Origin of the sequence: Hoylesella loescheii DSM 19665 = JCM 12249 = ATCC 15930 (genome assembly GCF_000378085.1) — a bacterium.
Taxonomy (GTDB): domain Bacteria; phylum Bacteroidota; class Bacteroidia; order Bacteroidales; family Bacteroidaceae; genus Prevotella; species Prevotella loescheii.
Map to the genome: position 1 here is coordinate 346,028 of NZ_KB899210.1, position 57,671 is coordinate 403,698.

The window sequence follows — 57,671 nt, forward strand, 5'->3', positions numbered from 1 at the left end:
TCAAGAACAAGGATGTTTACGTCTTCGCCCGAAGCGATAACGTGGTCTAGACCACCATAACCGATGTCGTAAGAAGCACCGTCGCCACCGATAATCCATTGTGAACGCTTAACGAGATAGTGGTCGAGCGTCTTCAATTCGGCACAAGTCTCACAACCTTTGGCAGCACCAGCTTCGATAAAGGGTTTGAGTTTTGCACTCGATTCCTTAGAAGCGTCTGCGTCGTCTTTGGTGTTGATCCATTCGGTGGCAGCTTCCTTAAACTCGGCAGGTACCTTATCATTAGCCAAGAGGTCAGAAAGCAGTATCATAATACGCTCGCGCATCTTCTTGTTACCAAGTGCCATACCCATACCAAACTCGCAGAAGTCCTCGAATAGCGAGTTATCGAAGGCAGGACCTTGACCAGCCTCGTTGGTGGTGTAAGGCGTTGAGGGGATTGAAGCTGAGTAAATAGACGAACAACCCGTTGCGTTGGCAATCATTTCGCGGTCGCCATAGAGTTGCGAAACAAGCTTAACGTAAGGTGTTTCACCACAACCGGCACAAGCACCAGAGAATTCGAAGAGTGGCTTAGCAAACTGCGAGTTCTTCACATTGCTCTTAATGTCTACCAAATGTTGCTTGCTCTTAACGTTCTTAGCGAGGTAATTCCAGTTGGAAATCTGCTGCTCGTCGTGCGTGAAGGGTACCATGGCCAATGCCTTACCGTTCTTGTTGCCAGGACAAACATCGGCACAGTTTCCACAACCAACGCAATCGAGCACGCTCACTTGAATGCGGAAGTTCATGCCAGCCATTGGCTTGGGAACTTTCATTTCGAGTGTGGCATCCTCAAAGCCCTTCATCTCTTCCTCGTCGAGAACGAACGGACGGATACAAGCATGAGGACAAACGTAGGCACATTTGTTACATTGGATACAGTTTTCAGCAGTCCACTCGGGGTTGAAGGCTTCAACACCACGCTTTTCGAAGGCTGAAGAACCGTTGGACATAGTACCGTCAACCATGTCGTAGCGTATGAAGTCGGACACTTTGAGTAAGTCACCCGATTGTCCGTTGATGGGACGTACAATTTCCTTGATGTATGCGGGTACGTCTTCTTCAACAGCCACGGCATCGTCTACAAGGTTAGCCCAAGCGGGATCAACTGCAAGCGTTTTGTATTCACCACCACGGTCTACGGCTGCATAGTTCTTATCAACTACGTCTTGTCCCTTGTTGCCATACGACTTAACGATGAACTTCTTCATTTGTTCGATGGCCAAGTCTACGGGGATAACCTCTGTGATGCGGAAGAAGGCACTCTGCAAGATGGTGTTGGTGCGGTTGCCCAGTCCAATCTCTTGTGCAATCTTCGAGGCATTCATATAATAAACAGTGATGTTGTTCTCGGCGAAGTAGCGTTTGATGCGGTTGGGGATGAATTTAACCAACTCGTCGCCCTCGAAGATGGTGTTCAGCAAGAACGTACCATTCTTTTGCAGACCGCGAATAACGTCGTACATGTTCAGGTAAGCCTGTACGTGGCAAGCCACGAAGTTGGGCGTGTTAACCTGATAAGTAGAGCGGATAGGCGAATCACCGAAACGCAAGTGCGAACAAGTAAAGCCACCCGACTTCTTCGAGTCGTAAGAGAAGTATGCTTGACAGTGTTTATTGGTGTTATCACCAATGATCTTAACCGAGTTTTTGTTAGCTCCAACCGTACCGTCAGCACCTAGACCGTAGAATTTAGCTTCGAAAATGCCCTCGCCTCCCATAGGAATTTCAGGCACAGCGGGCAGCGAAGTAAACGTAACATCGTCTACGATACCCACGGTAAAGTGATTCTTGGGCACTTCCAGTTCGAGGTTGTTGAATACGGAGAGAATTTTTGCGGGTGTGGTATCCGAAGAACCCAATCCATAACGTCCACCAACGATAAGCGGTTTGTTCTCTACATCGTAGAACGCGCTCTTTACATCGAGGTATAGAGGTTCGCCTTCTGCACCTGGTTCTTTAGTGCGGTCGAGCACGGCAATGCGTTTAACCGTCTTGGGAACGGCTGCTAGCAAGTGCTTCACAGAGAAGGGACGATAGAGGTGAACCGAAATCATACCCACCTTCTTACCTTGCTTCATCTGATAGTCGATGGCTTCGCGAGCTGCTTCGGTGGCCGAACCCATCAAGATGATGATGTTTTCAGCGTCTTCAGCACCATAATAAGAGAACAGATGGTATTCGCGACCCGTTATTTCCGAAATCTTACCGAGGTATTCTTCAACTACTTCGGGAATGTTATCATAATGCTGGTTGCACGCTTCACGATGGGTAAAGAACGTTTCGGGGTTTTCGGCCGTACCACGAGTAACGGGGCGTTCGGGCGAAAGGGCACGATCGCGGAAGCGTTTGATGTCTTCGGGATTTACCAGCTTGGCAATCTCGTCTTGGTCTATCAGTTCAATCTTCTGATATTCGTGCGATGTACGGAAACCGTCGAAGAAGTTTACGAAGGGAATGCTTGTGCGAAGTGTTGCCAAGTGAGGAACAGCCGTGAGGTCCATCACCTCTTGTACCGAGCCCGAACAGAACATGGCGAAACCTGTTTGGCGACAAGCCATAACGTCAGAGTGGTCGCCGAAGATACAAAGGGCGTGCGAAGCGATGGCACGAGCCGACACGTCGAACACGCAAGGCAGCATTTCGCCGGCAATCTTGTACATGTTTGGTATCATCAGCAGCAAACCCTGGGATGCCGTAAAGGTGGTGGTAAGCGCGCCAGCTTGTAGCGAACCGTGCATAGCACCTGCCGCACCGCCTTCCGATTGCATTTCTTGAACCATTACCGTCTGCCCAAATAGGTTCTTCCTACCCTTTGCAGACCACGTATCTACGTGCTCGGCCATGGGCGAAGACGGGGTGATGGGATAGATGGCAGCAACCTCAGAGAACATATAGCTCACGTGAGCGGCGGCCTCGTTACCATCACATGTGATAAACTTTTTTTCTTTTGCCATTTGAATAAAATATTAATTAATGTATTTGTATTTAATAGAGAAACCCGAAAAGCCAAAGGGGTATTTTGTTGTCTTTTCCCACTTCAGTGTTATATCGGGCATAAATGGTATCGTTATTATATCTAACCTTGTTCGTTCCTCTGGCATCGCAAATGCGAAATTTTCTCTTCTCGTCCACGATATAGAATTGTTCCTTATTGCCTTGGTTCACCAGATGGTCTTTCCAAAGTGCATTGACGAAGAACGTTTCCATAGCAACCTGTTCGTCACCCACTATCGGATAGATTGTGTACATCAAGTTCGGGTTGTGCATCATTATCTTAGAAGGCTTCTTAGGAAAGTCATCTCCCACAAGATACATCATGTTGATGAGTCGTGCATCGGCCAAATACTTGATGTAATTCATCACCGTTGCCCGGCTTGTCTCTATGTCTTGGGCAAGCTGGCTGATGTTTGGAGCCTTCGTTGGGTTGAGCGACAATAAGTAGAATAGTTTCTTTATTTTGGTGAGATACTTTAAGTCTATCTGCTTAATGAGCAAAATATCCACCTCGGTCATCATGTTCATCGTCTTAAGCAGGTTCTCCGAAAAGTTGCGCTGCTCTAAAAAGAATGGATAAAAGCCATGGTGGATGTAGTTGCGGAAATGTTGCGAAGGACTTATCAAGGGTAATATTTCCTTCACAATATTCTCGTGTTGCGAGAGGATTTCGTCTAAACTATATGCCTTAAAGTGGTTTCCTGTGATGATGTTGAGATACTCCCTGAACGAGAAACCACGCAGATTGTAGCTTTTCACGATGCCATTAAGCTCAGGGTTCTCGTCTTTGAGCCGCATAACGCTCGATCCCGTGAAGATGATTTTCAGTTCAGGATATCTGTCGTAGCACTTACGCAGTTCCGAACTCCAATCTGGCTGCTTGAAAACTTGGTCGATGAGCAACACCTTTCCACCGTGATTAACGAAGTCGGCAGCAAAGTCTGCGATGCCACGGCTTTGGAAATAGAAGTTGTTCATGTTGATATACAAGCATTGCCTATCGCCTCGGGCAAACTTCTCTTTGGCATATTGTAGTAAGAATGTGGTCTTCCCCACCCCACGTGTACCCTTAATGCCAATCATACGGTCGTCCCAATCAATCTCATCCATCAGGGTGCGACGCAATGTGGCATTGGTATGCTCCACAAGGTAAGCGTGAGTGCGAAAAAAAGCCTCCATAGTTTATACTACTATATTTAAGCGATTAAAAACCATGCAAAGATAACATATATTTATCAGATTTGCAAACTCTACCTTACAAAACAAATGATTTAAATCATCTTTTTTAGGTATTGCCTGCTTGCTCAATCGAAAAGATGCTCTTGCAGCATAAAGTAGGTATCTCCAAACATAAGTAAATGGGTAGAAATAGGTGTGTCATGTGTTTGTTTGCACGAATAAATTAAAGTTTTAAGTTTATTCGCAAACTTTTCCATTATTTCTTTTGGCGAATAAAAAAAATACTTATCTTTGCCCCATTGTTACTAACCATAAACACATAGATTAATATGTCTGAACACAAAAGAAACACATTGAGCGAGGTATTCAGATTTAAAAGGTTTGCCTTGTTCGCTTTGGCAGTGTTAGTCACGGCCATTTTGTGGAACTTGCCCTCAACTGCCTTCGGCATAGAAGGGCTAACGGTTATCCAACAGCGCGTGATAGCGATCTTTGCTTTTGCCACTATCATGTGGGTGACAGAGGCTATCTCCTCGTGGGCAACTTCGGTTACGCTCATCGGTGCATTGCTATTCACCACGTCTGACAATGCCTTTCTCTTTTTCCGAACAGGCATCGACAAGTCGGAATTGTTGCACCACAGTGCTTTAATGGCCACCTTTGCCGATCCAATCATCATCCTTTTCTTGGGTGGTTTCATGTTGGCAATCGCGGCAACAAAGTCAGGCTTAGACGTGTTCTTAGCTCGCGCTTTGCTCCGACCCTTTGGACGAAAATCCGAAATGGTGCTTTTGGGATTCATCCTCATTACGGGTGCCTTCTCCATGTTCGTTTCTAACACGGCCACGGCAGCCATGATGCTCACCTTTCTCACGCCTGTGTTCAAGGCATTACCACCCGAGGGCAAGGGGCGCGTGGCTCTAACGTTGGCCATTCCCGTAGCTGCGAATATTGGTGGTATGGGTACGCCTATCGGTACACCTCCCAATGCCATTGCCCTGAAATACCTCAACGATCCCGACGGACTAAACCTTGGACTGGGTTTTGGCCAATGGATGGCGTTTATGTTACCGCTCACCATTATTCTTTTGCTCATCGGATGGTATCTGTTAAAGACCTTCTTCCCCTTCAAGAAGAAAGAAATAGACCTGCATATTGAGGGTGAGGTGCATCGTGGATGGCGCACACCAGTGATAGCCGTTACCTTCTGCCTAACCGTTCTTTTATGGATGTTCGATAAGTTTACGGGTGTAGGAGCCAACACTGTGGCTATGTTGCCCATCTCTGTGTTTGCTTTAACGGGTGTTGTTAAGGCAAAAGACCTACAAGAAATAAACTGGAGCGTTATATGGATGGTAGCGGGAGGCTTTGCTTTAGGTCTTGCGCTCAACGAATCTAAGTTAGCCGAATTAGCCATTAAGAGCATACCATTCGGCAGTTGGTCGCCTTTGGTTATCCTCATCATCTCTGGAGTGATATGCTACATCCTCTCCAACTTCATCTCTAACACAGCTACGGCTGCCTTGTTGGTGCCTATCCTCGCTGTTGTTTGTAAAGGTATGGGTGACAGTCTTGTAGGAATTGGTGGCACGCCTACCGTACTTATCGGTATCGCCATCGCTGCTTCCACGGCTATGTGCTTACCTATCAGTACGCCCCCCAATGCCATTGCCCACTCCACAGGTCTTGTTCACCAGAACGAGATGATGAAGATAGGTCTTGCCATTGGTGTTATTGGTCTTATATTAGGCTACATCGTCCTCTTCGTTGTGGGTAAGGCTGGACTGATATAAAACACGTCAGCAACACAAAAATATAAACTCGTGGCAGGCGATGCTTGAAATACAAGCGTCGCCTGCCGTTGTTTGTTGTGTATGGAAATCAACTTTGACGGTATATTTAAGATAACTGTTAATTATTTGTTAATCAACTTGTTGTGTTGATTTGGTAAACTTTAAGTTTGTAGAAAGAAAAGTTACTGACTTAAATGCTCAATTCTTTGATATCCCAAAGTGACAGTCTTAAGCCCCATTATATTAATTGAACTTATGGGTAAGCGCATATACATCCTACCCCATAAATTCTTTTCGCGCTTATACTTCCACTAAAGCACAAGTGGGAAGCAAAGCAAACGGAATGTAACATTTAACCACTGATAAAGCGTCTAAAACTCCTTTGTAGTGCGCTTTTTGGCAAAACGTTTTGCAATCGCTTAAATGGACTGCTGTTCCATTTGACATGGAACCCTATTCCATCTTATCTGGAACAATGTTCCAGCTTATATGGAAGGGTATTCCAGCTTATGTGTAACAAAGCCGAGGGACAGAAACTGTAGTTTTATCGCTTTGTTCTAGGTTCGGAATTTGCGGTTAAACGAATTTCATGAACTTGTAAAATGAAGGATAATAAGTGTTTTCAACGCAAGTCGGTTAAATGATAAGAGGTGTATTTAGCCGTAAATTGTGGAAAGAGAATAGGCGGAAAAGATTGTTGTGCTTGTGCTAGCGCTTATATGCCACTTCATATTAGGCATAAAAAACACCAATCCCCCGATTGGAAGTAAAAAACAATCGGGGGATTAGCGTTAATATTTCATCTAGATGGAATGTTGCAGATGCAAGGTTGTACAAGCATACCCGCAACATGAAAAAAGATATAGGAGAAGGCCTTAATCCTTATCTAAATATAGCGATGCTGCCCTAACGCGCGAAAGGGTTTCGGGAGTCATCTGCAAATAGCTAGCTACATATACCAATGGAGCACGTAAAACAACTTGCGGAGAGAGTTTGCAGAGCTTCAAATAGCGGTCTTGAGCCGTTTCGAATCGCAACATGTCGGCATGTACTTGTGAAATAATCAGGCTCTCTTCCAATATCTTTCTGTACAATATCTGGATGTTCACGTTGTGCAATGCCACCTTTTCCAGCTCATGTTTGGGCATGGCATAGATAAGCGTAGGCTCGAGTGCTTCCAGTTGTAAGTTGGTGGGTTTCTCCTTAAAGAGACTTTCTATACACATCACAATGCTGTGTTCCACCCCGAGATACTCGGTAAGCTCCTTGCCATTCTTATAGTAGAACTGGCGAGTTAGGCCACGTTCCACGTAATAGATATGCTCGCAAACGTCGCCTTCTTTGAGAATGAGTTCCCCCTTGGCAAACTTCATCGGCACCAAGACGCTCTCTAATATATCGAGTTCGTCGTGGGTCATGGTGCTATACTTTCGCGCCAATTCGCGAGCGATGTCGCGTGTTGAATTGTTGAGTTCTTTCATTTCTCCACTCCTTTCTTCTCTCTTGCAGTTGGTTTAGTCGAGTTTCAGCACGGCTAAGAAAGCCTTTTGCGGAACTTCCACATTTCCAATCTGCTTCATTCGTTTCTTTCCTTTTTTCTGCTTTTCCAATAATTTACGCTTTCTACTAACGTCGCCACCATAACATTTGGCTGTTACGTCCTTTCTAAGGCACTTCACCGTCTCGCGTGCAACAATCTTTGCACCGATGGCAGCTTGTATGGCGATGTCGAATTGCTGTCTGGGTATAAGCTCTTTCAGCTTTTCGCACATTCGGCGTCCAAAGGTTGTGGCGTTGTCGAAGTGGGTAAGCGTAGACAATGCATCGACGGCTTCGCCATTCAGCAATATGTCGAGCTTCACCAATCGCGAGGGCCTGAAGCTGTCGACATGGTAGTCGAACGAGGCATAACCTTTGGAAATAGACTTCAACTTGTCGTAAAAGTCGATGACGATCTCGCCCAGTGGCAACATGAAATGCAGTTCAACGCGATTGCCACTAACGTATTCTTGGTTGATAAGTTCACCGCGTTTGTCCATGCAAAGCTTCATTATCGGGCCGATGTAGTTAACGTTGGTGATGATAGAAGCCTTGATGTAGGGTTCTTCGATGTGGTCGATCATCGTGGGGTCGGGCAACCCCGAGGGGTTGTGCACCTCACGTTCGTTGCCCATCTTGTCGTAAACCATATACGAAACGTTGGGCACCGTGGTGATGACATCCATGTTAAATTCGCGGTCGAGCCGCTCTTGTATAATCTCCATGTGGAGCAATCCCAAGAAACCACACCTGAAACCGAAGCCCAAAGCCACCGACGATTCGGGCGAGAACGTTAGTGAAGCATCGTTCAATTGCAGCTTCTCGAGCGAGGTTCGTAAGTTTTCGTACTCTGAGGGTTCAATGGGATATACGCCAGCAAACACCATAGGTTTCACTTCTTGAAAACCCTCAATGGCCGATTGGCATGGCTTGTCGCGATGGGTAATGGTGTCGCCCACCTTCACTTCTTTGGCCTCTTTTATTCCACTGATGATATAGCCCACCTCTCCGGTATGCAATTCTTGCTTGGGCACCATGTCCATCTTGAGCACACCCACTTCATCTGCAGCATATTCCATACCAGTGTTGAAGAATTTTACGTTGTCGCCCTTGCGTATTACACCGTTCAACACCTTGAAGTAGGCGATAATTCCACGGAAGGAATTGAAGACGGAGTCGAAAATTAACGCTTGTAATGGGGCGTTATCGTCGCCTGTTGGGTGGGGTACCCTTTCTACAACGGCTTTAAGTATATCATCAACACCCTCGCCGGTTTTACCTGAAGCGCGTAAGATGTCTATCTTTTTACAGCCCAATAGCTCAACAATTTCGTCTTCAACTTCCTCTGGCATGGCGCTTGGCATATCCACCTTGTTGATGATGGGGATAATTTCCAAGTCGTGCTCGATGGCCATATAGAGGTTTGAAATGGTTTGCGCTTGCACGCCTTGCGTAGCGTCTACCACCAGTAATGCTCCTTCGCAGGCTGCGATGCTTCGCGAAACCTCGTAAGAAAAATCCACGTGTCCCGGGGTGTCGATGAGGTTAAGGATGTAGTTCTGCCCCTCATGCTGGTATTCCATCTGTATGGCGTGGCTCTTGATGGTGATACCCCGCTCTTTCTCCAAGTCCATATCGTCGAGCATTTGCCCGCCTGTTACTTGAATGGTTTTGGTAAATTCCAGCATACGGTCGGCCAAAGTAGACTTCCCGTGGTCAATGTGTGCGATGATGCAGAAGTTTCTTATATGGTTCATTCCTGAAAAAGAAGATTTATTTTTAACGGCAAAGTTAAGTATTTTAATCGGGATTTTGGTGCTTACGACTATAATTTTGCCAAATAATAGCTACCTTTGTACAAAACAAAAGAAACGATGAGAAAAATATACATCCCATTATTGGGTGCGGCTTTATTTGCCGCATGCCACGAAAGTATGGAAAAACGGGCGCAAAGAGAAGCCAAAGAGTACACGGCGAAGTATTGTCCCACGCCCGCTGTCAACTATACACGCACGGATAGTGTGGTGTTTTACCCCGAAACTAAAACCTATCATTACTATTGTTCGTTTGTAGACAAGATGGACGATGCCGACATTATCAATAAGAATAGGCAGCTAATTGACGACATGTTGCTTAAATCGATTATCGAATCCACGGAATTGAAGCCCTTCAAGGAGGCTGGTTTCACCTTCGCCTACACTTGCCATTCGGACAAGAACCCGCAAAAGGTGCTGTTTGAAACGAAGTACACGAAGAAAAGATATTAACACTTGGGCCAACAAGCACTTGTCTTGTTGGCCCATTTGCTTGCCTGTTGTGCAAGTTATGAGTAACCTTTACAACAGAAAGTATAATATTGACGATAGCATTTTGCCACGTTTGTTTATATGGCAAGGGTAAAATGCAGTCTGTTAATCTTTATTCAAGGCCGAAAGTAGTATCTTTTCGGCATTCTCTACACGTTCTCTTGTCGGACTATCGACGTGATCTAGTGTATAGTTTAGTCCCAATTTCTGCCACTTATATGCTCCCATCGAGTGATAGGGCAACACTTCTATACGCTTAACGTTGTGCAAGGTCTTGATGAAATCGCGCAAATCGTGTAGATAGGTGTCGTTGTCGGTGATGTTTGGAACAAGCACGTGGCGTATCCATACAGGCGTTTGAATTTGCGACAGATAGCGGGCGCAATCCAATACGTTGGTGTTTTCCCACCCAGTAAGCTTCTTGTGTTCTTGATTATCTATGTGTTTGAGGTCGAGTAACACCAAATCGGTGAGACTCATCAGCTTGGTGAACTTGGAGAAGAAGGGTTCTTTGCGCGTAAAAGGTTGTGCAGCAGTGTCAAGGCAGGTGTTTATGCCTAGCGCCTTTGCCTTTTCGAAGAGTTCGAGCATGAAGTCTATTTGCAGTAATGCCTCTCCCCCACTCACCGTTATACCGCCTTCCTTACCCCAGTAGGCACGAAAGCGTAATGCCTGCTGTAAAAGTTCGTCGGCCGAACGCATGTCGTCAGACTTCATTGTCCATGTGTCGGGATTGTGACAATATCGGCAACGCATCTTGCATCCACTTAAAAAGATGATGAAACGAATGCCTGGACCGTCTACAGAACCAAACGACTCGATGGAATGAACATAAGCCTTACGGGGTGTTGCCTCGTTAGTCGCGTTCGTGTTTGTTGGAACAAATGTGTTATTGTTTTCCATTATTTATCCTGCTGGGCATTATAAAGCCCTTATTAATGTTGTTCGCTAATTGCAGATGTGATAAGATGGTGAACGGCGTTTTTAGAAGAAAGTCCCTCCACGGAAAAGCGCGGAGGGACTTATATATGGCTGTAACGCCATTCTTTTTATGCCAGTTTGCTGTGCGCCTGACGTGCAATAACGTCGAGTTGCTGCTCTTTGGTCAGGTCGATGAACTTAACTGCATATCCACTTACGCGGATAGTGAAGTTGGCATACTCCTCTTTTTCGGGATGTTCCATGCAGTCGATGAGCTTCTCAACACCAAATACGTTCACGTTAAGATGGTGTGCGCCTTGGTCGAAATAGCCATCCATCACGCCAACAAGCGTATTTACGCGCTCCTCTTCATTGTGACCGAGGGTGCTGGGGGCGATAGTCTGTGTGTTGGAGATACCATCGAGCGCATATTCGTAAGGCAATTTGGCCACCGAATTAAGCGAAGCCAGCAGTCCGTTCTTCTCTGCACCGTACGAGGGATTAGCTCCTGGTGCCAGAGGAGCACCTTCGGGGCGACCGTCGGGCATGTTGCTGGTGAACTTACCATAAACAACGTTCGAAGTAATGGTAAGGATACTAGTGGTGGGTTCTGAGTTGCGATAGGTTTGGTGCTTACGAATCATATTCATGAACGTCTTCAACAGCCACACGGCAATGTCATCGGCACGATCGTCGTCGTTACCATAGCGTGGGAAATCGCCCACCGTTTCGAACTTAACAGGGAAGCCCGTGTCGTCGCGAACGATGTTAACCTTGGCGTATTTGATGGCGCAAATGGAGTCGACCACATGACTAAAACCTGCAATACCTGTTGCGAATGTGCGGCGAACATCTGTATCTATCAATGCCAATTCAGCTGCCTCGTAGAAGTATTTGTCGTGCATGTAGTGGATAAGGTTAAGTGTGTTGACATAAACGCCAACCAACCATTCCATCATATCCATGAAACGGGGCATGAATTCTTCGTAAGTTACAACGTCGCCAAGTATCGGACGGAGGGCAGGACCGCATTGTTCGCGGGTCTTAGAGTCTACACCGCCACTGATAGCGTATGTAAGACACTTGGCCAAGTTGGCACGTGCACCGAAGAATTGCATCTCCTTACCCGTCTGTGTGGCCGAAACGCAACAGCAAATGGAGTAATCGTCACCCCAAACAGGACGCATCACGTCGTCGTTTTCATACTGAATGGAGCTTGTTTTCACAGATATTCTTGAAGCATAGCGCTTGAAACCTTCGGGCAGACGCGAGCAATAGAGCACCGTGAGGTTAGGTTCTGGCGATGGACCCATGTTTTCGAGGGTGTGAAGGAAGCGGAAATCGCTCTTCGTAACCATCGAACGACCATCTTGTCCCATACCTGCCACTTCGAGCGTAGCCCAAACAGGGTCGCCAGAGAATAACTGGTTGTAGGCGGGAATACGAGCGAACTTCACCATGCGGAACTTCATCACGAGGTGGTCGATAAGTTCTTGCGCCTCGGCTTCGGTGAGTGTGCCTTCGTTAAAGTCTCTTTGGATATATATATCAAGGAAGGTGGAGATGCGTCCAACCGACATTGCTGCGCCGTTTTGTGTCTTAATGGCACCCAGATAGCCAAAGTAAAGCCACTGAACAGCCTCGCGAGCGTTGTTGGCAGGTTTTGAAATGTCGTATCCGTAAATTTTCGCCATCTCTTTCAGTTCTTTCAATGCCTTGATTTGCATTGATATCTCTTCGCGCAAACGTATGATATCTTCAGTCATAACGCCACAACCGCAGTTTCGTTTGTCTTTCTCCTTCTCGTCGATAAGGAAGTCGACACCGTAAAGAGCAACGCGACGATAGTCTCCAACGATACGTCCGCGACCGTATGTATCAGGCAAACCAGTAAGAATATGATTGTGGCGAACGAGCTTCATCTCGTCGGTGTAAGCATCAAAAACGCCATCATTGTGTGTTTTACAGTATTTAGTGAAAATCTCGTGTAGTTTTTCGGATGGTTGGTAACCATAAGTCGTGCAAGCTTGTTCGGCCATATGGATGCCACCATAAGGCATAAAGGCACGTTTGAGGGGTTTATCGGTCTGAATACCTACAACCTTTTCGAGGTCTTTAGTGTTGTCGCCGATGTAGCCAGGACCGTAAGCTGTCATTCCCGAGACCACTTCGGTCTCCATATCTAGGACTCCTCCCTTGGCGCGTTCTTCCTTTTGAAGAGCTTGCAGCATACCCCAAAGTTTGTTGGTGGCATCTGTTGGCTCGGCCAGAAAACTCTCGTCACCATCGTAAATGGTGTAGTTGTTCTGTATGAATTCACGTACATTGACTTCATCAAGCCATTTCTTTCCTGTGAAGCCTCTCCACTCTTGTCTCATTTTTATTAAATGTTTGTTTGACATAATGTGCCGTGAAGCACAAAAACATTGCAAAAAAACTGCTTAATGGCAGATTTCGGATGCAAAGTTACATCTAAAAGCAGAACCAAACAATACTAACTTATAAGTATTTTGTATTTTATACAAAAGGGGATGCCCTACCCTATCTGCCTATCAATCAACGAATAAAATACAAAAGTACACCAAATATGGTGTCCTAGTGAATGATTTAGATGGAATAAACATAAAGGAGTGGATAAAAGTAAGCGCAACTAGCGCTAGACGTGTTAAAAGAATAAGATAAGAAATGGTTGTAATTGCCTAAACCATAGGCCAAAAAGGAATGGTTAAAATAACAAAAATGCCTAGTTGGTAGTCAAATGAAACACATTATTAATTAGGCTTCGTTTGACTACCAGCCAAGCATATACCTGCATATATTTACTGTTAAAGGTAAGCGGTAACGCTTTATACAAGTTTGAAACGAACGCGGAAAGTGCGTGTGGGTTCGTCCCAATTGGTGCCCAACATCACAAACTTGCCAATTTGTCCTGTGGAACGGACATGCTTGCCGATGCAAGGGCAAGTGTCGAAGTCGCCAATTCGAACAATACGCACAACATTAGAATAGTCGTCGGGAACGCGATCAAGGTCGATTCCTTCGGGCAAGTCGTACCTGTCTACAAGCTCGTATGTAACAGGAAGGTCCTCTTCTATCAGCTCGTTCATGCGCCTTTCTATTTCCTTCTCATCTTGTCGCGAAGGCTTTCGGTCGAGTGTGTAGCTTATCTTGCTTTTCTTTCGCTCCACATGTGCATTGGTCGAGCGACCGCAGTCGAACATTCTAATCATCACTTGGTTAAGCAAATGCTCGGCCGTGTGTGCTGGCGGGAACTCATCCTTATTGTGCGTGCACAGCAATAGTTCGTCGTCTTTCATCTTGGTTTTAAACTTAAATATTCTGCCATTATATGGAGCGAGGGTCATTGGAATCTTTCCGTCACGACTGAGGCTTTCTATTGTTGTTTCGCCTGTGAGCAAATCTATTGCGCCAAATCGTCCTTCTGGCAATTGCAGATAGTCGAACGCGTGCCCCGGAATATTTACCTGCACGCTATCGGTATCGCCAGAGAAGTTAACTGCAATCAAAAGCAACTCGTCTTGCCACTTTCGTAGAAAGGCAAAGTGTTTTGCTGGGTTGAAATTGTCTGATTGAGGATTAACATACATCAGGTCGAAGAACAGTCCTTTGCCTATAGCCAATTCACCACGCGCTATGCGAAGGATATGCTGATACTGCGCATAAATCTCGTTTTCGTGGGCAGAAAGCTGTTCGCGGTCAAAGTATCCACGATAGATAGAGCCAACTGTCCAATAGTCGAAGATGGTCGTGCGCCCGTCAACACCACTAAACCCTTCGTTCTCCATACCTACCTCGCCAAACTCCTGACCAGCATATATCAGCATGGGATTACGTTGCAACAAGGCCGACACTATTAAAGCAGGTATCGCCCGTTGTGCATCGCCACAGAAAAAGGGACTTGCTATGCGTTGTTCATCATGGTTTTCAAGGAAGTAAAGCATGTGCTTGCCAATGTCGTCGAGTGATTGCCACTGGTAGGTGATGGCAGATGCATGACTTTCTTGGCGTACGATGCTCTTGATACAATCGTACATGCCAACCTTGTCGTAAAGGTAATCGAAGCCGGATTGTACATAGACGCGGTATTGAGAAGGGTCGTACACCTCGCCAATGACGATAACCTGAGGGTGATTTTCTTTTAATATGCTGGTGGCATATTGCCAAAAGGCTGTTGGAACCATTTCAACCATATCACAACGAAATCCATCTACGCCAGTCTCAGCCCAAAACAGGAGGATGTCTACCATCTTCTTCCAAGTGTTGGGCACAGGAACGAAATGCTCGCTACGTCCCCCTGCGTCGCAATAATCGATGCCGTAGTTCAGCTTGATGGTTTCGTACCAGTCGTTAATGCCTGGATGATTGTCAAAACGATCGTTACCTGTTGCCTTAGCAGGTTGTTCATGGTAAATGTTACCTGCGCTATCGGTGAGCGATATGGAAGGTTCGAACGGCTTTCCCCAACAATAATAGAAGTTATTGTTTGTAGAAAAATGCAGGCTGGTGTCGTCGTCTTCGCCCAAGTCTACCACGCCATTCGGGCAACAGACCGACTTATATTGGCGTGCAACGTGGTTGGGTACGAAGTCAATAATTACCTTCATACCACATTCGTGCACCCTTTGCACCAGGGCTTTGAACTCTTCGAACCGATGTTCAACATCTACGGCCAAATCGGGTGATACGTCGTAATAATCGGTAATGGCGTAAGGCGATCCCGCCTTTCCCTTCACAATGGCACTGTGTTGTGTGGGAATGCCATACGCAGAGTAGTCAGTTTGCGAGGCATGGCGTATGATTCCCGTAAACCAAATGTGGCTAATGCCCAGCTTATGGATGCGTTGCAGAGCCTGTTCGTCGAAGTCGTTCATCTTTCCACAACCATTTTCGACAATCGTCCCCCACTTCTTGTTAGTGAGGTTACGATTGCCGAAAAGTCGTGGAAACACTTGATATATAATAATCTTGTTGTTCACGATGGTGTGTTTGTTCCAAAATAGGAATGCTAAAGGGCATTCCCGTGTGTCGGTTATTCTATACCGTGTGCCGTAACGTCCTTGTCGATGCGGCCAATCATACCTTGTAGAGCTTTGCCAGGACCACATTCGGTGAAATCGTTAGCACCGTCTTTGATCATGTTTTGCACGCTAGAGGTCCATCTTACTGAGCTAGTAAGCTGTGCTATGAGGTTTTTCTTAATCTCTTCAGGTGCTGTGTGAGATTGTCCATCAACGTTTTGGTAAACGGGACATTTGGGTTCGGCAAACGTCGTGTTCTCAATGGCGGTCTGCAATTCGTCTTTTGCAGGTTGCATTAGGGGCGAATGGAATGCTCCGCCTACCTTTAGGGGTAGTGCACGCTTTGCTCCAGCTTCTTTAAGAAGTTCGCAAGCTTGGTTAACGGCATCGATATTACCCGAGATAACAAGCTGTCCGGGGCAGTTGTAATTAGCAGCAACCACCACATTGCCTGTTGTGCTTACCTGTTGGCAAATCTTTTCCACGGTTTCGTCGTCCAATCCAACAATGGCTGCCATTGTTCCGGGGGCTACCTCGCATGCTTTTTGCATAGCCATAGCACGTGCATAAACCAAACGCAAGCCATCTTCGAAGCTCAATGCGCCTGCTGCAACTAATGCGGAGAACTCACCCAAGCTGTGTCCTGCAACCATTGCGGGGGTAAATTCGTCACCCAGACAGAGGGCAGAAATAACACTATGCAAGAAAACTGCAGGCTGAGTGATCTTCGTTTCTTTAAGTTGCTCGTCGGTTCCGTTGAACATAATGTCCGTGATACTGTAACCAAGAATGTCGTTGGCCTTATCGAACAATTCCTTTGCCAAAGGCTTCGAGTCGTATAGGTCTTTGCCCATACCTGCAAATTGCGCTCCCTGACCAGGGAAAACGTATGCTTTCATACCGAATTTAATTTGTTGTTATAATTGATTTAAAATTCTATGGTGCATTCTAAAAAAATCCCCATTCGGCACAAGTCCGTATTAATCGGGAGGCTCTTCACTGGCTTTTTGACTTCATCTAGCATTTTTGCTTGTGCTTTCTGTGGTTCAGTCAACCACGTTCTTTCAACAAATGAGCGAAATATGCTTAGATATAGCCTAAAAAATCAGCAAAGAAATCTTAGAAACTCGCCATTTTGCAAAATTAATACTTTTCTTTCAACTCTGCAAATTATCGGTAAACGATGCTTGTTTGCTGTTTACAAAAACCACTCATTATTATATAGAGCAATACGAAATGCCACGGAGCGAAACGTAAAGAATGGTGGACAAGACATATAAATACACTTCTTGGCGTGACAGGAAATTATAGGAATAAGGATGAAGGATAAAGAAGTTAGGCTGCCGTTTATGGCACGACGCATGCGGATTTCACTAGCATCAGCTTATATATAAATGGTATGAATGTTGCATGAAATTCGTATTGACAAGCTGGTTAGTAAGGGATGGTGAAGTGTTTTCAAAACTCCAGCTGTTTTGCATCTGACATGGAAAACGTCATCATGTTGTGGTTGTGTCGTTATAGTATAATTAATAGGACATCATTACTTTGCGCGAGTTCGGGATAAAGCACAATTGTTACGCCAACTGCAATGTAGCACTAGGTAGCAAGATTGTCATTTCTTTATCTCTTCAGTCTTGTTCAAAAGGCATGGTGTCTTATCCCGAACTCTCCAAATAACCATTCCGTCATTCGCATTTTTATAGTTCAGAAAATGCGCTTTCTATGCCTTGATTATGCATGATTAGATTATCCGCCGTGTTATATATGTTTTGGACGGCTGTTCCATCTTATATGGAATGCTGTTCCAGTTGAACTGGAATACCATTCCAGCTAATCTGGAACAGGGGTACATCTTAGCTGTAACAAAGCAGAAGTTTAAAAAGTTCACTACAAGAGTTTGTAAGGTGGTGAATGAAAGCTGGCGTTTGGAGGTATGAAAGGTGAGTTGTTGATGATATTGTAATATTGAACACGCATACATCATGCTAGCAAAGGAAACGTAGACAATGGTTTATTGAGTCTCCTTTTATTAAAGCCCAATGTAGAGCATGTCACTAGGAAGTGTGCATAGAGTGGTAACTTGCTTATAAATCAAAACCCCGATTGACCTACAGGACAATCGGGGTTCATATAGATTTGCTTTACAGTGCAAAATTATTCAGCAGCGGGAGCTTCTTCAACCTCGGCCTTAGGAGCTTCCTCTACGGCCTTAACGGCAGGTGCTTCTTCTTCAGCGGGTGTTTCAACCACAGCATTTTCAGCTACAACCTTTACAGGAACGACAATCTCTACCTCCTTGTGGAAGTGAACAACTGCCTCGAAATCGCCAACACGCTTTATGTCGCGCATGGTGATGATCTTCCTGTCAACCTCGATGCCTAGCTTCTTCAGTTCCTCGGCAACAGTGGCGGCGTTAACCGAACCATATGTTGCGCCAGTAGCAGAAACCTTAGCTTCGATAACGAGGGCAACGCCTTCGAGAGCTTGTGCCTTCTTCTCTGCCTCGGCCTTGATGGCTGCGAGCTTGTGTGCTTGTTGCTTCAGATTTTCGGCAAGAACCTTCTTAGCCGACTCAGAGGCAATAACAGCCTTACCCGTAGGGATGAGATAGTTACGGCCATAGCCGCTTTTAACGTTTACAATATCGTTCTTATAACCTAGCCCGATAATGTCTTCTTTCAGTATTAATTCCATTCTGTTCCTCCTCTTTCTTATTTCATCAAATCGGTTACATAAGGAAGCAACGCTATTTGGCGTGCGCGCTTAATGGCTTGAGCCACGCGGCGTTGGTATTTGAGCGAAGTGCCAGTGATGCGACGGGGCAAAATCTTACCCTGTTCGTTAAGGAACTTCTTGAGGAACTCGGGATCCTTATAGTCGATATATTTGATACCGCTCTTCTTGAAACGGCAATACTTCTTCTTTTTGGTGTCCACCGACGGTGGGGTCAAATAGCGAATTTCTGATTGCTTGTCTGCCATGTTTAAGCCTCCTCTAATTTTTTAGTCCATTTGTGCTTTCTCTTCTCGGCATATTGTACGGCGTACTTGTCGAGCTTCACTGTCATGTGACGGATTACCTTCTCGTCGCGGCGATAGCCAGTTTCGAGCGATTTAATCACTTCAGGCTCTGCTTTGAATTCCAACAGGCAGTAGAAGCCAGTTGATTTCTTCTGAATAGCATAAGCCATCTTTTTCAATCCCCAAGCCTCTTCGTTCACGATCTCTGCACCCTTATCGGTGAGGAGCTTCTTGAATTTAGCGACCGTTTCCTTCATCTGTTCATCAGACAAAACGGGAGTCAAAATGAAAACGGTTTCGTATTGATTCATACTAAAAATGTAATTAATAAATGTTATTTTGCAAATTGCGGTGCAAAGGTATTGATTTTTATTGATTTAACCAAACCTTTTTTGTAATTTTGTCTTCACATAGAATTGATTATGAGGAAATTTTATCCATATATCGGCCTTGCGATGGTTTGCATTGGCGTTATTGTCTTTCTTGTTAGCTATTTTGCAAGATGGACACACACGAACCTTCCACTCTTTGTGGGATTAACTTTTGTGGTTGCGGGCGCCGTGATTCATGTTGTTTGGCAAAAGAAATCTAGTGAATATTAGACGCGCTCGTCTGCTTGTCGGTTGGCCAATAAGCGTCAACGGGACGCAGGTAGGTTTTACCGTGCGCCCCGTTAAAATGGAAAGCTAAGGTTAAGCTATCTATTTATTTACTCCACTTCGGGTGTAATCAACTTATATCCTTTACCATGAATGTTGATGATTTCGATATCATCGTCGTCCTTCAAATGCTTACGCAACTTGGTGATATACACGTCCATTGAGCGTGCATTGAAATAGTTGTCGTCTATCCAAATGGTTTTTAGGGCGAAGTCGCGTTGCAGAATTTCGTTGGCGTGTGAACAAAGCAGTGCCAAAAGCTCATTCTCCTTGGTAGTGAGCTTGGTTTGCTTGTCGCCAATGGTAAGCAATTGCTTCTGCGTATCAAACACGAACTTGCCTATATGGTATAAGGTGTTCTCCTTATTCTTCTTTCCGCGTACACGGCGCAATATGGCTTCTACACGGAAAACAAGTTCTTCCATCGAGAAGGGCTTGGTGATATAGTCGTCTGCACCAATCTTGAAACCTTCCAGAATATCTTCTTTCAGTGTCTTGGCCGTCAAGAAGATGATAGGAATTTCAGAGTTAGCCTGCCTTATTTCCTGTGCCAGTGTAAAGCCGTCTTTCTTTGGCATCATTACGTCTAGCACGCAAATGTCAAACTTTGTTTTTAGAAATGCCTTGTAACCAGCTTCGCCGTCAGGACAAAGTTCGGCCATATAGCCCTTAGCCTGCAAGTACTCACGAAGCAACATTCCTAAATTCTCATCATCTTCGCATAACAGGATTTTCAATTTCTCGTCCATACTTTAATCTTTTATTATTGGTAATTTTATCGTAAACTTTGTTCCCTTGCCGTATTCGCTCTCTACAGAGATCTCGCCTTTGTGTACGTCGATCATCTTTTTGACGTAGGCGAGACCCAATCCGAAACCTTTCACGTTGTGAAGGTTGCCTGTATGAACACGGTAGAACTTTTCAAACACTTTTTTGAGGTTTTCTTTTTTTATGCCGATACCTGTATCTCGTACAGAGAGATATAGGAATTCGTCGTCGTTCCATGTGCGGAGATAAATGTCTAAGGGGCCATCGGGCTTCTTATATTTCACCGCATTGTCCATCAAGTTGAAGATGGCGTTTTGGAAATGCATTTCATCTACATAGATGGTAGAGTCGATTGCCTCTATCTCCGTATATATCTTGCCGCCCGTATGTTCGACTCTCAACGTGAACGTGTTGGCAATGTTCTCTACCATTTCGTTAAGGTCAAGCTGTTTCATGTTGAAAATAGCTTTCTTCTTATCGAAGAGCGACATCTGTAAAACCTTCTCAACAAGGAAGCGTAGACGTTTCGATTCGTCATTAATAACGCCTCCAAGATGTTTCATCATGCTCTCACTCTTCGTTACGCTCTTGTCGTTAAGCATTTGTGCGGCAAGCGAAATGCTACTGATTGGCGTTTTTAGCTCGTGCGTCATGTTGTTAATGAAGTCGTTACGCATCTCTGTGTAGCGCTTCTGACGGAAGATAACCACGATGGTGAAGATGAAAGTAATCAGCAGAACCAAAGTGAATATAACTGATGGGATAACGAAACGTACGCTCGAATAAATGTAGCTATTCATATCGGGGAAGTGTATCTTCACCAAACCCATCTTTGATGCGGGGTCGTTTCTGAACAACACTTGTGAGTAAGAGTATTCTTCGCCCTCGTCCGAATAGTCGGAGCAACGATAAATCTCCCTGCCGTCGGGTGTGGAAACCGTGAAATGGTATTGTAGGTTTATGCCGTTGCTCATCAGCTCATTCTTCAAGTCTTGGTCTAGCGACTTAAAGTTGATGCGCTCTTTCAGTGGACGCTCAGAGGCCGAATAAAGAATGGTGTACACCACTTCATCTAACAGCGCACGTTGGTAAACGTATCTGTTCTTTACCACTTCTTGCATGGCCTTCGATGCTTCTGAAAGCGAATTCTTATCGCTCCTCAAAATCATGGCCTTGGGCATCTGCGAGGGCTTGGTGGTTATGGTTTTCAGTTCGAAAGACGTGTACATCATGCCGCCTTTATCGCCTATCGACAGTTGGTGCGATCGCTGGTAGGCACCATCCGGCTGACCGTTTTGCCCGCCAATAGAGTCGTTTGGGGCATTTTTATGCTCGGTTTCATTGATGTCTTTTTCAAGATAGCGAAGCGTCTCGTTGAGCTCCATGTTTCTAGAAGCCTGGTATAAAGCACGATTTACGGACTCGTCAAACTGCTCCTTCTTCATGTCCGCCATCTCCTGAATATACTTCAGTTGCACGAACAGAAGGGCAAGGAAGGATGTCCCCATAATGATGGCTATTGTCCAAATCGTTCTTTTCTTCATGCTTGCAAAATTAACAGGATATAGATCACAACTCTATGGTTGTGTTAAAAACATTTCTTGTTTTTGAATATGTTAACAGAAAGGCGGGTACATAAGTGAATATAAGCAACTAACTCTTGTTTTCTCTATGGTAATGAGGCGTTTTTCGAATGGTATTAATCCCTGACAGCCATAAAGTATGACTGCCAGGGATTTGTGTTTTATGAGTTTAATGCAGAACTATTCTTCTTCATCAACCAGTTCTGCCTCGTGTTCCTTGATAAGCTCTTGCTGTATTTCGTTCGGCACAAGTTCGTAACTGGCGAACTTGGTGATGAACGAGGCACGTCCACCCGTGAGCGAACTCAATGAGATAGAATAGTTAGACAGCTCTTTCAAAGGAATTTTGGCCATCAGTTTTTGATAACCCGCTTCGCTATCCATACCCATTATGAGGGCGCGACGACCTTGCAAGTCACTCATTACGTCGCCCATGAAGTCGTCGGGAACGTAGACTTCAAGGTCGTAAATGGGTTCTAGAATTTTCGGACCTGCAGCTTTGAAGGCGTCAGAGAATGCACGACGAGCGGCCAACATGAACGAAAGTTCATTAGAATCCACAGGGTGCATCTTGCCATCGTACACTATTACACGTACATCTCGTGCATAACTGCCTGTTAACGGACCATGTTCCATACAGTCCATGATGCCTTTCAAAATGGCTGGCATAAAGCGTGCGTCGATGGCTCCACCAACAACCGAGTTGATAAATACTAGCTTACCACCCCACTCTAACGGCAATTCTTCCTTGCCCTTGATGTTCATCTTCACATCTTGACCATTTAATTTATAGGTAGTTGGGTCGGGCATGCCCTCTGCATACGGTTCGATGATGAGGTGAACTTCACCAAATTGTCCTGCACCACCACTTTGTTTCTTATGGCGGTATTCAGCGCTTGCCGACTTGGTGATGGTTTCGCGATAAGGAATCTTTGGCTCTCCAAACTTCACTTGTAGCTTTTCGTTGTTCTCCAACCGCCATTTGAGTGTTCTAAGATGAAATTCGCCTTGCCCATGAACGATGGTTTGCCTTAGTTCCTTGCTTTGTTCAACAACCCACGTTGGGTCTTCCTGATGCATTCTCAGAAGCGCAGCCATCAATTTCTCAGTATCTTGGGTATTAACGGCCTTTATTGAGCGCGAATATTTTGAGTTGGGGTATTTGATAAAGTCGAATTTGTTGTCGCAGTCCTTAGTGTTGAGGGTATTACCAGTCTTTACATCTTTGAGCTTAACGGTACATCCAATGTCGCCCGCATTGAGTTTGTCGACGGCTATGCGGTTTGCACCAGCGCAAGCGTATAGCTGACCGATACGTTCTTTCGATCCTCGGTCGGCGTTGGTCATGTCATCGCCCACCTTTACACATCCGCTCATCACCTTAAAGTAGGACACTTCACCGATATGTGGTTCCAATCCTGTCTTAAAGAAATAAATTGAAGTGGGACCCTCTGATGCTGGATTAATCTCTTCGCCACGCGTATTATGCAGCTTAGGCATTTCGTTTACGAACGGAACTACGTTACCTAAAAACTCCATAAGTCTGCGTACACCCATGTCTTTTCCTGCGCACACGCAGAATACGGGGAAAATGCTGCGTGTAACGAGACCTTTACGGATGCCTTCGCGTAGTTCGTCTTCGGTAAGTGTTTCGCTTTCGAAGAACTTTTCCATTAGTCCTTCGTCGTTTTCTGCAGCTGCTTCAACCAGAATTTTATTCAAAGCCATAGCCTTTTCCTTCTCTTCGGCTGGAATATTTTCAATCTTAGGCGAACCACCATCAGCGCTCCAAGAATACTTTTTCATGGTAAGTACGTCAATGATGGCATTAAATCCTGGTCCTGTTTGTGTTGGATACTGAATTTGTACGCACTTCTCGCCATAGATGTCTTTCATCGTTGAGATGATGTTATCGAAGTCGCATTTGTCCGAATCCAGTTGGTTTACGAGGAAGATAACGGGCTTTTTAAGTTTGTCCGTGTACCTAAAGTTGTTTTGTGTACCAACTTCGGGACCGTATTGCCCATTAATTAGGATCACAGCAACGTCTGTAACGTTCAGTGCAGTTATTGCTCCGCTCACGAAATCGTCTGCTCCGGGGCAGTCGATGATGTTTAGCTTCTTGTTGTTCCACTCAACATGGAATACCGTCGGGAAAACCGAGTAGCCATATTCCTGTTCTACTGGGAAGTAATCGCTCACCGTGTTCTTTGCTTCCACCGAGCCACGGCGTTTGATCACACCACTACCAAAAAGCATTGCCTCGGCAAGAGTGGTCTTGCCGGAACCCGCACTGCCCACCAGGGCAATGTTCTTAATTTCGTTCGTCTGATAAACCCTCATATCAAAAGATTTAAAGTGTTAGTAATCTCACGTTTCATGGAGAAAAGCATCGTTGCCTTTTCCGCCGTCTAAGATAGATATTTTATGCCACTCCACCAAAACATAGCCCTGTTAGTGTATAGAATTTAAAACATTTTAGTACTTTTGCTCTCAAAAAGAAAAATATGGCTGGCATTTACATACATGTTCCTTTCTGTGCAAGCAGATGCATCTATTGCGGTTTTTACACCACAACCACCCTCTCGAGCCAAGACCGCCTTGTGCGTGCGCTATGTGCCGAGCTGGATATGAGGCGTGATTACCTGCTTGATAAGGTTGCTCCGACATCGTCAATCACGATAGATACCATCTATCTTGGTGGTGGTACGCCATCGCAACTTAGTCAAGAAAATCTACTCCGATTATTTGATGCTATATATAATAAGGTGGAACAGGTGCCAACCTTTCACATTTCGCCTACTGCTGAAGTAACGATGGAGTGTAATCCCGATGATCTTACCCCCCAATTTGCCCAAACCGTTGCCCGTCTGCCCGTTAATCGTGTTAGTATGGGTGTGCAAACTTTCTCCGACGAGCGGTTAAACTTCTTGCGCAGAAGGCACAAGGCTGCCGACATTCAGCCTGCCATACAAAGGCTTAGACAAGTAGGTATCAGCAATATCAGCATTGATCTTATCTTCGGATTTCCAAAACAAACGGTCAATGAGTGGGCTACCGACTTGCAAAAGGCCATCGAGTTAGATGTGGAGCATATTTCTGCATATAGCTTGATGTACGAAGAAGGTACCCCTCTGTTCCGTCTTTTGGAGCAACAACGTGTGTCGGAGATAGCCGACAGCCAAAGCCTAGACATGTTTAACTTACTTGTCGACACCCTCACGACCAACCATTACGAGCATTATGAAATAAGTAACTTTGCCCGCGAGGGGTTCAGGTCGCGTCACAATGCCAGTTATTGGCAGGGCATACCCTACCTAGGACTTGGCCCATCGGCCCATTCTTACGATGGCAATTCGCGTCAGTGGAACGTCCCAAATCTTCGTAAATATATGGATGCCATAGAAAACGGTATGGTGCCAATGGAAAAAGAGACGCTCGATGAAGACACAAAGTACAACGACTGGATAACAACAGCACTCAGAACAAAGGAAGGGCTGGATCTTAACCTGCTGAGCGAAGCACATCGTGAATATCTTTTGCGAGCAGCCGAGCCCCATCTAAAGGAGGGGAATCTCGTACTAACTAACAACAACATCGCACTTTCGAGGGCGGGTATCTTCATTAGCGACAGCGTAATGAGCGACCTTGTGAAGGTATAAACACAGCTTAACTTAAGGTTAAGACCTTACATTCTAAGTCTTTATCACACATAAGTTGACGTCCTTAATTGTGGTAAAAGTTCCCAAACATTTATCTCATGACACCGCACAAATAGAAATCCCCAATCGGCCCAGCAGACCAATTGGGGATTTTCCATGCGTTATTCGAAGTCAAGGTTTGTTGTTCTGCAGCCTCGCATTGTCACGATAACCCATCAAGAGGGATATACCGTGAGGCATGCAAGTCGTAGCATTACAATCCCAGCGACTTCTTAATCTCTTCTATTTTCTCGTCTGCTTCTCTATTGCAGCGTTCGTAGCAACCCGTGCATTTCATTTCGCCCTTTACTTCAAGGTAGAATTTAATCTTGGGTTCCGTACCCGAAGGACGTACAGAAACCTTCGTTCCGTCTTCGCAGAACCATTGCAGCACGTTGCTTGTTTCAGGCATGTCGAGCTTTGTTACCACCCCATTACTATCGGTTTGTTGCAAAGTCTGGAAGTCTTTGCTAATAGCCACCTTTGAGCCAGCAATCTCCTTGGGTGGATTATTGCGATAGTTCTCCATCATGGCTTTAATTTCGTCTGCCCCACTCTTGCCAGGCTTCACCACATTAATGGTAAATTCCTTAGAGAAACCATACTCCAAGTAGATGTCCATCAACAGTTCGTAAAGCGTCTTGCCTTGGTCTTTGGCATAAGCGCATATCTCTGCCAAGAGTGAGCATGCTGAAACAGCGTCCTTGTCACGAACAAAGTCTTGTGCCATGAAGCCATAACTTTCTTCGCCACCACCGATATACTTCTGCTTTCCTTCCGACTTGCGTATCTCGTTTGCAATCCATTTGAAGCCTGTATAGCAGTCGCGCATCTCGATATTGTTCTTATCGGCAATCTTCTTGATCACCTCAGTAGTAACGATGGTCTTCACAATAAAATCGTTGGGCTTCATCTTACCCGTCTTAATGCGGTTGGTGATGATGTAGTAGAGGAACAACAAGCAAGTTTGGTTGCCGTTGATGAGCACCCATTCACCCTTATCGTTCTTGCAAGCCATACCCACACGGTCGGCATCAGGGTCTGAAGCCATTACTATATCGGCGTCAATCTCCTTGGCATCGCGCAAAGCAAGGGTCAGTGCCTCACCATTTTCGGGGTTCGGACTAACAACTGTGGGGAAGTCTCCACTTCTTACCATCTGTTCTTTTACACAATGAACATTGTCGAAGCCCCATAGCTTAAGCGACTGAGGAATAAGCATCATGCCTGTTCCGTGTAGTGGTGTATAAACGATTTTGAGGTCTTTTTGGCGTTCGATAACGGCAGGGTCGATGCTAATAGTCTTCACCATATCGAGATAAAGCTTGTCAACCTCTTCGCCGATGATTTCTATCAACTCAGGATTACCCTTGAATTTCACGTCGGCCACTTTCACTTGGTTTACCTCGTCAATAATACCCTTGTCGTGCGGAGCCAAAACTTGCGCGCCATCTTCCCAATAAGCCTTGTAGCCATTGTACTCGCGGGGGTTGTGGCTAGCCGTAATATTCACGCCGCTTTGGCATCCAAAGTGCCTGATAGCAAACGAACACTCGGGTGTTGGGCGCATATCGTCGAACAGGTACACCTTAATCCCGTTGGCCGAGAATATGTTTGCTACCGTTTCAGCAAACAATCGGCTATTGTTTCGGCAGTCGTGGCAAACGGCCACCTTAATAAGTGGCAGGTTGGCGAAATTCTTTTTCAGGTAGTTAGCCAATCCTTGCGTTGCCATACCCACAGTGTAGATATTCATTCGGTTGCTACCAGCGCCCATGATACCACGCAAGCCACCCGTTCCAAACTCCAAGTCTTTGTAGAAAGCATCGATAAGACCCGTCTTATCGGCATTTTCCATCAGTTCTTTCACTTCTTTCCGTGTTTGTTCGTCAAACTCGGGAGCAAGCCATTGTTCGGCTTTTGCCTCGCATTGAGCTATCAGTTGAGCGTTATTCTCCATAATCTGTATATTAATATATTAAATTTATGTTCCAAACCAAGTAAGACAACGTTGTCGTTATCAGTATGGCAAAGATAATAAAAAAATGCTTTCGAGCGTGTATTTTTCTCCTCTAAAAAGAGGAAAAATGCAAACTAACGCCCCTATTTGTTTGGGTCATACGTATATTTTAACTACATTTGCAAATATATTTAGCAAAACAATTATTTAAGACAACACCCACATAACATTATGGATTTTTATTTCACAGGAATTATCATAGCCGTATCAACATTTCTTATTATCGGTATTTTCCATCCCATCGTCATAAAAGTAGAGTATTATTGGGGAACTCGCCTTTGGTGGATTTTCCTTGTATTGGGCATCATCACCATCATGGTGGCCCTCTTGATTGCAAATGTCATTGTGTCTTCGATACTTGGCGTTATTGGTGCTTCTCTCCTTTGGTCTATCGGCGAACTGTTCGAACAGAAGAAGCGTGTAGAACGTGGATGGTTTCCGATGAATCCTAAGCGCAAGCACGCCTACAAAACCATCGAAGAAAGAAAAGCGGCGTAGGCATGAAAGCTGAACTTTTGCTCGTTGGTAAGACCGTAAACAGTGTCTTTGTGACAGCTATTGCCGACTATACGAAGCGTATTGGCCATTATATCCCTTTCTACATCAGCGTTATTCCCGAACTAAAAAACACCAAAAACATATCTGCTGGCCAGCAAAAGGATGCCGAGGGCGAATTGATTTTGAAGAAGTTGCAGGCAGACGACCACTTGGTGTTGCTCGACGAACATGGAAAAGAAATGCGTAGCGTGGAGTTTGCAGACTGGTTAGGCCGAAAACAGCACGTGACACGTAGGTTGGTATTTGTTGTTGGTGGTCCATACGGGTTTAGCGAAGCCGTATATGCCAGGGCAAACGAAAAAATAAGCCTCTCTAAAATGACGTTTTCGCACCAAATGGTGCGCCTTATCTTCACCGAGCAGCTTTATCGAGCCTGTACAATACTTAAAGGAGAGCCTTACCATCATGAGTAGATGCAAGGGCGTACACCCTACCCTAACATAGCCTTAGATGGCTTTATGACTGTGGATGTAGGTGCATGCAAATGATGAGAAATTTCTAAACCTGCTTCATATCTTTATTAAACAGGTGACTAAACAAGCCGTGATGGAATTGATATTATTCTCTTCCATATTGCATATAAACTGATAACGCTTTGTAAGAAGTAGCTTTTTGCGAAACGAAAAATAAAGGTTGAAATGCAACTTTAATAACTTCTGGGTTGTTACATGTTACATGTAACACCGTTCCATATCGTCTGTAAGAGCGTTCCACATGCATGTAAGAAAGAAAAGAACCATTAATTATGCAAGTTCTGGATAAGAGAAGTTCGGTGTGTAAGCTTCCGCGTAGTGCCAGTTGGTGAGATTGCTATTCGTTTCTTACCTTATCTCGCTCAAAAAATCATCACATCTTATCTCGAATTCACGTAGCGTTTGGCACAAGCTTGGCACCATCTAGGCGGTTCATTCCTCTGCCTATCACCGCCACCCATTCATCCTTCCCACGCCCAAACGCCACATTTCATTCCCCACCCGATAAGCTCTTGTAGTGAGCTTTTTAAGCTCCCGCCTTGTTAGAGCTAAAATGTAACCCTGTTCCAGATTAGCCGGAATGGTATTCCAGCTTAACTGGAACAGCATTCCAGATGATATGGAACAGGCGTCCAAAATACATTTAACACGGCGTTTAATCTAATCATACATTATAAGGGCTTAGAAGGCGCATTTTCAGAGCTATGAAAGTGCGAACCACGGAAGGGTTAATTGGCGCGTTCGGCATAAGATACCATGCCTTCTGAACAAGACTGGTTAGGTAAAGAAATGGTTTTCTCACCAACCTGTGCTACATGGTAGTTGGCATAACAAATTGCTCTTATCCCGAACTCGCGTATTAATTGAGTTGATAGAGCATAACTTATTGAATTTAAATGCATTGCTCTTGGTTCATGTTTTCATACTTCTTCGAAAGTATTTCATGAGAAATCATTTTGACAATTATTGGTTTTTCATGGTTAAATTCACCCTACTCATATATTATATACGTGCGCGTGAGGCCGTAAACAATCTGTGTAGTAGTGTTGTATAAGTACTTGCTTATATGGCGTAGGCCATTATCGGATAAAAATATGCCGTTGTTCGGCAATGGCTTGACCCAAAAATGGCCTTTGTTAAACCACGCTGAACAACGGCAGATTTTGCTTGTTATAGTTTTATCTTATTACCAAAGCGATAGGCGTTGGTTCTTGGGGATAAACAATTTGTCGCTTTCTTTCACACCGAAAGCCTCGTACCACGCATCGATGTGGGGCAGCGCACCATTCACGCGCCATTTGCCAAGTGCGTGTGGGTCGGCCTTTGTGCGGTTACGTATTTCTTGTTCGGTGATGTTTTGTCCCCAAACGGCAGCGTAAGCCAAGAAGAAACGTTGGTCGGGCGTAAAGCCATCAATGTTTTTAAGGTGCTTTTTAGCTTCAACATTCTTGAAGGCAAAGAAGCTCACTTGCAGTCCACCATGGTCGGCTAGGTTTTCACCGAGCGTAAATTCACCATTGGCATTGAGGTCGGGAAGCACCTTAATGTTCGAGAAGAAGTCGGCATAGAGTTTAGCACGCTCTTCAAATCCCTTCGCGTCGGATGCCGTCCACCAATCATTCATATATCCGTTGGCGTCGTATTGTCTACCCTGATCGTCGAAACCGTGGGTCATCTCGTGGCCAATAACCACGCCGATAGCGCCATAGTTATAAGCCTCGTCGGCCTTGGGGTCGAAGAACGGACGCTGCAAGATACCTGCAGGGAAACAGATTTCGTTGGTGGTGGGATTGTAATAGGCGTTAACCGTCTGCGGGGTCATTAACCATTCATCGCGATCGACGGGCTTACCCGCTCTTGTTAGAATGTGTCTGTCGTGTGAGAACTTTCGGCAAGCAAGCACATTCTCGTAATACGACTTCGTTGGGTCGATGGTTAGTTTGCTATAATCAATCCACTTGTTGGGGTAACCAATCTTAACGTAGAACTTATTTAGCTTGTTATGTGCAGCCGCCTTTGTGGTGTCGCTCATCCATGTTTGTGCATCGATGCGCTGTCCTAGTGAAATTTGCAGGTTGCGCACCAGCTGTTCCATCATCTTCTTTGATGTTTCGGGGAAGTAACGAGCAACATACATCTTGCCCAAAGCCTCACCCATCTGTGCTTCAACTTGGTTCGTGGCGCGTTTCCATAGAGGATACTCCTCCTTTCGGCCACTCATGGTTTTGCCGAAGAAGTCGAAATTGGCCAAACGAATTTCGTTAGTGAGGTACGAAGCAGAATTTTGGATGATGTCCCACTCAATAACAGCGCGCAAGTCATCAGCAGTTGCTGCCCCATAAAGTTTGTCGTAGCCTGCCATGAAGCCAGGTTGGCCCACAATCATTTCTTGTATATAGGCCGACTTAACGCCTTCGGCGTTGGCCATAGCTTCGAGATTGATGTTGGGATAGTTCTCCTTAAACTGCTTTAAGGTCATTTTATTGTAGTTGGCCTGTGGGTCGCGCAGTTCGGTTACACTCTTAGACACCAACGCCAAAGCCGTTTCCATGCGGAAAATGGCATCGCGACGGGCCTCGGCTTGTGCCTCGTTGAAACCATAAAGACGGAACATGCGTGCAATATGCTTGTGATATGCCTCGCGAATGGCTACCGTGGCGGGATCGTTGTTTACATAATAGTCTTTCTGACCCAGCGTTAGCCCTCCCTGATTGATAGTCAGGATGTTCATTGTTACGTTTTTCTCGTCGGCACCGAAGTACGAACCGAAACCTACGCCATAACCATAAATGGCATATTTAAGTTGCAATTGTTCGAGGTCGCCTTTGGTTTTGGCATTTTCAACCTCAGCAATTAGAGCAGCAACAGGTGCTAACCCCTCCTTCTCACGGCGAGTTGAGTCCATAGCCAGTTTGTAGTAGTCGGACAGTTTCTGTTCGGTGCTACCTGGTTTGAACTTTTTCTTCAGCAATTCGCTCAATATGCTGTTGATGCGCTTGTTGTTCTCTTCTTGCAATTGGTCGAAACTTCCAAAGCGCGAATAAGCTGCTGGCAGTGGATTGTTCTTTTGCCAGCCGCCCGTAGCAAACTGATAGAAATCGTCGGCAGGGCGAACCGACCTGTCAAGGTCTGACATCACGAGCCCCGACTGCCCCTGAGCCATGCCCAATGTGGGCGAAACCACCATTAAGAGCGCGGGAAAGAATTGTTTCATGTTCATGTCTTCTTTTTTTGTTATTGGGTAATAATGATTAAATATTTGTACTAGTTATAAGCTTATTGATAACTAAGAGCAGGTTATTAACCTCCTACGAAGCCTGTTGCGACAGCTCTTCGAGGGCTTCACTTAGCTCCATCCACTTTTCGTTTTCATTGTCTAAGGCCCGTTGCACAGAGGTGTATTCGCTTACGAGCGTCATATCCGAAGCGTTGTCAACGTCGCTAAGCAAGACGTTAAGTTCTCCGATGCGCTTTTCCATAGATGCTATTCGTGCCTCGCACTCCTTAACGGCTTTCTCCGCTTTACTCACTTTCTTCATTCGTTCTTTGCGTTGAGCATAGCTTTCGTTGTCGGCTTTAGGCATTTCTTCGGTTTTCGCGGGAGCCGAAGCTGTGTGTAAGAGCGAATCTATGCTTGTTGGCAGGGCGTTGTTGGGCTGGTCTGCAGTGGCATTGCGTATAAAATCGTATATGCCACCAAGGTGTTCCTTCACCCTACCCTCACCAAACTCGTACACCTTAGATACCAATCCGTCGAGAAACTCACGGTCGTGAGAGACCACGATGGCAGTTCCGTCAAACGCTTTGATGGCTTCTTTGAGCACATCTTTCGATTGCATGTCGAGATGATTGGTGGGTTCGTCGAGTATAAGCAGGTTAACGGGTTCGAGTAAGAGTTTTATCATGGCTAATCTACTTCGTTCTCCACCGCTTAAAACCTTCACTTTCTTATCCGATGCCTCACCTCCAAACATAAATGCGCCAAGTATATCGCGTATTTTGAGACGTATGTCGCCTTTGGCCACATTGTCTATCGTTTCGAAAACGGTTAAGTTTTCGTCTAGCAATTGAGCTTGGTTTTGCGCAAAATAGCCAATTTGAACGTTATGCCCTATCTTTAGGTCGCCCGTGTAGGGTATCTCATTGAGGATGCACTTTACCAAAGTAGACTTTCCTTCACCGTTTCTACCCACAAAAGCCACTTTCTCACCGCGTTTAATTGTAAACGTAACATGATCGAAAACAGTGTGTTCGCCGTAATCTTTACGTACATCGTCGCATATCACGGGATAGTCGCCACTCCGTAAACACGGAGGAAATTTCAGTCGTAAGGCCGAAGTGTCTACCTCGTCTACCTCTATCGGCACAATCTTATCTAACTGTTTGATGCGACTTTGCACCTGAACGGCCTTCGTAGGTTTATAGCGAAACTTCTCGATAAAATCTTTCATATCCGCTATTTCCTTTTGTTGGTTCTCGTATGCACGTAATTGTTGCTCGCGCCGTTCGGCCCTTAGCGTAACGTATTCGTCGTACTTCACCCGATAATCAATCACCTTTCCACACGAAATCTCAAGCGTGCGGTTGGTTACGTTGTTAATAAATGCACGGTCGTGGCTAACAAGTACCACCGAACTGGAGCTCTGCGCGAGAAACTGTTCGAGCCATTGAATACTGTCGATGTCCAAATGGTTGGTGGGCTCGTCAAGCAATAGCACGTCGGGTTTACGTAAAAGTATCTTCGCCAGCTCAATACGCATGCGCCAACCACCACTAAATTCGCTTGTAGGACGGTCTAAGTCGTTTCTGTTAAATCCTAATCCAATAAGCGTCCGCTCTAATTCGGCTTCATAATTGTTGCCACCCAGCATCAGGTAGCGTTCGTGTTCGTGGGTAAATCGCTCAACAAGGGCCATGTAGTCTTCACTTTCGTAGTCGGTTCTTTCACTCAGTTCCTTGTTCAGTTGCTCCACCCGCGTTTTCAGTTCGGTATTGTCGGCGAAGGCTTTTCGCGCCTCTTCCTTAACGGTGGTGTCGTCTTCAAGCACCATAACCTGTGGCAAATATCCCACGGTTGTTCCTGAAGGAACCGACACATTGCCTGCTGTGGGCTTTTGTTTTCCGCATAATATCTTGAGCATGGTAGACTTCCCTGCGCCGTTTTTGCCAACCAAGGCGATGCGGTCGCGGTTGTTCACCACAAAACTAACATCCTTAAATAGTGGCTTTACACTGAATTCTACCGTTAAACCTTCAACTGAAATCATTTATTTGTTTTTTATTCGCACAAAGTTAATCATTTTGTTTCAAAGTATGGGCGATTGTTTTAGGATAAGCTTTGCTATTCTTGCATTTTGTATTGTTTACTTAATGCAGTTCACCACCGCGTCGTTTAAGTGTTGGTTTTTTGTTTGTGGCCTAACTCTTTAATTAATAGTTGTATATAATCCCTTTCCCAATCGTCTCTCTTATGTCTTGTTTCATCGAATTGCAACAAATCTATGTCTATCTTCACAATGCCTTTTCTCCGTTCTTCAGGCATACTTCCCATCGTAGTCTCTATGTTTTTGAGTGTGGCTAGTACATCTGCCATTTGCTCGCAGCAGTATGTTTGAGCCAAACAGTTTATAAATGGAGGGGAAACAATGCCTATTGCCGGGGTGACAAGCGAACGCGAGAATTGTATTTTGGGGAATGCAGCAGTTAGAAAAGCCTTGGCAAGCTCTATATGATGCTGAGCCAAGGTGTTACTACCCAAAGCTAATAAGATGTAATGCATTTGTTGGTTCATTTGATAACATCGTTAGACGCACAAAGGTACGAAAAAACGAACAAATAATAACTGCTATGTATATAATATAATGTGTAAATCCTAAAAGGCGATTAGAGCAATGGGGGTGACAAGCCAGCAAGTGGATGAACTTACAAAATCAAAAAGGAATAGATGCTTTAAAGAACCTGAAGTGGATTGATAATGGGGCTATGAATGGTACGCAGATTTGTTGATGTTAATAGCTAATTGTTTATAAAAATGGCGCAACAAGGTGAAGAATGGTTGAAATGTGCATAATAAGCTTTTCGGAATGTGCGAAGTTCCAATAATAATCATTACTTTTGTGGACAAAATCAGTTTCGTATGAAGAAAATATCCGTACTACTTGTCACCATAGCACTTGTTATCCCCGCCTCGGCTCAGCTGCGGTGGAACTCGGTGTACCAAACTTACATCAGCCAATATAAGGATTTGGCTATCGAAGAGATGCTTAAACATCGCATTCCCGCTAGTATCACATTGGCGCAAGGGCTGTTGGAAAGTGGCGCAGGACGAAGTGCACTGGTGAAAAATGGGAACAACCACTTTGGAATAAAGTGCCATGACTGGACAGGACGCAAGACATATCATGATGATGACGCAAAAAATGAATGTTTTAGGGCATATAAAAGCGCAAAAGACAGCTATGAAGACCATAGCCAATTCTTAAAGCGTGGCAGATATAAGCAGCTCTTTTTACTTGCTATTACCGACTATCGTGGGTGGGCTAAGGGGTTAAAGGCATGTGGATATGCAACTGACCCTGGCTATGCAACGAAATTGATAAATGTAATCGAACTGTATAAGTTGTATATTTACGACACGGCTACCAGCTACGACAAGTTCTTAACAAAACATGCAGGCAATTATCAGCCAGGAAGCGCTAATATGCGCTTGCACCCGATATACAAGTATAACGACAATTACTATCTACGCGCACGAAGAGGAGATACGTTTAAATCGTTAGCCGAAGAATTAGAACTGTCCGAAAAGTCATTAGCAAGGGCGAACGAACGTTCTAAAGACGATGTTTTAGCTGAAGGCGACATCATCTATCTCAAAAAGAAGCGCAAGCATGCAGATAAGGATTTCAAGAACAGACCTCACGTCGTTAAGCCAGGAGAGAGCATGTACGACATCGCACAGAAATATGGTATACGCCTAAAAAGTCTGTATAAGATGAACGATCTGTCCGACGACTACCAGATAAAGATAGGTGACGTGTTGCGGGTTTACTAAAAAACGCCGCAAATTGCCAAGAATATGTGAATTGCAGACGCCCTACTCTATGGGCGTTTGCATATTCTCTGATTCGTGCCGAGATGCTTTTTGCGTATTGTGTGACCCTCTTTACACGAACAGTAACCTGTATCATGCAACAACGCAACAGCATAATCTCCCTATATCTAATAAATCTAGACAATTATTATCGTTTAACATCATACTATAAAATGAAGACACTCTTCTTATCTATTCTCGCCTTGGCGAGTACGTTGACAGCGTGGTCGCAACGCTTCGACGATGAGTTTGAAAATCGAACCCTGCGAATAGACTATACTTTTGCAGGTAATGTGAACAAGCAAGAGATTTCTGTGGCTAAGTTAAATGTCATGCCCGGATGGTATGGCAAGCGGCAAAGACTATCCGAAATTCCTGTTGAGGGTAACGGACAGATTACCGTTAGACGAAAGAAAGATAAGCAAGTGATTTATCGTAACTCTTTCTCCACATTGTTTCAAGAATGGCTAACCTACGACGAAGCCAAATCCTCGTCCAAATCTTTCGAGAATGTGTTCCTTGTTCCAATGCCGAAAGACACGGTTGAGATTACCGTTGACCTGCGAAACAATCGTCGGCAGGTCGTGGCTAGTCTAACCCATACGGTTGCCCCCAAAGATATTTTGATTAGAAAACTAGGCGAAACGACCGTAACTCCTTACGAAACGCTTCAAAAGGCTACAGATCCAAGCCGTTGTATTCATATCGCATACATTGCAGAAGGATACACGGAGGCCGAGATGGACGTATTTCTAAAGGATGCGAAGGAAGCTACTGAAGCCTTATTTGCGCACGAACCATTCAAGTCAACACGTAATCGGTTTAATATTGTGGCCGTGAAATCACCCTCAAAGGAAAGCGGAACGAGCGAGCCTTCTAAGGGTGTATGGAAGAATACGGCGTTACACTCGCACTTTGACACGTTTTACAGCGACCGATACCTTACTACTTTGAACTTGTTTGAACTGCACGACTGGCTGGCTGGCACGCCATACGAACACATTATCGTGCTGGTGAACACTGAAAAGTATGGCGGTGGTGGCATCCTTAACTCTTATAACCTGTCGATGACTCATCACGAGAAGTTCAAACCTGTTGTTGTACACGAATTTGGGCATAGCTTTGCCGGACTAGGTGATGAGTATGCATACGAGGCAGAGAGTATATCAATGTATCCACGCGACATCGAGCCGTGGGAAGAAAACCTCACTACATTGGTGAATTTCAAAGGAAAATGGGAAAACCTTGTTAAGAAGAACACGCCAATACCTACACCTGCAACTGCAAAAAACAAGAATACGGTTGGTGCTTATGAAGGTGCGGGATACAGTTTAAAGGGTGTTTACCGTGGCTATCAGGATTGTAGGATGCGCACGAATGAGTTCCCAGAGTTCTGTCCAGTATGTACGCAAGCTCTAACAAGGTTTATCGACTTCTATACAAAATAGCTATTTGTGTTGGACTAACATTTTATTAGAGAGCTTGTAAGTGGTTAATTGCACTACTGAAATATTCTTTCAACATACGATTCACACTTCTGCAAATCGTAGAATGTGCCTATTAACAATGTGAGAACAAACAAAAGCCCCACTGCTAGACCAGCGAATGTGGTCGTGCAGTGGGGCTTTTATATGTCGTTAAAGGCAAATGAAGGGCTTTTAATCCTTATGTATCCTTCGTAGCTTTGCGTTTACAACACTTGCCTTTTTATGCTTAAAGCAAAATGTTTAGTGCCAAATTATTTCTTCTCTTCTGGCACAGCATACCAATCGCCTGTTTCTTTTACGAGCTTGCGAGCAAAAGAATCGGGGTAACCAGGTCGTTTTGTCTTTGCTCCAAGTCCTTCTTTGTTCCGTTTGAAGCTACGCCCTGCGGTGGGCTTAACAGCCATGTCGTTATATTTCACAATAAGGAAGGTGGCTAGCTCTTTCCAGTTCTTCAGCATGGACTGTGCTTGCTCGTTGCTATAATCGTTCAGATACTTAATGGCCTTTGAAGCATCACTGCTATAAAGCTCGGCTGCACGCTTCTCCACTTGGGCTTGTTGGGCCAGATAACTATTCTCTAGACTGTCGCGTACCTCTTTAAGTGTTGGGAAAAGAAGGCTATAACGTGGATAGACCATATTGCTAACCCAGTTGCAAACCCAAAATGCGTTCTTATCTGAGAAGGTTACTGCATCAGCGCCTGGGGTGTTATAGCACTCTGGTTGAACAGTGTTTCCGCAGTAGATAGGTGTATATGGTACCATGTTTCCATCGTCGTTACCAAACCAAAGAACACCACCAATCTGTCGCGGTAACCACAAACGCAACTGAGCTACATAGCTGAAAGCAGTTTGCTGTGTAGAAACGGGGCGTTCGTTGAAGTATTTTTTGCCATCTACCGTAAAGTAAAGTGGCGTGGGACGATAAGGCATCTGCCATACACCAGCCCCCACATTCGTGCTATCTAGTGCCAAAGGCGTTCCCTCATAATGGTCGCGCATGGCAGCAGCGACGTCTTCGAAGCTCACCTTCTTGTTAGGAATAATCCACAAAGGCATGTCTTCCGCATTGGCATCCTTACCAAGAATCCAAGGCAAATAGCGGTCGAAGTTGTCGGCAAAACGGTTGAAGAAGCTGTAAACGCGTGCATCGCAGAATCTTCTTCCTCCGAAAGTAGGTTCGCCATACACATCGCGCCAAGAGAAATCCTTGTCTTTACCCGTGTACCAGCCCTTTGAACGTGCGAAGCTGATAACATCTTTCGAGTACATTACGTCACCTTTGGGATACTGCATAAACTTCGTTATGCGACTTTGATTTGCGTGCGCGCAGATAGCATTGTCAGGAATGCGTACGGCAACCCATACTGCACCCTTGCTTCCTGCTCCCTTTCCCATCATCTCCATAATCCAAGCTTCGTTGGGATCACAGATCGTAAAGGTTTCGCCTCCTGAGTAATAGCCATACGTATTTACCAAAGTAGTCATCACGTTGATGGCTTCGCGTGCCGTCTTGCTTCTTTGAAGGGCAATGTATATCAGTGAACCGTAGTCTAGCAAACCGGTTGAATCGGTCATCTCTTCACGCCCACCGTATGTCGTTTCACCAATGCATACTTGGTATTCATTGATATTTCCGATAACATTGTAGGTAACTGGAGCCTCTGGAATTTCACCTAGATACTTGTGACTGTCCCAATCAAACACTTTACGCATTTCGCCTTTAGCGTGTTTTCCTGCAGGAAAGTGGCACAATCCGATGAACATACCGTAGTCGTCAGCATTATATGTGCAGAAGACCGACCCATCTTTGCTTGCCTTTTTACCCACAATGAAGTTGGTGCAAGCATAGCTGCCCAGCCCTATTAGGGAGAAGGCGGCAATTAGCAATAGCTTCTTCATAACTGTATAATTAGTTTGATTAATAAAGAATATTTGTTTCAAAACGCCTCTTGTTACCTTGGTTGTCGGTGGCAAAGAAGGTTAAGTGGCGCTGTTTACCCGTGCGTTTGAGTGGTGTTTCAGTCAGTTTACATGCTACCCACGGACTTAATGGCACGTCCTCGAACAACACAAATTGTCCGTCTATGTAACCTTCGTACGTGTTTACACCGCTCTTTTCATCTTCAAGACCTAGTTTAATGATCTTGGTTGCGTTCCAATTGCCTTGCCCCACAGGCGAAACCACAGGTGGTTCATCGTCGTATTCGATGGAATATTGTAGGTGTAGGTCACGCATGTTTGCCGAAACCCATCCCTTTTCGTATGTTCCACCAAAATAACGTGTGTTATAACCGCGCCCACTGATATATAGTTTCGATGTGTCTTTTACCGTTCTCGTCAATTTCAGACTTATTCGTGCGGGACGAAACAGGCGTTCGGCGTTATTTGTGAATGTGCAATAGCTGGATAGCGCATTGTCTTTACAACTTATTTTCGGTGTTAAGGCAACGGCATAAGCCACAGAATTAGGCTTTATCAACAACTGCACGCCATCTGTTTGTAAGACGAATGGCCTATTCCAATACACACTTCGCAGTGTATTGGCAGGTTGTTTGGGGGCAAAAGTACGTCTTTTTCCCGTTACTGTGAAGGTATACCTACTTGTGTTACCCTTAAAATCGGTCAGAACATATTCTAAATGGTAATCCCGTTCTTGGTTAAAGTTTACTATACCCTTGTCTTTGTCGGCAGACAACATTTGCAATCCCATACCAGGGTATAGAAACGAATGCATGTACCACACGTTGTATCGCAAGAAATGTTCATGGTCGCCCCATGCGTTTACCTGCACAGTTCTTTCGTATGGAATGCGATTGACATTGCTTTTGAAAACGGTTTTGCCGTCAACAAGCAGCTCGGTCTTCTTTACACCATATCGATTGTAGGTTATTTCCATGTAGTCGTTGGCCCAAACGCCAAATCCCACTTTCCCCCAAGCACTGAATTTATGGGGTAAATTGTGTGAGGTGAATGAATGCGAAGACTTACCCGTATCATTGTTAAAGGCCCCTTCTCCATTAACAGGATAAGCCATAAAACCGTGTGCCATGGGTGGCAGACCGTCTTCAACATGTTGACCAATGAAGTCGAGAGGGTCGAGCATATCGCCCGAGCGTGTTTCGTGCAATTCTAGATGTAAGTGTGGGGCTTCTGATGCGCCAGAGTTTCCGCTAATGGCGATGAGTTGTCCTTTTGCCACGGGTAGGTCGGTTGGTTTAAACCAAATGTCGCCCGTAGACTGTTTATTGGTATATTGCCATTTTCTCACCATGGCCTTGATGGCTGGCGTAAAGGTTTTTAGGTGGCAATAGACGCTGGTATAACCCTCGGGATGGTGAACATACACCGCGTTACCAAAGCCATCATAACCCACAGAGACGTGCGACACGTAGCCATCGCCTATCGAGAAGATAGGTTTTCCCTCTACCCCGTCGGTCTTAACGTCCACCCCACCATGGAAATGGTTAGGTCGCGGTTCGCCAAAGTTACCCGCCAATGCGATGGGATAGTTTACAGGTGACCCGAAAATCACCTTGGCTGCCATTGTTATAGATAATATGATGTTCGTCATGCCATACTTGTTTGTTGTCAATTAGAAGGTGGAAAGGCACTGTTTAAGTTGTGAGATGCAGGCGATAAACTGCCAAATGTAAGGCGTAGGATTGCTTCTCGGTATGTCCTCATTCTAGTAATATCCCGTTGTGGAATGCCTGAAGCGATCCATTTGCATCCTCTTTTAGAATAATTTCACCGCCAAGCCAAACGGTATTGGCTTGTTCGCCACAGAGTGGTAAGTAGCTTTCTACCATTGATTGCTCTATTGTCACCACTCCATTCCTTAGTGTTACGTTGCCATGAACTACCGTGTTTGCGGCATATCGTTTTCGCTTGTCCATTGCTCACGGTTGTCTATGGTTACAGCTGAGTCTATCTTGTTGGGCTCAGGCAGTTCTTTCGGCTGTTTAGAGGTGGTTGTGCGCATCTTAATGAGCCTGATATTGTAGATGGGTAGCAACCGGAGTGTGGTTTGCATACCTCCAAAAGGCTTCTCATTATTGAGAAGGAAGTAGCCGGTTATCCGCTTGATTCCCAGACGTTCGTCATCGTTAAGTTGCAAAGTGAAATGCGAGGGAGCAGAAATGTGTATGGTCTGTGCCACTACACTGTCGTTAGCCAGCGTCATAGCCAATACTGCCACGGCATCACGATTGCCTTCTTGGAAAATGAATTGTGTGTCGAATTCTAGCAAGAAGCGATCTCCCTTATGGAAACTCGTGTCGGGTTTCACCACGAATGAATATATATTATAAGGAACTTGACTGGTTAGTACCACAGAACGGTCACCATTCCAAACGTTAGTTGTGTCGCCTTTGGATGCAAGACGGTCGTAATTGGCAGCCGCACCACCAAGGGCAAGTTCTTCTGCTTCGAGCCTTTTTGAAAGCCGTTGGTATATTTCATGGAGCATGTTGGTGTTTTGCATGTAGTACACCATCGACGAATCGAACTTCGCTTGGTCAACACCATGCTTCTTCAATGCAGCCAAACGATAGGCATATTCAGTTTTTCCATTGCCCATATTGTTGCGTGCCATCGCCCCAGCAAGGTGGTAATCGTAGAGAATCTCTTCCATCTCGTTGGGTTGAATATACTTGCTTGGCACCCCAGGCTTACAGCCTATGGTGGTAACCAAGAGCAAAATGAACATGAATATACCGACAATTGTTTTCACAGCAATCTCCTTTACGCCTCGTCAGTGTTTTTTTCTTCCTCGTCAGTGTTTTTTTTCTTCCTAGAAAAGCTGAGCGATATAGTTTCCAACTCCTTTCTGCAAAAGAGCAAAAGACACACTACGCCAACGCTAATGCTTGCATCGGCAAAGTTGAACACAGGACTAAAGAATATAAATTGCTCTCCGCCCTTAAACGGGAACCATTCAGGATAGGTGGTTACGATGAGTGGAAAGTAGAACATGTCTACCACTTTGCCCGTTAAAAAGTCGGCATAGCCTGTGCCAAAGGGAACAAACGAGGCCACAGTAAATGGCGTAGAGGCATTGAATATTAGTCCGTAGAACATGGAGTCGATCATGTTGCCCACCGCACCCGCTAAAATCATGGATAGGAAAACAATGTACCGCGTACGCATACCTTGCTTAACCACCTTCCAAATGTAGCGTGCGATAACGGTGATAGCCACCAATCGCAGAATGCTAAGAACCAACTTGTTGATGAAAGTCATGCCGTATGCCATGCCGTTATTCTCCACGAAGTCGATGTAAAACCAGTCGGTAACGTGGATGGCCTCACCAAGCGACATGCTTGTCTTTACCTCAATCTTGATAACTTGGTCAATGATGAGGATTACAATCACCAATAATATGGCCAAGCGGCCATCTGTCAGTATTTCTTTTCCTTTTGCCATAAATGGTGTTTCTGTTGTTCAGCACAATGCCTTGCCCCGCAAATGCTGTTGCAGGGGCAAGACATCTGTAGCTTTAAGGCTTACTCCTTTAACGTTTGCGTGCGTTCTTCGACTCTACGCTTAACGTTGCGTGGGGAACAGCCATTAAACGTTGTTTGGGTATAAGTTCGCCTGTTATGCGGTCAATACCATAGGTTTTGTTGGCAATTCGCACAAGGGCGGCTTCAAGCCCGGTAATAAACTTCTGCTGCCTATTAGCCAGCTGTATCAGTTCTTCTTTGCTTTGTGTGGCACTTCCTTCTTCCAAAACCTTATAGGTTGGTGAAGTATCGTCTACGTCGTTTCCGTCTGCATTCATCAAAGTACGCATCATCGCTTCGTAATCACGGCGTGCCAGCTTCAGCTTTTCATTGATTACATGGCGGAACTCTTCAAGTTCTTCGTCATTGTAACGTGTTTTGTTAGCCATAAGTTAGATAGGGTTTAGTGAATTATTTTATCTATTTTAATGTTCAAATTAAAGTCTTCGAAAGCAATTTCTTTGCCATCGTTGTTTGCTACAAACAACTCGTCGGCCAGCACTTGACTCTTGATGTAATCGCCAAAGGCTGCTACTGCGGCATCGGTTTGGGCATTAGGATCCAAAGTCACCTTGATTCGGTCGGTGATTTCCAGTCCGCTCTCTTTGCGTAGGTTCTGAACGCGGTTAATTATTTCGCGTGCCATACCCTCTTTTACCAATTCGTCGGTGAGTTCCACTTCGAGAGCTACGGTCAAGTTACCTTCGTTAGAAACCAACCAGCCAGGTATGTCCTCACTGATAATCTCAACATCGGCTACATCAACAGTCACCTCGTTGCCTTCAACCATTAAATTGATACTACCGTTGCGTTCCAAATCGGCAATGGCTTCTTGCTCCAAGGCCTCCATTTGGGCAGCGATGCCTTTCATCAACTTACCAAACTTCTTACCCATGGTGCGGAAGTTGCACTTCACTTTCTTAACAAGCATACCCTTGCCATCATCAACGAAGTTCAGTTGTTTTACGTTCACCTCGCTCATGATAAGATCTTTCACTGCCTCAATATGTGCCCTTTGACGTTGGTCTACGGCAGGAATCATAATTTGCAGCAGGGGCTGGCGCACCTTGATGTTAACCTTGCGACGCAAGGCCAATACCATTGAGGTTATCTTTTGTGCCATCTCCATGCGCTCTTCCAATTCGCGGTCGATGCATTTTTCGTCTGCTACGGGGAAGTCGGCCAAGTGAACGGATTGCAATTGTTCACGTTTGGTAGCCCTTGTCAAGTCTAGATACAGCTGGTCGGCATAGAATGGGGCGAACGGAGCCAATAGTTTGGCTACGGTTTCGAGACAGGTGTATAGCGTTTGATAAGCACTTAGCTTGTCTTGGCTCATTTCCTTACCCCAGAAACGTTTACGATTGAGGCGAACATACCAGTTACTGAGATCGTCGTTCACAAAAGTGTCTATCAACCTACCAGCTCTTGTGGGGTCATAGTCGTCCATTTCGTGTTCCACACCCTTAACCAACGAATGTAGTTCCGATAAAATCCAGCGGTCAATCTCTGGTCGTTCGTTCAACGGAACATCGTCTTGGCTATAATCGAAGCCATCTACATTGGCGTAGAGAGCGAAGAATGAATAGGTGTTATATAATGTTCCGAAAAGTTTGCGACGTATTTCGTCAACGCTTTCTGCATCGAATTTGAGGTTATCCCATGGTTCTGAGTTGGTGAGCATGTACATGCGCACAGGGTCGGCACCATATTTCTCCATCATTTCGAAGGGGTTAACCACGTTGCCAACGTGCTTGCTCATCTTGTTTCCCTTGGCATCGAGTACCAATCCTGTAGAGATAACATTCTTGAAAGCCACACTATCGAACACCATTGTTGCAATGGCGTGTAGCGTAAAGAACCAACCACGTGTTTGGTCAACACCTTCGTTGATGAAATCGGCGGGGAAAGCGATTCGCTTGTCAATGAGTTCTGCATTCTCGAAGGGGTAATGTACCTGCGCATAGGGCATCGCACCCGAGTCGAACCACACGTCAATGAGGTCTATTTCACGCTTCATAGGTTTGCCGGCTTCACTAACCAGCACGATGTCGTCTACGTAAGGACGGTGCATGTCAATGCGATCATAGTTGGCTTGCGCATAATTGCCAGGTACGAAGCCCTGATCTTTAAGCGGGTTTGAAGGCATGTGACCTGCCGCTACGCTCTTTTCAATCTCCGTATATAGTTCTTCGAGCGAACCTATACATATTTCGCGCCCGTCTTCATCTCGCCAGATAGGCAGCGGTGTACCCCAAAAACGTGAACGCGAGAGGTTCCAATCGTTGAGGTTTTCTAGCCAATTGCCAAAGCGACCCGTACCCGTTGATTCGGGTTTCCAATTGATTGTCTTGTTCAACTCGAACATCCGCTCTTTCTTTGCGGTTGAACGGATGAACCAACTATCAAGCGGATAATACAGAACGGGCTTGTCTGTGCGCCAGCAATGGGGATAGCTGTGCACGTGCTTCTCTATCTTAAAGGCCTTATTATCAGCCTTCAAGTCCATGCAGATAGACACATCGAGCGTTTCGTCAGCATCGGTCAGTGTGTCATCGTATGCGTTTTTCACATACCTTCCTGCGTATTTGCTCCATTCAGGCAGATTAACGTACTTGCTAACGAAGTCGGCATCGAGGTCTTCCACCTTGAAATACTTGCCTTCTAGGTCAACAACGGGTCTTTCTGCACCTTTCTTATCTACCAACACAATGGGCGGAACACCAGCCTTACGAGCAACCAGAGCATCGTCGGCACCGAAGTTTGGCGCGATGTGCACAATACCCGTACCGTCTTCGGTGGTAACATAATCGCCCGATATAACTCGGAATGCACCATCTTCCATTGGCGAAATAAATGGCAACAGCTGATGATAGGCAATGTCTACGAGCTCAGCACCCGTGTAGTTGGCTATTACCTTCCAGGGTATAACCTTATCACCTTTTTTATATGTAGATAAATCAACGTCTTTACCAGCTTCGTTAAAGTAGGCGTTAAGACGTGCTTCGGCCAATATAACGGTAATAGGTTCGCCCGTATATGGGTTGAAACTTTGCACAGCCGCATAGTCAATCTTCGGACCAACACACAATGCCGAGTTGGCAGCTAGTGTCCAAGGGGTGGTTGTCCACGCCATGAAGTAGGCCTTACCCCATTGTTTCCATTCGGGTTTAGGGTTCTTTATCTCAAATTGGGCAGTAACGGTTGTGTCTTTAACGTCACGATAACAGCCGGGGAGGTTCAGCTCGTGCGAACTAAGTCCTGTACCCGCTGCTGGCGAATAGGGCTGTATGGTATAGCCCTTATAGAGCATATCCTTGGTGTATAGTTGCTTTAGAAGCCACCAAAGGGTTTCGATATACTTGTTGTCGTAGGTGATATATGGGTTGTCTAGATCGACAAAGTACCCCATTTTTTCGGTAAGTTCGCGCCATTCGGCCGTAAACTTCATCACATTTTCACGGCATTTTTTGTTGTAATCGGCAACGGATATATACTTTGCAGATTCCTTATTATCTATGTCTGCCTTGGTAATACCCAACTCTTTCTCAACTCCAAGTTCCACGGGCAGACCATGTGTGTCCCATCCAGCCTTGCGTTTCACTTGGAAACCTTTCATTGTCTTGTATCGGTTGAAAGTGTCTTTGATGCTTCTAGCGAGTACGTGGTGAATGCCGGGGTGTCCGTTGGCCGACGGAGGCCCTTCGAAGAAGACGAATTGCGGGCATCCTTCTTTCTCATCAATCGTCTTGTGGAAAATGTCATTTCTCTCCCACTCGGCCAACACGTCTTTGTTGGTCTGGGTAAGATTAAGTGCTTTGTACTCGGCAAATTTATTGGCCATATTCTATACCTTATTTTATATGTCGTTGTTTATACAAAGCGCAAAGGTAAGAAAAAAAGTTATTATAGCCAAGTATAGGTGTGAAAAAGGCTATATAGCTAACGGTAGACAACAATTTGGTAGTAAACAGAGCAGGATAAGGATAGGTGTTGGTGCTTAAGAGCAAGACATTCGCAGGGCATCAAATAAGATTAAAATGGCATTTTCAAGTTCATCGAAGTGCAGCGTATATTTGGTACAATTATTAAAGCTAAGATAAATGCCTTTTAACTAAAAAGTAATTGAAACCTTTAGCCACAAAAAAGCGACGACCTTCGCAGGCTATCGCTTCAGATCTTCAATAGGTATTAGTCCTCTTCTAAGGTAAAAAGATTGTTTTCAGGATAACGTGTGCAAAGATAAGTCTTTTTTATCAGTTACCAAACTTTTAGTTTACTTTTCCTTTGTTTTGTTCTATTAAAGAAACGTAAATGGGGTTATCCTCGGCGTTCTACGCATAGTTATGCAAGTCGTGGATAGAGTAATTTACACCATAGTGTGTCATTAGTATAATGAAGATCAGCATAACAACGCGTTAAGGGCAAGCTATGGCGTAGTCATTGTGGTTTAGCGACAGTGTTACTTCACGATAATGCGGTGGTGTGAATACATGAATAGTGGAAATATTGATTTGTCGATGAGTTCTAGAATACGAAAGGTCATCGTCAGTGTGAGATTCGTGGATGTAGATTAATTTATAAATATTGTTTGTGTTATCTAAGTTTAAAGGAAGGCGACGCGGATTTCTGGTTACGTTCTTGTCTCCAATATCCGGTGTAATTTGTAAGAATTGAATTGGGGATAACCAAATCCTTGACGATCAAGAGTTGCAATCATCACCGCGCCACCTTTTATATTTAAGTGCAAAATTATAAGGTTTTAGTTTATAAAACAATACTTAAAAGTCGGTAATTATGCCTTCACCAAAACTGGGTATTATTGTTTTATCCCTTTGCGCGTCAATAATGGGATATTTGGCACTTGCGCGAAAAATACCTATTAATTATTATTGGCCGTTTCGCTTTTTTTTTATTACTTTGCAGGTTGTTATAGCCCACATAATAACAAATAGGTAATCATTGGTATGAAGAATCATAAGATGTACGAACCTGATGATAAGATGATACTTCTTATCAGAGACAATTACAGCATTCTGCAGACGCTTAGCGCCTTCGGGATTAGCTTGGGTTTCGGTGACAAGACGGTGCGCGACGTGTGTGAGGGTCAAAATGTGGACACTTATACATTCTTGGCTGTGGTGAATTTCGCCATTAACGGTTATCGCGATTATGATGATGCCGACAGGCTTTCTATACCCACACTCATCAAATATTTAAAGGCAAGCCATGAGTATTTCCTCAATTTCCAGCTGCCTTTTATGAGAAAGGCACTTGTTGCAGCACTAGATGAGAAGGATAATCTTGCTCGCCTGATACTGAAACTTTATGATGAGTATGCACACAGCATCCGTTCGCACATGCAATACGAAGAAAAGATGGTCTTTCCATACGTAGATTCACTGCTCAACAACAAGGCGCAGAACAACTATGACATCGAAACGTTCTCCAAACATCATGGGCAGACCGACGTAAAGCTACGCGAATTGAAGAACATCATCATCAAGTATTTGCCTTCTGATGGACTTCGTAACAACCAGCTAACAGCCGTTTTGTACGACATTTACAATAATGAGGAATGGCTTTTGCACCACGGGCAGGTGGAAGACGAAATATTTGTGCCCGCCATACGCCGTTTAGAGGCTAAGTCGAAACAAAACGACGTGTCGGTGAAGATTTCAAATATGATTAACCAAAAGAATGATAACGTAGACAATCTTAGTGAACGTGAGAAGGAGGTAATCATTAGTTTGGTTCAGGGAATGACCAACAAGGAGATTGCCGACCATCTATGCATCTCTATCAATACGGTTATCACCCATCGCCGAAACATCGCCCGCAAGCTGCAAATACACTCGCCAGCAGGATTAACCATCTACGCCATAGTCAATAACTTGGTAGACATATCCACTGTAAATCTCTAACCACTTGCAAATGATGAACGATAAACCAGAACAGAAGCTTAAAGAACGTCCACGCATTGCCATTATCGACCCCAATACGCTTGCAATATTAGGGTTGAAACAGATTTTGCAAAACGTGTTACCCATCATGCAGGTCGACACATTCAATTCGTTCGCCGAATTGGAGCGTGCCAATCCCGAAATGTATTTCCACTATTTTGTGGCTACAAGTGTGGTGCTTGAAAACAGATCGTTCTTCTTAGAGCATAAGAATAAAACGATTGTACTGACTGCTTCGACTGAACCCAATAGTCAAATGGCGGGATTTAACAGCCTTTGTATCAATGTTCCCGAAGAGCAACTGGTGCGTTCTATCCTGCAATTGGAACAATATGCCCACGCACATGGCCGTAATCTGCCGCCCCTACCCCATGCTTTGCAGATGAAAGTGTTGTCTGACCGTGAAATAGAGGTATTATCGCTCATTGTACAAGGTCTTATCAATAAAGAGATTGCCGACCGTTTGAACATTGGTTTGACGACGGTTATCACTCACCGTAAGAACATTATGGACAAGCTGGGCATGAAAAGCGTGTCGGCTCTAACGATTTATGCCGTGATGCACGGCTATGTTGACATCAGCAAAATCTGACGTCAGCGCCTACCTATTGTTCTTACAGCCTTTATCATATTCTGCCCATAACAACATATAAGCTATGCCCGATTTTTTCGAATTCAAACAGTTTGTTGTGCATCAAGACCGCTGTGGCATGAAGGTGGGTACTGATGGCGTGCTGTTGGGTGCATGGGCAGAAGGTGGAAAACATATTCTAGATATTGGAACGGGTACAGGACTTATTGCGTTGATGCTTGCACAGCGATACCAAGATGCAGAAATAACGGGCGTAGAACTAAATGAACAAGCTGCCTTACAAGCACAAGAAAATGTTGATGCCTCACCGTTTGCCCACCAAATTACAATAGAAAACGTTACTATACAACGTTTTTCGCTTCAAACAAGTCTGCAAGGTTATTTCGATTCGATTGTATCCAACCCCCCATTTTACCATTCCCTGAAAAGCAAGAACCACGAACGGACACTTGCTCGTCATACCGAGAGCCTTGCTTTCACCGAACTTTTCGAGGCGGTTAGCCTGCTGCTTGCCCCCAAAGGTTGTTTTAGTGCGGTTATCCCCGTTGAGCAAATGGATAGCTTCTTGGCTGAAGCGCACATTAAAGGACTGTTCGTCAGCCGAATTGTAAAGGTAAAAACGGTGGAAACTAAGCAGGCCAAGCGCTGTTTGGTGGCTTTTACCAAACAACCACCTACTATCTTCCAGGAAGAAGAGGCCACGATAAGAGATGTTGATGGTCAATACACAACGTGGTATTCGCAACTTACAGGCGACTTTTATTTAAAGTAAACGTCCCCTTCTATACATGTTATTATATATGGGCTAGCGTTTTCTTGCACTTCAATAGCAATGATGAATCAACAAAACTTTCGTATTTTGGGCGATCACGATGCAGATTATTGCCTAATACAAGCAATTGACCAACACGACGAACAACTGTTGGAAAAAGAGTTCGAGGCCATTCGCGAACGATGCAAGGATAAGAAGGTGCTGTTGGCAGCTTTTCTTATAGACGATTGGCTTCACGATCTTAGCCCTTGGAAAGCCCCTGCTGCTTTCGGGAAAACTGATTTTGGCGAAGGGGCTAACGACACGTTGAACTTCGTTCTCAATACTTTTGTGCCCTATCTTACAGCCAATGTCTTGACAAAACCTTCTAAAGCCCACTTTGTTATTGGTGGTTATTCGCTCGCAGCCCTATTTGCCCTTTGGGCCATTACCCAAACAAATCGCTTTGAAGCTTGTGCTGCGGCTTCTCCATCGGTATGGTTTCCCAATTGGATGGCATACGCATCAACATGTCATTTCCAAGCCAATACCATCTACTTGAGTTTGGGAAACAAGGAAAGTAAAAGTAAAAATCCGTTGTTAGCCCATGTTGGCGAAAACATGGAGAGTTTTACACGGCTACTGAAAGACAAGAAAATGTTTTTCGAATGGAATGAAGGTGGACATTTTGTTCAGTCGGATGTGCGCACCGCTAAGGCCTTTGCATGGTGCATTGAACAATTATCCAATGCCCAATAAGAAGGTTTCCTACCTCCACGCATTTACATTTCTCCTCGCGCATTATACGATACGAACGCTTGATAACAGGCTTTGCTATCATATAATAACGGGCTCCCTCCCCTCTTATAGCATGCCATATAAGTTATAAGGGTATTTTGTTATTGGCCAATATGTGCGGTAAAGGGAAAGTCTTTATTTGGAATATCACCTTAATTTGTAAATATTATGAACCAAATTTTAACATTATGGGTGCCTGTCTAATTCACAAACACGCCATCGACTTGCATTTAACAGATTCTTGTGAAAGTTTATAATGAACAGATATAGAACGCCTTATGTTACTCCGTGCAACGAAACGAGAGGCTTTTAAAGGTGTATTGGCATGTTTTATTGCTAGGTTTGAGTAGTCTAGACGTTAATTTTAAATTTGTAATCCCTCATCTCCTGTTTTATGTTTCTTTATGTTTGGCATGACGATTTTCTACTTCTTTCGTTGTGTTTTAAGGTAAAACGACGCGTTACCGCTAAGGTGGAATGTTGTTCCGGATGATATGGAACAACATTCCAGATGATATGGAACAATGTTCCAGATGACATGGAATAGGCGTCCCGCTTATGAAAAACGCGTTAATTAACCTGATCATTCACTGCAAGTGACAATATAGTACGACTTGTTGGTTTGTAAATTTGGAGGCGTGAAAATAATGCAGTTTGGTCGTTTGGTGAAATCGGGAGTTGGCAAAACATGGTCGATGGTACATGAAGTGTGGTTTGGCAAGGTATAAAAAGACAATCGTAGATATATGTTTTTACCGTTTTTCGCAGAAAAACTCTTCTAGAATGGGGCAGATATACGATGTAGATTTGTAAAGATTATATACTGAATTTGACGAAAGTTAGAACCTTTACCTGTTTTTCTTCTTAATATACCATTTGTGTGTAAAGAGCACATAGAGTGCAAAAGCTAGCATGATACAGGCTAACGAGGCCGACAATGCAAGTCGAATTTGGTCGGCAAAGAAGAAATAACCCACAAAAAGGCCTGTCGCAAGGCCACTTTCCCATGACAACATGTAGGTGCTTACGGCCGTTCCACGTTGGCAATGTTTGCTCAGTTTGATGAAAAAGAGTAGAAAACGCGAACCTATAAGTCCCACACCAAGGCCTACAAGCACAGGCGAAATGTAGTTGACAATCATTTGTTTGCGCGTTAATATCATCACTAAGGCTATTGCTATGAGTATTGAACCTGCCACAACCTGGCTTCTAAGGTCGGCATCAACAAATGCGAAACGTTCTGCAAGTAATGCCACACAAAAGCCTACCATCACCATGGCATAAAACATGGCGGTGAATTGGGTGGACATAAGCAGACCTACCGACAAGCAAATGAGGAAGAGATTTACAAAAAGCCACTTGGCTTCGGGTAAGAAAAATCGGTCGCCACTAAACCTTTTTACACCATCTTCGGGTGTACGGAAAGGGAATTTAACCATAGCAAGTAGTATAAAAGCTGCTAAAGCCAAAATAGAACTGGCAAGAAGTGGACTGAAAGTGGTACGTGCAAAGACAATACCTAGCATCGGACCGAGCGACAGCGCAAAACGTCCGAACCATGCAGAGGCGTGATTGGCCTCGGTACGCTGAAACGATTCGCTCTTGTCTATTATCAATGTGCTAGACAATACCATTTGTACCAATCCGAAAGCAGCACCTAACACGATGCGCAAGAATAGCAACAGGCGATATTGTATCCATGATTGTTGCATTTCGTTCTCAACAAGCCAACAACCAAGAAGGGCGAAAAACACTCCTACCATAGCCCAAAGGCATACCCTGTTACGGCGATAGCGTTGAACGTACCAATTACAAAAGCCCCCAAAAACGAACAATCCGATGCCATAAGCACCCATTACGATACCCACCTCGTGCTGAGAAAGGCCGGCTACACTGAACATCCATACAGGCAAAACAGGGATGAGCATATAAACCGACATGGTTATAAGCAGGTTGGCAATGGCCAAAATCCAAAAGTCGGCATGCCAAAGACTGATGTGTATTGGGGTGTTTTGGGTATCCATAGCTTCGTTGTTAAATGACAATTATAAAGTAGAAATGAAGAATACGCGTATTGATTGGTGGCGTTGGGCAATTACTTCAATATCACGTAAACATCAATATGACTCCTCGGCAGAGGGGAACGCCGAAGCCTTAACATCGGTAATGTAGGCCTGTACGGCATCGGTCATCTCTTTTCCAAGGTTAGCATACTGCCTTAAAAACTTGGGTTTAAAGCCTTGTGTGAGACCAAGCATGTCGGCATATACGAGAATTTGGCCATCGGTTGCATTGCCTGCACCGATCCCTATTGTGGCGCACGATACGCGTTTCGTTACCTCTGTGGCCAAAGCTGCTGGCACTTTCTCCAAGGTTATGGCAAAACAACCTGCTTCGTCTAGTGCTACGGCGTCTGCAATCAGCTTTTCGGCTTCGGCGGTTTCTTGTGCCCTAACGCCATATCCACCAAACTTATGCACACTTTGTGGTGTTAGTCCGAGGTGGCCTATAACAGGAATGCCGATGTCTACCAAGTGCTTAATGATATCGGCAATCTCTTTTCCGCCCTCCATCTTCAACGCGTCTACACCCGTTTCTTTCATGATACGCACGGCATTGGCCACAGCCATGTCTTTTGAGACCTGATAACTACCGAACGGCATGTCACAAACAACAAGTGCGCGACGTACAGCGCGAGCCACGCTACGGGCGTGATAAATCATCTCATCAACCGTAATAGGCAAGGTGTTGGCATTTCCTGCCATCACGTTAGAAGCCGAATCGCCCACCAAGATACCATCCACGCCTGCTCCATCGAGGATCGTCGCCGTGGTGAAATCGTATGCGGTGAGCATTGAAATCTTCTCGCCTTGGCGCTTCATCGCCACAAACTTGTTTGCTGTTACCTTCTTTATGTCAGTGTTCAAATAGCCTGCCATTACGTTCAATTATTTTCAATTAATGGAGTTAGAGCCTTGCCCCAACTCCATTCTATCGTTTACAGTTGTTAATTTGTGGCAAAGTTAAGCATTATTATCCATATCTGCAAATTGTGCTAGTTAAAGACGTGACACACGAATGATTAATGAAAAACACTCGGCATTAGCCTTACCACATGGTCATAGCTTGATATCACACATTTGTGCGATAACCATGTCCACTTCTTCATCGGTCATGGTGGGGTTTAATGGCAGACTTAGCTCTTCTCGATGTATGCGTTCGGTGATGGGCAGAGAAAGTCCGTTCCACTCGGAATAGCACTGTTGCTTGTGTGGGGGGATGGGATAATGGATGATTGTTTCGATGCCTCGCTGGTGTAATTCAAGCTGCAATTGCTCGCGTTTAGCACACAATACGGGGAAAATATGAAACACATTGTTTGTTAAATATGCCTCTGTTGGCAACGTTACGTCAGTATTTCTGACGCTATTGATGTACCTTTGGGCGATGGCTACACGGCGTTCGTTATCTCGGTCTAGCCATTTTAGCTTCTCGTTAAGCACTGCGGCCTGCACTTCATCCATCCTACTGTTTTGTCCCACATAGTCGAACACATATTTCTTGCTCGACCCATAGTTACCTAATGCACGTATAATGTTTGCCAGCTCTTCGTCGTTGGTGGTTACTGCACCGGCATCACCCAACGCACCAAGGTTCTTACCAGGATAGAAGCTATGGCCAGCCGCATGATCAATACTTCCTGTCCGCTTTCCTTTCCACAGGCATCCATGGGCCTGGGCATTGTCTTCAATTACCAAAAGTTGATGCGCTGTGCAAACGGAAACCAAATCATCGGTGAAAGCGCACTTACCATATAGGTGCACAATGAGTAGTGCTTTGGTACGCTTTCCAATGTGTTTAGCCAGCTGTTGCGCGTCTATCTGAAACGTATCAGGGTGTGGCTCAACCAGAATAGGTACCAATCCGTTAGACGTTATCGAAATGATTGAAGCGATATAGGTGTTGGCTGGCACAAGTATTTCATCGCCCTGATGCAACAAACCCTTCTCAATGTAGGCCTTGAAGATAAGCGACAGGGCGTCTAATCCATTTCCACAAGCCACGCAATGCGCAGTGCCGATGTATTGGGCATACGCCTTTTCGAATGCATTTACTTCGTTACCCAACAGATACCAACCACTATCCACCACCCTACGAACGGCTTCTTGCAGCTGTTCGCGGTGTTGTGCGGTGTATCGTTGAAGGTCGAAATACTTTAGCATGATATGAAAGGGATATTATGTGTTATATATATGAATACCAAATAAATATCTTCAGGCATTTAAAGATAAGGTTCGTGCGGAACTTAGGGCGTCCATTCGTAGGTGTCGTAACATACGCCACGCCCTCCAAAACCTTCCTTTTGGAATATGAGCGACTTGTTTAGCAACCGTCCGTGGTCTTCGGTAGACTTGCCAAAGTCGAAATAAGGTTTGTCGGGAAACACTTCGTTGATGAGATAACGAAAGAGCAGGTCGAGGGCGCCAACAGCTTTTCCTTTGGCCGAAGCGGATATATACTGTACGTGTACTACACGTGGCATAATGTAGAGAACGGTTCCTGCCACCATTTCATTGTCTAAATAGGCCGCATAAAGGCAGATGTTCGAGGGAAAATGGTTAGCCAACGCCGTTATTTCGCTAAGCGAATGAACAGGAGAAGCGGCATATCGTTGTTGCAAATTGGCAGATAACACATCCCAAAAAGCAGCGAAATCTTCACTGGCCACAATTCTTACGCTTGCCTTTTCAGCCTTGCGCAGGCAGTCTTTACGCGATTGACTGAAAGCCAGTTTGTTTTCTTGCGCAATGGTAGATGATATTTCGCGAGCCGTTAGACGAGCATCGCAGACGTTGAAAAGCGCATAGAGGTCTTCTTCGGCTGGCAATTCATGGTATATCCACGGCACAGGGCGATACACAACGCGTGTTATTCCAGCATCGCGTAACCACGTATTTATACACACGAACATCTTCATCACCTTCTCCGCCCTACCCTTCTTATCAGTTATTAGTCCGCCATAGGTTAATCCGCTGTGAGATGTCACACTCCCATCGGCCTCTTTATTGAGCGGTAAAAGTGCCACCAACGACTGTTTATCATATATAAGAAGCGAGAAATCTGTGAACCGCTGGCGATGATATTCCATATAATCGCGCAAGAAAAGGAAGGTCCCGTTGCGACTTTTGCGAACGAAACGGTCCCATTGGGCTTTCATTTCTGACTTATATCTTACAACTTCGTACATTCTGAATTGGAGGATTGGGTGTTAAAAGCTAGGTCATGAACTTTGCTGTTCATCGCCCTTTCTTATCTTCAACATAATGAAGAAAGTCGTCGTACTCGCGAATGTAGTCGTCTTCGTCGAATGGTTCGGAGGCCAAAACCAAACAAACAGCTCCTGAAGAGAAGTCGTCTAGGTTTCGCCATACATCTGTATCGATAAACAATCCTTGGTATGGATGGTTAAGCAACACTGTTTTTCGCTCTTCACCATTATCAACCGTTACATGAAAACTGCCGCTAAGGGCGATGAGAACTTCCTTACACAACTTGTGCGCATGACCTCCACGGCATTCTCCACCAGGCACATCGTATACCCAATAAACGCGTTTTATATCGAACGGGACATCGGTAAACGACTGCGCTACTGTGAGATTACCACGCGGGTCGGTTATTTTTGGGAAGTCGATAAGGGTTGTGTTCAAGTGTTTCATTTCTTGTTTATCAGACTTTTTAGCATCTGCCATTCGGGCGTTACGGCTAATTTACGTAAGTCGAGGGCAATGTTTTCAGCCGTTTGGGCATCCGTTTCGTTCTGTGCTTGTGCCAGTTGGCGCAATGTTAGCCTTGTTTTTCCGAACAGTCCATAGAAAGATATGAGTCGTTGTTCATTGAAAGTGGGCAGCAGGTGAAACAAATGTTCTACGTAATGCCCCACCTGATGGCTCACCAACTTTGGGTTCTGACCAAAGCTAATTAGGAAAGCATGCAGCTCTGTGGAGATATTATCCATCAGCGGTTGCCGTACATCTCTTCGTAATACTTCTGATAATCGCCGCTGGTTACTTCGGCAATCCACTCCTGATTGGCCAAGTTCCACTCGATAGTCTTAGCTATTCCATCGGCAAACATGGTTTCGGGATACCAACCCAGTTCGTTTTTGATCTTCGTTGGGTCGATACCATAACGTTGGTCATGCCCCAATCGGTCGGCCACATACGTGATCAGGTCTTCGTTTATCCAATCGGTGCGTATCTCGCCATTGGTGTCCAGCTCTTGTTTTTTTAGCACACGGCGAAGGCTCTTGTCGTTATCCATCAGCTGGCGAATGGTCTTAATAACCAGTTTTACAATGTCGATGTTCTTCATTTCGTTGTGTCCGCCAACGTTATACACTTCGCCTACGCACCCTTCGCGCACAACAAGGTCGATAGCTTTACAATGGTCTTCCACGTAGAGCCAATCTCTAACGTTCTCGCCTTTGCCGTAAACGGGTAGCTTTTTCCCTTCTAAAATATTGTTGATGATTAGTGGAATAAGCTTCTCGGGGAAATGATATGGGCCGTAATTGTTGGAGCAGCGTGTGATGCTTACGGGCATGTGGTAGGTGTCGTGGTAAGCCATAACAAACATGTCGGCACTAGCTTTCGATGCGCTATATGGGCTATGAGGACACAAAGGCGTTGTTTCCATGAAATAACCAGTATCTCCAAGCGAGCCATAAACTTCGTCGGTAGACACCTGATGATAGCGTTTGCCAGCTTTCCATGTGGGATAACCCGTTTCGTCTTTGCCTGTAACCCAAGCCTTACGCGCAGCATCCAAAAGGTTTTGGGTACCAAGGATGTTCACCGAAAGAAACAGTTGTGGGTCTTCTATA

At 44.9% G+C, this 57,671-nt stretch carries 42 protein-coding genes (2 of these 42 running past the window's edge); 11 read left to right on the plus strand and 31 right to left on the minus strand.

Going from position 1 to position 57,671, the window contains the following annotated elements; translation table 11 throughout:
- Together nifJ and F453_RS0101375 are read right to left on the minus strand one after the other, a co-directional pair.
- Nucleotides 1-2,999, minus strand: the 5' portion of a protein-coding gene (nifJ, locus tag F453_RS0101370) for a pyruvate:ferredoxin (flavodoxin) oxidoreductase (RefSeq protein ID WP_018966387.1). It extends 574 nt beyond the left edge of the window; the window shows 2,999 of its 3,573 coding nt (coding positions 1-2,999); it begins with the start codon at nucleotides 2,997-2,999; its stop codon lies beyond the left edge, outside the window.
- A 31-nt stretch (nucleotides 3,000-3,030) separates the two neighbouring features.
- The gene (locus F453_RS0101375; protein ID WP_018966388.1) at nucleotides 3,031-4,218 is read right to left on the minus strand and encodes an ATP-binding protein; all 1,188 of its coding nucleotides are present in this window, start codon (nucleotides 4,216-4,218) and stop codon (nucleotides 3,031-3,033) included.
- A 329-nt stretch (nucleotides 4,219-4,547) separates the two neighbouring features.
- On the opposite strand from F453_RS0101375, the gene F453_RS0101380 reads away from it, so the two are divergent.
- Nucleotides 4,548-6,011, plus strand: coding sequence for an SLC13 family permease (locus F453_RS0101380; protein WP_018966389.1), 1,464 nt, complete (start codon nucleotides 4,548-4,550; stop codon nucleotides 6,009-6,011).
- An 875-nt stretch (nucleotides 6,012-6,886) separates the two neighbouring features.
- Here F453_RS0101380 and F453_RS0101385 read toward each other — a convergent pair.
- Nucleotides 6,887-7,492: a Crp/Fnr family transcriptional regulator gene (locus F453_RS0101385; RefSeq protein WP_009235464.1), complete on the minus strand. Its 606-nt coding sequence runs from the start codon at nucleotides 7,490-7,492 to the stop codon at nucleotides 6,887-6,889.
- Between the two features lie 33 nt (nucleotides 7,493-7,525).
- A complete protein-coding gene (gene lepA, locus F453_RS0101390; protein WP_018966390.1) occupies nucleotides 7,526-9,307 on the minus strand; it encodes a translation elongation factor 4 in 1,782 nt (593 codons plus the stop codon).
- Nucleotides 9,308-9,424: 117 nt separating this feature from the next.
- Here lepA and F453_RS0101395 point away from each other — a divergent pair, with 117 nt between their 5' ends.
- A complete protein-coding gene (locus F453_RS0101395; protein WP_025789811.1) occupies nucleotides 9,425-9,817 on the plus strand; it encodes a DUF8479 domain-containing protein in 393 nt (130 codons plus the stop codon).
- 144 nt (nucleotides 9,818-9,961) lie between these two features.
- On the opposite strand, the gene pflA is transcribed toward F453_RS0101395, so the two are convergent.
- The 10 genes from pflA to fusA2 all read right to left on the minus strand — a co-directional run bounded on the left by pflA (nucleotide 9,962) and on the right by fusA2 (nucleotide 24,192).
- Nucleotides 9,962-10,759, minus strand: coding sequence for a pyruvate formate-lyase-activating protein (pflA, locus tag F453_RS0101400; protein ID WP_018966392.1), 798 nt, complete (start codon nucleotides 10,757-10,759; stop codon nucleotides 9,962-9,964).
- 146 nt (nucleotides 10,760-10,905) lie between these two features.
- A complete protein-coding gene (gene pflB / locus F453_RS0101405) occupies nucleotides 10,906-13,155 on the minus strand; it encodes a formate C-acetyltransferase (RefSeq protein ID WP_025789810.1) in 2,250 nt (749 codons plus the stop codon).
- Nucleotides 13,156-13,623: 468 nt separating this feature from the next.
- Entirely contained in the window at nucleotides 13,624-15,774 is a 2,151-nt protein-coding gene (locus F453_RS13985) for an alpha-amylase family glycosyl hydrolase (RefSeq protein ID WP_018966394.1), read from the minus strand.
- Between the two features lie 53 nt (nucleotides 15,775-15,827).
- Nucleotides 15,828-16,715 (minus strand): ACP S-malonyltransferase, encoded by an 888-nt coding sequence (gene fabD, locus F453_RS0101415; protein WP_025789809.1) that lies wholly within the window; start codon nucleotides 16,713-16,715, stop codon nucleotides 15,828-15,830.
- Nucleotides 16,716-17,973: 1,258 nt separating this feature from the next.
- Complete coding sequence (rplI, locus tag F453_RS0101420) at nucleotides 17,974-18,513, minus strand: 50S ribosomal protein L9 (RefSeq protein WP_018966397.1); 540 nt, start codon at nucleotides 18,511-18,513, stop codon at nucleotides 17,974-17,976.
- Nucleotides 18,514-18,530: 17 nt separating this feature from the next.
- A complete protein-coding gene (gene rpsR / locus F453_RS0101425; protein ID WP_009229459.1) occupies nucleotides 18,531-18,800 on the minus strand; it encodes a 30S ribosomal protein S18 in 270 nt (89 codons plus the stop codon).
- A 2-nt stretch (nucleotides 18,801-18,802) separates the two neighbouring features.
- Complete coding sequence (gene rpsF, locus F453_RS0101430) at nucleotides 18,803-19,150, minus strand: 30S ribosomal protein S6 (protein WP_009235475.1); 348 nt, start codon at nucleotides 19,148-19,150, stop codon at nucleotides 18,803-18,805.
- A 398-nt stretch (nucleotides 19,151-19,548) separates the two neighbouring features.
- Complete coding sequence (gene rprY / locus F453_RS0101440) at nucleotides 19,549-20,247, minus strand: response regulator transcription factor RprY (protein WP_018966399.1); 699 nt, start codon at nucleotides 20,245-20,247, stop codon at nucleotides 19,549-19,551.
- Nucleotides 20,248-20,250: 3 nt separating this feature from the next.
- Complete coding sequence (locus F453_RS0101445) at nucleotides 20,251-21,810, minus strand: sensor histidine kinase (protein ID WP_009235478.1); 1,560 nt, start codon at nucleotides 21,808-21,810, stop codon at nucleotides 20,251-20,253.
- 219 nt (nucleotides 21,811-22,029) lie between these two features.
- Nucleotides 22,030-24,192: an elongation factor G2 gene (gene fusA2, locus F453_RS0101450; protein ID WP_018966400.1), complete on the minus strand. Its 2,163-nt coding sequence runs from the start codon at nucleotides 24,190-24,192 to the stop codon at nucleotides 22,030-22,032.
- Between the two features lie 164 nt (nucleotides 24,193-24,356).
- Here fusA2 and hemW point away from each other — a divergent pair, with 164 nt between their 5' ends.
- Nucleotides 24,357-25,511, plus strand: a complete 1,155-nt coding sequence (hemW, locus tag F453_RS0101455; protein ID WP_018966401.1) for a radical SAM family heme chaperone HemW — start codon at nucleotides 24,357-24,359, stop codon at nucleotides 25,509-25,511.
- A 253-nt stretch (nucleotides 25,512-25,764) separates the two neighbouring features.
- Here the strand turns inward: hemW and F453_RS0101460 are convergent, their stop codons facing one another.
- Nucleotides 25,765-27,510 (minus strand): phospho-sugar mutase, encoded by a 1,746-nt coding sequence (locus F453_RS0101460; RefSeq protein WP_018966402.1) that lies wholly within the window; start codon nucleotides 27,508-27,510, stop codon nucleotides 25,765-25,767.
- A gap of 231 nt (nucleotides 27,511-27,741) precedes the next feature.
- On the opposite strand from F453_RS0101460, the gene F453_RS0101465 reads away from it, so the two are divergent.
- Together F453_RS0101465 and rlmH are read left to right on the plus strand one after the other, a co-directional pair.
- Nucleotides 27,742-28,068: a DUF4491 family protein gene (locus F453_RS0101465; protein ID WP_009235482.1), complete on the plus strand. Its 327-nt coding sequence runs from the start codon at nucleotides 27,742-27,744 to the stop codon at nucleotides 28,066-28,068.
- Nucleotides 28,069-28,070: 2 nt separating this feature from the next.
- Entirely contained in the window at nucleotides 28,071-28,541 is a 471-nt protein-coding gene (gene rlmH / locus F453_RS0101470) for a 23S rRNA (pseudouridine(1915)-N(3))-methyltransferase RlmH (protein ID WP_018966403.1), read from the plus strand.
- 1,246 nt (nucleotides 28,542-29,787) lie between these two features.
- Here the strand turns inward: rlmH and F453_RS0101475 are convergent.
- The 3 genes from F453_RS0101475 to F453_RS0101485 form a co-directional block, all read right to left on the minus strand.
- Nucleotides 29,788-31,821 carry a M13 family metallopeptidase gene (locus F453_RS0101475; protein WP_018966404.1) on the minus strand — a complete coding sequence of 678 codons (2,034 nt, stop codon included), beginning with the start codon at nucleotides 31,819-31,821 and terminating at the stop codon, nucleotides 29,788-29,790.
- 88 nt (nucleotides 31,822-31,909) lie between these two features.
- The gene (locus F453_RS0101480; RefSeq protein WP_018966405.1) at nucleotides 31,910-33,868 is read right to left on the minus strand and encodes an ABC-F family ATP-binding cassette domain-containing protein; all 1,959 of its coding nucleotides are present in this window, start codon (nucleotides 33,866-33,868) and stop codon (nucleotides 31,910-31,912) included.
- Between the two features lie 125 nt (nucleotides 33,869-33,993).
- Nucleotides 33,994-34,392 carry a 2-amino-4-hydroxy-6-hydroxymethyldihydropteridine diphosphokinase gene (locus tag F453_RS0101485; RefSeq protein WP_018966406.1) on the minus strand — a complete coding sequence of 133 codons (399 nt, stop codon included), beginning with the start codon at nucleotides 34,390-34,392 and terminating at the stop codon, nucleotides 33,994-33,996.
- A gap of 345 nt (nucleotides 34,393-34,737) precedes the next feature.
- On the opposite strand from F453_RS0101485, the gene F453_RS0101490 reads away from it, so the two are divergent.
- Both F453_RS0101490 and F453_RS0101495 read left to right on the plus strand, forming a co-directional pair.
- Entirely contained in the window at nucleotides 34,738-35,652 is a 915-nt protein-coding gene (locus F453_RS0101490; RefSeq protein ID WP_018966407.1) for a glucosaminidase domain-containing protein, read from the plus strand.
- A 212-nt stretch (nucleotides 35,653-35,864) separates the two neighbouring features.
- Nucleotides 35,865-37,139, plus strand: a complete 1,275-nt coding sequence (locus tag F453_RS0101495; RefSeq protein WP_009235488.1) for a M64 family metallopeptidase — start codon at nucleotides 35,865-35,867, stop codon at nucleotides 37,137-37,139.
- A 290-nt stretch (nucleotides 37,140-37,429) separates the two neighbouring features.
- Here the strand turns inward: F453_RS0101495 and F453_RS0101500 are convergent, their stop codons facing one another.
- The 6 genes from F453_RS0101500 to ileS all read right to left on the minus strand — a co-directional run bounded on the left by F453_RS0101500 (nucleotide 37,430) and on the right by ileS (nucleotide 46,528).
- Entirely contained in the window at nucleotides 37,430-39,079 is a 1,650-nt protein-coding gene (locus tag F453_RS0101500) for a dipeptidase (RefSeq protein ID WP_018966409.1), read from the minus strand.
- A 19-nt stretch (nucleotides 39,080-39,098) separates the two neighbouring features.
- Complete coding sequence (locus F453_RS0101505) at nucleotides 39,099-40,751, minus strand: M23 family metallopeptidase (protein WP_018966410.1); 1,653 nt, start codon at nucleotides 40,749-40,751, stop codon at nucleotides 39,099-39,101.
- Nucleotides 40,752-41,039: 288 nt separating this feature from the next.
- Entirely contained in the window at nucleotides 41,040-41,912 is an 873-nt protein-coding gene (locus F453_RS0101510) for a DUF4296 domain-containing protein (protein ID WP_234398238.1), read from the minus strand.
- An 11-nt stretch (nucleotides 41,913-41,923) separates the two neighbouring features.
- On the minus strand, nucleotides 41,924-42,604 hold the full coding sequence (locus F453_RS0101515; protein ID WP_018966412.1) for a lipoprotein signal peptidase: 681 nt from the start codon (nucleotides 42,602-42,604) through the stop codon (nucleotides 41,924-41,926).
- Between the two features lie 88 nt (nucleotides 42,605-42,692).
- Nucleotides 42,693-43,073, minus strand: coding sequence for a TraR/DksA family transcriptional regulator (locus F453_RS0101520; RefSeq protein WP_018966413.1), 381 nt, complete (start codon nucleotides 43,071-43,073; stop codon nucleotides 42,693-42,695).
- Nucleotides 43,074-43,087: 14 nt separating this feature from the next.
- Complete coding sequence (gene ileS, locus F453_RS0101525) at nucleotides 43,088-46,528, minus strand: isoleucine--tRNA ligase (RefSeq protein WP_018966414.1); 3,441 nt, start codon at nucleotides 46,526-46,528, stop codon at nucleotides 43,088-43,090.
- Nucleotides 46,529-47,651: 1,123 nt separating this feature from the next.
- On the opposite strand from ileS, the gene F453_RS0101535 reads away from it, so the two are divergent.
- The 4 genes from F453_RS0101535 (at nucleotide 47,652) to F453_RS0101550 (ending at nucleotide 50,749) form a co-directional block, all read left to right on the plus strand.
- Nucleotides 47,652-48,608 carry a helix-turn-helix transcriptional regulator gene (locus F453_RS0101535; protein ID WP_018966415.1) on the plus strand — a complete coding sequence of 319 codons (957 nt, stop codon included), beginning with the start codon at nucleotides 47,652-47,654 and terminating at the stop codon, nucleotides 48,606-48,608.
- A gap of 10 nt (nucleotides 48,609-48,618) precedes the next feature.
- Nucleotides 48,619-49,239, plus strand: a complete 621-nt coding sequence (locus F453_RS0101540) for a response regulator transcription factor (RefSeq protein WP_018966416.1) — start codon at nucleotides 48,619-48,621, stop codon at nucleotides 49,237-49,239.
- Between the two features lie 64 nt (nucleotides 49,240-49,303).
- Nucleotides 49,304-50,011: a tRNA1(Val) (adenine(37)-N6)-methyltransferase gene (locus F453_RS0101545; RefSeq protein ID WP_018966417.1), complete on the plus strand. Its 708-nt coding sequence runs from the start codon at nucleotides 49,304-49,306 to the stop codon at nucleotides 50,009-50,011.
- Between the two features lie 60 nt (nucleotides 50,012-50,071).
- Complete coding sequence (locus F453_RS0101550) at nucleotides 50,072-50,749, plus strand: alpha/beta hydrolase-fold protein (RefSeq protein WP_018966418.1); 678 nt, start codon at nucleotides 50,072-50,074, stop codon at nucleotides 50,747-50,749.
- Nucleotides 50,750-51,636: 887 nt separating this feature from the next.
- On the opposite strand, the gene F453_RS0101555 is transcribed toward F453_RS0101550, so the two are convergent.
- The 7 genes from F453_RS0101555 to rfbB form a co-directional block, all read right to left on the minus strand.
- A complete protein-coding gene (locus F453_RS0101555; RefSeq protein ID WP_018966419.1) occupies nucleotides 51,637-52,812 on the minus strand; it encodes an MFS transporter in 1,176 nt (391 codons plus the stop codon).
- 93 nt (nucleotides 52,813-52,905) lie between these two features.
- On the minus strand, nucleotides 52,906-53,727 hold the full coding sequence (panB, locus tag F453_RS0101560; RefSeq protein ID WP_018966420.1) for a 3-methyl-2-oxobutanoate hydroxymethyltransferase: 822 nt from the start codon (nucleotides 53,725-53,727) through the stop codon (nucleotides 52,906-52,908).
- A 180-nt stretch (nucleotides 53,728-53,907) separates the two neighbouring features.
- Nucleotides 53,908-55,011, minus strand: a complete 1,104-nt coding sequence (locus F453_RS0101565) for a DegT/DnrJ/EryC1/StrS family aminotransferase (RefSeq protein ID WP_018966421.1) — start codon at nucleotides 55,009-55,011, stop codon at nucleotides 53,908-53,910.
- A gap of 83 nt (nucleotides 55,012-55,094) precedes the next feature.
- The gene (locus F453_RS0101570) at nucleotides 55,095-56,036 is read right to left on the minus strand and encodes a GNAT family N-acetyltransferase (protein WP_018966422.1); all 942 of its coding nucleotides are present in this window, start codon (nucleotides 56,034-56,036) and stop codon (nucleotides 55,095-55,097) included.
- Nucleotides 56,037-56,085: 49 nt separating this feature from the next.
- Nucleotides 56,086-56,505 carry a sugar 3,4-ketoisomerase gene (locus tag F453_RS0101575; protein ID WP_018966423.1) on the minus strand — a complete coding sequence of 140 codons (420 nt, stop codon included), beginning with the start codon at nucleotides 56,503-56,505 and terminating at the stop codon, nucleotides 56,086-56,088.
- Nucleotides 56,502-56,804: a histidinol dehydrogenase gene (locus F453_RS0101580; protein ID WP_009235514.1), complete on the minus strand. Its 303-nt coding sequence runs from the start codon at nucleotides 56,802-56,804 to the stop codon at nucleotides 56,502-56,504. The genes F453_RS0101575 and F453_RS0101580 overlap by 4 nt, the downstream gene beginning before the upstream one ends.
- Nucleotides 56,804-57,671, minus strand: the 3' portion of a protein-coding gene (gene rfbB, locus F453_RS0101585) for a dTDP-glucose 4,6-dehydratase (RefSeq protein ID WP_018966424.1). 281 nt of this gene lie beyond the right edge of the window; only the last 868 of its 1,149 coding nucleotides appear in the window; its start codon lies beyond the right edge, outside the window; it ends in the stop codon at nucleotides 56,804-56,806. Before rfbB ends, F453_RS0101580 begins: the two co-directional genes overlap by 1 nt.

Coding starts and splice junctions, on each gene's coding strand:
- rplI (WP_018966397.1), bottom strand. CDS start 18,513: ATGGAATTAATACTGAAAGAAGACATTATCGGGCTAGGTTATAAGAAC.
- F453_RS0101490 (WP_018966407.1), top strand. CDS start 34,738: ATGAAGAAAATATCCGTACTACTTGTCACCATAGCACTTGTTATCCCC.
- fabD (WP_025789809.1), bottom strand. CDS start 16,715: ATGAAAGCATACGTTTTCCCTGGTCAGGGAGCGCAATTTGCAGGTATG.
- rpsR (WP_009229459.1), bottom strand. CDS start 18,800: ATGGCAGACAAGCAATCAGAAATTCGCTATTTGACCCCACCGTCGGTG.
- rpsF (WP_009235475.1), bottom strand. CDS start 19,150: ATGAATCAATACGAAACCGTTTTCATTTTGACTCCCGTTTTGTCTGAT.
- F453_RS0101540 (WP_018966416.1), top strand. CDS start 48,619: ATGATGAACGATAAACCAGAACAGAAGCTTAAAGAACGTCCACGCATT.
- F453_RS0101535 (WP_018966415.1), top strand. CDS start 47,652: ATGAAGAATCATAAGATGTACGAACCTGATGATAAGATGATACTTCTT.
- F453_RS0101495 (WP_009235488.1), top strand. CDS start 35,865: ATGAAGACACTCTTCTTATCTATTCTCGCCTTGGCGAGTACGTTGACA.
- ileS (WP_018966414.1), bottom strand. CDS start 46,528: ATGGCCAATAAATTTGCCGAGTACAAAGCACTTAATCTTACCCAGACC.
- F453_RS0101485 (WP_018966406.1), bottom strand. CDS start 34,392: ATGAACCAACAAATGCATTACATCTTATTAGCTTTGGGTAGTAACACC.
- F453_RS0101375 (WP_018966388.1), bottom strand. CDS start 4,218: ATGGAGGCTTTTTTTCGCACTCACGCTTACCTTGTGGAGCATACCAAT.
- lepA (WP_018966390.1), bottom strand. CDS start 9,307: ATGAACCATATAAGAAACTTCTGCATCATCGCACACATTGACCACGGG.
- rprY (WP_018966399.1), bottom strand. CDS start 20,247: ATGGACGAGAAATTGAAAATCCTGTTATGCGAAGATGATGAGAATTTA.
- F453_RS0101505 (WP_018966410.1), bottom strand. CDS start 40,751: ATGACGAACATCATATTATCTATAACAATGGCAGCCAAGGTGATTTTC.
- F453_RS0101555 (WP_018966419.1), bottom strand. CDS start 52,812: ATGGATACCCAAAACACCCCAATACACATCAGTCTTTGGCATGCCGAC.
- rlmH (WP_018966403.1), top strand. CDS start 28,071: ATGAAAGCTGAACTTTTGCTCGTTGGTAAGACCGTAAACAGTGTCTTT.
- F453_RS0101380 (WP_018966389.1), top strand. CDS start 4,548: ATGTCTGAACACAAAAGAAACACATTGAGCGAGGTATTCAGATTTAAA.
- F453_RS0101480 (WP_018966405.1), bottom strand. CDS start 33,868: ATGATTTCAGTTGAAGGTTTAACGGTAGAATTCAGTGTAAAGCCACTA.
- F453_RS0101515 (WP_018966412.1), bottom strand. CDS start 42,604: ATGGCAAAAGGAAAAGAAATACTGACAGATGGCCGCTTGGCCATATTA.
- fusA2 (WP_018966400.1), bottom strand. CDS start 24,192: ATGAGGGTTTATCAGACGAACGAAATTAAGAACATTGCCCTGGTGGGC.
- panB (WP_018966420.1), bottom strand. CDS start 53,727: ATGGCAGGCTATTTGAACACTGACATAAAGAAGGTAACAGCAAACAAG.
- hemW (WP_018966401.1), top strand. CDS start 24,357: ATGGCTGGCATTTACATACATGTTCCTTTCTGTGCAAGCAGATGCATC.
- F453_RS0101500 (WP_018966409.1), bottom strand. CDS start 39,079: ATGAAGAAGCTATTGCTAATTGCCGCCTTCTCCCTAATAGGGCTGGGC.
- pflA (WP_018966392.1), bottom strand. CDS start 10,759: ATGGAAAACAATAACACATTTGTTCCAACAAACACGAACGCGACTAAC.
- F453_RS0101565 (WP_018966421.1), bottom strand. CDS start 55,011: ATGCTAAAGTATTTCGACCTTCAACGATACACCGCACAACACCGCGAA.
- F453_RS0101445 (WP_009235478.1), bottom strand. CDS start 21,810: ATGAAGAAAAGAACGATTTGGACAATAGCCATCATTATGGGGACATCC.
- F453_RS0101465 (WP_009235482.1), top strand. CDS start 27,742: ATGGATTTTTATTTCACAGGAATTATCATAGCCGTATCAACATTTCTT.
- F453_RS0101475 (WP_018966404.1), bottom strand. CDS start 31,821: ATGAACATGAAACAATTCTTTCCCGCGCTCTTAATGGTGGTTTCGCCC.
- F453_RS0101580 (WP_009235514.1), bottom strand. CDS start 56,804: ATGGATAATATCTCCACAGAGCTGCATGCTTTCCTAATTAGCTTTGGT.
- pflB (WP_025789810.1), bottom strand. CDS start 13,155: ATGAGACAAGAGTGGAGAGGCTTCACAGGAAAGAAATGGCTTGATGAA.
- F453_RS0101520 (WP_018966413.1), bottom strand. CDS start 43,073: ATGGCTAACAAAACACGTTACAATGACGAAGAACTTGAAGAGTTCCGC.
- F453_RS0101385 (WP_009235464.1), bottom strand. CDS start 7,492: ATGAAAGAACTCAACAATTCAACACGCGACATCGCTCGCGAATTGGCG.
- F453_RS0101575 (WP_018966423.1), bottom strand. CDS start 56,505: ATGAAACACTTGAACACAACCCTTATCGACTTCCCAAAAATAACCGAC.
- F453_RS0101550 (WP_018966418.1), top strand. CDS start 50,072: ATGATGAATCAACAAAACTTTCGTATTTTGGGCGATCACGATGCAGAT.
- F453_RS0101570 (WP_018966422.1), bottom strand. CDS start 56,036: ATGTACGAAGTTGTAAGATATAAGTCAGAAATGAAAGCCCAATGGGAC.
- F453_RS0101395 (WP_025789811.1), top strand. CDS start 9,425: ATGAGAAAAATATACATCCCATTATTGGGTGCGGCTTTATTTGCCGCA.
- F453_RS0101460 (WP_018966402.1), bottom strand. CDS start 27,510: ATGGAGAATAACGCTCAACTGATAGCTCAATGCGAGGCAAAAGCCGAA.
- F453_RS0101545 (WP_018966417.1), top strand. CDS start 49,304: ATGCCCGATTTTTTCGAATTCAAACAGTTTGTTGTGCATCAAGACCGC.